We start from the raw sequence: 57,671 nt of genomic DNA, 5'->3' as shown, positions 1-57,671 counted from the left end.
GCGACGGCTTCATCCGGCCGCTCCCTGACGAGGGTCCCCCCGGGCCCCTGTCGGGCGGCGCGCCGGCCCCGATCGAGACCGATCCCGCCATCGTCACCGAGCTGATCGGGCGCAGCGAGGCATCCATCGCCGCCGCGGAACGCGACATCCGGACGAAGTCCGGGGAGGCGCTGCTCGACTTCATCCGGGCGGACGTCCAGGAGCTGAGGCGGATCTTGTTCGATCCGCAGAGCCATCAGGTGTTCATGTCGGCGATGGAGGCCGCATGGTGGCTCAACGAGCGGCTGGAGGCGTGGCTGGGCGAGAAGAACGCGGCGGACACGCTCACCCAGTCCGTGCCCCACAACGTCACGTCGGAGATGGGACTGGCGCTGCTGGGCGTCGCTGACGTGATCCGCCCGCATCCGGACGTGGTGGCGTTTCTGCAGCACGTCGAGGACGAGGGTTTCCTGGACCAGCTGCCCACGCTCGCGGGCGGGCGGGAAGCGCGAGACGCCATCGAGACCTGGCTCGACAAGTACGGCATGCGGTGCGTCGGCGAGATCGACATCACGCGGCCGCGGTGGAGTGAACGCCCCTCCACGCTCGTGCCCATGATCCTCGGCAATATCCGGAACTTCGCGCCGGGAGCCGGCGAGCGGCGCTTCGCACAGGGGCGGCAGGAGGCATGGGAAAAGGAGCAGGAGCTGCTGGAGCGCTTGCGGGCCCTGCCGGACGGCGAGCGCAAGGCCGAAGAGACGAAGCGGATGATCGACCGGGTCCGGACCTTCATCGGGTACCGGGAGTATCCGAAGTACGGCATGGTCAGCCGCTACTTCGTGTACAAGAAGGCCTTGCTGGAAGAAGCCCAGCGCCTCGTGCGGGCCCACGTACTTCGGGAGAAGGAGGACATCTTCTACCTCACGTTCGAGGAGCTCCACGACGTCGTGCGCGCGAACCGGGTGGATGACCAGCTCATCGGCCGGCGCAAGGACGACTTCAGGTCGTATCAGGCGCTCACGCCACCCCGGGTGCTCACCTCGGATGGCGAGGCCGTCGCCGGAGTGTACCGGCGCGACGATCTGCCGGCCGGCGCGCTGATCGGCCTACCGGTCTCCGCCGGGACCGTCGAAGGGCGGGCCCGCGTCATCCTGGACATGGCACGGGCCGATCTCGAACCGGGCGACATCCTCGTCACGACTCACACGGACCCGAGCTGGACGCCCCTCTTCGTCGCCATCGCAGGATTGGTGACGGAGGTCGGAGGATTGATGACGCACGGCGCAGTGATCGCACGCGAGTACGGACTGCCGGCCGTCGTCGGTGTGGTAGACGCCACCCGGCTGATCCCCGATGGGCAGCGGATCCGTGTGCACGGAACCGACGGGTACGTCGAGATCCTGCCGTGACTGACCACTCAGCGAGAAAGCCCCGTCCCCTGGTCGACGGCCAGCCGCGCGATGGCGGCTTCGAGGTCATCGTCGGGGATCAGGATCTGCCGCCGTCACTTGACTCGGAGTTCGTGTCGCTGTGCTGACTCACCTGGGTGGTCCGGCGCGCAGCGCCCGGACCGGCATGTTCTGATCCTCCAATGACCTCCGGTGCCCCTGGTTGGGACGCGATCGACGTCCGGCTCGCCGAGCTGTACCCCAATGTCGAGCCGAAGCACTACGGCACGCTGCACCGATTCGCGCTGGGTGGGCCTGACCCGCTCGATGGCATCAGCTTCTACTCACGTGACGAGCCGATGCCGCACTGGCACATCGTCGGCTATGGCATCGTCTATGTTCCGCTCCAAGCGGTTGATAGTCCAGGATGGAGGGCAGACGGAGGAGCCACAAGGCCGGTTCCACCTTCGTCGGAGACGGGGGCCGATTCAGAGGCACTGGTGGTCCCCGTCTCCCGACCTCCGAGACCTGAGAGGTGTGCCGATGGCGCCGGGAAGCCGGCGACAACCGCCGCGACGACACCGACGCGACTGGCGACGACTCTGGCCGTACTGCCGATGTGGCCACCGCTGGGCCTGTCCGGCCAGCCCTGAACAGATTCCGCCACCGTTCCGGCCCTTCCGCCCGCTGACCGAGGCGGAGCACCAGGCAGGCATGCGCGCGTCGTCGCCGGTACCCGAGGTCGTCCTGCGCCTGAACCCGGCCGTGCCGCCGGCATCACCCGCGACCCGGCCGCGCAACCGGGGCCGGGTCGGGGACCGGCCCTCTCCTGCCGAACGGGCCGGCCGGACGTAGCCGTGATCGGGCCGCAGGAACGCTGGCGCGTGCACGTCCCCGCGCACCCGTCGTACGCCTGCCGGTCGTGCGGCGACCCATGGCCCTGCCACCAGCCCGACTGGCGCTGATGACCGCCTTCCGGCGCAACCGGGTGGGTCTGATGGTCTACCTCGCGTCCCACCTCGCCCGAGCGTTGGAGGAACTTCCCGACACCCACCCGGCGCTGATCGCCGGCCGGATCCTCTACTGGGTGCCGCGCCGCCGCTGACCGACCCGCCTCATCGTCCGAACGCCCGCCCCGAACTGCCGCCACCATCCCCAGGTACGGCAGCTCAGGGCAGGGCCACTACCGACAGCCATCTTGACGTTTATCGATATGAGTCCTACGTTCGCCCGGGGTCCACCGGATCGGCGGAGGGATGGCGGGATGCGAGCGCGTGCCTGGACGGCGACGGTGGTGGCCGTCGTACTCATAAGCGGCAGCGGATGTGCGGCGGAGCCGGAGGCGGCGGTTCCGGCCGGGACCAGCGGCGACGGCGGCGCCATCTACCTGGACCGGTCCTACTCGCCGGAGGAACGGGCCGTCGACCTCGTCTCCCGGATGACACTGGCGGAGAAGGCCGCCCAGCTGGTCAGCAGCCAGTCGGCGGCGCTGCCCCGGCTCGGCATCGAAGCCTACGGCTGGTGGAACGAGGCCGCGCACGGCGTCGCCCGGGAGGGCACCCTGCACAACGCCAACCCGCCGATCCTGACCAACACCACCTCCTATCCGGTCGACCTGTCGCTCGGCGCCACCTGGAACCCCGACCTGGTCCACCGGGAGGCGACGCTGATCTCGGACGAGGCCCGCGAGGTGGTCCGGGACAACCGGCTCGACCTGAACTTCTACTCCCCCACCGTCAACCTGTCCCGGGACCCCCGCTGGGGCCGCAACGACGAGGCGTTCAGCGAGGACCCGCTGCTCACCGCCGCGCTCGCCGCGCAGTTCGTGAACGGCATGGAAGGCAAGGACCGGACCGGCCGGCTGCTGCGCGAGGGCGGCGGATATCTGAAGACCAGCACCACGCTCAAGCACTACGCCGCGAACAACAGCGAGTTCGACCGGCTGCGCGGCACCGCCGACATGGACGACCGGACGCTGCGCGAGTACTACACCGCGCAGTTCCGGGAGGTGGTCGAGCGCAGCTCACCGGCGTCCATCATGACCTCGTACAACCGGGTCAACGGGGTGCCGACCTCGGCCAGTGGCTATCTGATGGACGAGCTGGCCCGGCAGACCTTCGGGTTCGACGGCTTCTTCACCTCGGACTGCGACTCGATCCGGGAGATCCAGCACGGCCACCGCTGGCAGCCGCCGGGCCACCCGGCCCCGCTCGACCACGTCGAACGGCACGCCTGGGCCAACGCGGCCGGCGAGGACCTGAACTGCCAGCAGGGCTACCACGACGAGTGGAGCTACGCCAACACCATCCCGGAGGCGATCGCCCGGGGCATCGACACCCCGTACGGCCGCTACACCGAGGAGCACGTCGACGCCTCGCTGGTCCGGCTGCTGACCACCCGGATCCGGCTCGGCGAGTTCGACCGGCCGGAGGACGTACCGTGGGTGACCGCCGCCCGGTCCCGGGTCGCGCCGGGCACCTGGACCAACTCGGACGCCAACGGCGCGGTCACCCAGACCCCGGCCCGGCTGGCGATGGCCCGCGAGGTCGGCGCGGAGAGCATCGTGCTGCTGAAGAACCAGGCGCCGAAGAGCCGGGTTGGTGCCGGCCGGGCCGCGCTGCTGCCGCTGCGGGTGCCGGCGTCCGGGCCGTACCGGGTGGCGGTGCTCGGGCACTACGCCAACCCGCCGAGCATGTACCTCGGCGGCTACTCCAGCATCCAGGCCAGTGCCGGGCAGGCCAACGAGGTCAACGGCTACCAGGGGCTGAGGGCGGCGATCCAACGGATCAACCCGGGCGCGGTCGTCGACCACCTGCCCGGAGTCAGCGGGGAGAGCCTGGCCGAGGTGGACCCGGCGTCGGTGGCGGCCGCCGCCGGCTACAACGCGGTGATCGTGTACGCCGGTACCGACGAACGGCACTCCCGGGAGGACGTCGACCGGCGCACCCTGGCGCTGCCCGGCGGGCAGGCGTCCCTGATCAGCCAGGTGGCGGCCCGCAACCCGAACACCGTCGTCTACCTGGAGACCGTCGGCCAGGTGGACGTGGAGGGCTTCGAGGGCGCGGTGCCGGCGATCCTGTGGAGTTCGTACAACGGGCAGCGCAAGGGCGAGGCGCTGGCCGACGTACTGCTCGGGGCGCGCAACCCGAGCGGGCACCTGCCGTTCACCTGGTACCGGGACGCCGGACAGCTCCCGGCGATCGACGACTACACGATCCGGGGCGGGGACGGGCGTCCCGGGCGGACCTACATGTACTTCGACGGCGAGGTGTCGTACCCGTTCGGCCACGGCCTCGGCTACAGCGGGTTCGGCTACTCCAGGCTGCGGGTGGACCGCCGGACGGTGGACCCGAACGGCACCGTCCGGGTCGGTGTGGACGTCACCAACACCGGTCGGACGGCGGGTGCCGAGGTGGTACAGCTCTACGTGGGTACGCCGGGCGCACCGGCGGGCCGGGAACGCCCGGCCAAGCGGCTGGCCGGCTTCGAGAAGGTCCCGCTGCGTCCGAAGCAGACCAGGCGGGTGGAGTTCCGGGTACCCGTCGCCGACCTCGCCTTCTTCGACGAGCGCGCCGGCCGGTACGTGGTCGACCCGGGGGTGTACGCCTTCCAGGTCGGCCGGTCCAGCGCGGACACCGACCCCCGGCTGCGGGCGGTGGTGACCGTCCGGGGCACCCTGCGCCCGGCGTTGTCGGTCGTCACCGCGACCGGGCCGACGCTGGTCTCCCCCGGCACCGCCCTGTCCCCGAAGCTGACGGTGGCGATGACCGACGACACCCGGTACGGCTACCGCGCCGAGGGTGCCAGCACGCCGCTGCCGGCCGGCGCGACCGTGCGGTACCGCAGCAACCGCCCAGCGGTGGTCTCGGTCGACCGGTCGGGTGGCATCCGGGCCGTGGCGACCGGGGTCGCCACGATCACCGCCACCGTCAGCCATCGCGGCGTCAGCCGGTCCGCCGAGTTCGTGGTCGGGGTGCGGTAGGCGGGCCGGCGACGAGCGGGCCGCCGCCCGGCGACCGCCGCCGTCGACGACCGACGGCCGAACCGGGCGGAGACCAGCCGGGCCAGGGCGAGCCCGCAGCCGAAGAGCGAGGCGGCGGTGACGCGGGCGGCAGCCACGCCGGTATCGCACAGGGTTTCGCTTATATAAGTTGCTCCTGATACACTCCCACCCGTTCCGCCCGGAAGGCCAGCGTGAGGAGTGATGGTGGACATCGTCGATGAGATCAACGCGATCCACCGGAGGGTCGGCCGGGCCGAGACACCGGCCGGCGAGGCCCGGACCGTCCTGCTGCGCCGGACCTACGACACCTCGGTGGACGACCTCTGGGACGCGGTCACCAACCCCGGCCGGCTGCCCCGGTGGTTCGCGCCGGTCACCGGGGAGTTCAATCTCGGCGGCCGGTACCAGGTCGAGGGAAACGCGGGTGGCGAGATCATCCGCTGCGAGCCGCCCCGGCTGCTCAGGCTCACCTGGGTCTTCGGCGAACCGGTGGAGGACGGGTTCAGCGAGGTCGAGGTACGGCTCTCCCCCGGCGACGGCGCCGAGCAGGTCGTACTCGAACTCGAACACGTCGCGGTGACCGACCCCGAGCGGTGGACCGAGTACGGTCCCGGCGCGGTCGGCGTCGGCTGGGACCTCGCCCTGCTCGGCCTCGGCCTCTACCTGGGCGGTCAGGCCATCACCGACCCCAACGCCTGGGGCGAGTCCCGGGAGGCCCGGGAGTTCATGACGCTGAGCAGCAACGCGTGGGGTGCGGCCTCCGTGGCCGGCGGCGAACACCCGGACGCGGTGGCGGCGATGGTCGCCAACACCACCCAGTTCTACGCCCCGGACCCGCCCGCCGGGCCGAGCGCGCCCTGAGGCCGATAGGCCGAGCTACTCCGGCCGTACCTGCTCGAAGTGGAACTCCCGGATGAAGCAGTCCCGGGGCTGCCCGACCGCGAACAGCACGCACTCCACGACCGACCGCGCGGTGAGCGGCGTGCCCGGTCCGCGCGGACCGTCCTGCTCGAAGTCCGGCGGATAGAGGGAGATCACCCGGATCCCCTCGGCGCGCAGCCGGTGCGACAGGATGCCGGCGAACCCGGCCTGGGCGTGCTTGGCGGCGTAGTACGCCGGGTGCGCGTCGGACCGGTGGTGGCCGATCTCGCCACAGGCGGAGACGAGGTTGACGATGTCGGGCCGGTCCGAGGTACGCAGCATTGGCAACAGGTGCCGGGTCAGCAGCACGGTGCCGGTGGCGGCTCCGGCGATGGTGGCGACGATGTCGTCGTCCGAGGCGTCGGCCAGCCCGGCACCGGGCAGATATGCGGCACCGTTGTTGACCAGGACGTCGATCCGGTCGGTCCGGTCGGCCAGCGCCGCCGCGAAGCCGCGTACCGAATCGGGGTTCGCCAGGTCGCAGCCGAACGCCTCGGCGCTGCCGGCACCGCCCTGCGCGATCAGGTCCGCGGTGCGGCCGGCCGCCGCCGGGTCCCGGGCCGAGACCGCGACGTGCGCGCCGCGCTCGGCGAACGCCAGTGCCAGGGTACGGCCGGTGTCCCGGCCCGCGCCGGTGACGACGACCCGCAGTCCGTTCGAGAGCATGGCCCGAGTCCAGCACCTCGACCAGGGTTGACGTCAACTCCCAGCCGTGGCCGCCGCCGATCCGGTCAGCCGTCCTCGTCCGCGGCGGCGAGCCCGGCGAGCGCGGTACGGACGTGCTCGGCCTCCAGCGAATCCAGCTCGGTGTAGCCGGCCAGCGCGTGTGTGAAGTGCCGCCGGGCGTTCTGGGGTGCACATCAACGACCGGGCGGGTAACCCCTGGAACTGAGCGTCCCCCGACCGGGACGACCGGGAACTGCTCCCCGCTCGGGACGGCGCACGGCGGATCCCCGGCGTGCGCCGTCGTCGGGTCAGGACCGCAGCTCGGTCAGGGCCGCCGCGAGCATTCCGGAGAGCGACCTCTGGACGAGTTCGTCGCGCAGCGCCGGGTAGTGCGGGTAGTGGTTCAACATCCGACCAGGGTTGGCCGGATCGGGGTACCCGGCGAAAGCTCCCCAGCGCCACAACGCGTACTCATGCCGGCTCGCCATGGGTCCGCCGCCGTGTTCGACGCACTGGAAGTAGCCGGGGATGAACAGTTCGGGATAGACCTGCCACACCTCCTCCTCGTTCGGGATGGGCAGGAAGAACGCCCGGCGATGGCGTGATGACACCGGGGAAACGGGCGGACCGGTTGTATTCGGGGTGACCGGCCGAAGTCGAATTCGGCACCGCACTCCGAGTATCACGTGAGGAGCATCGTCGGAATGAACGACAACCACTCCGGGACCGTCGGACGGCGCGCGTTTCTGCGCAACGCCGGGCTGGCCGCCGGCACCGCCGCGGTCCTGCCCGCCCTGGGGACCGCACGGCACGGCACCCCGGCGTACGCCGACACCGGGTCGACGGGATCCGGTCGGATTCCGCCGGAACTGCGGCCCGGCGGCGCGTTCGACACGTTCGTCGCGCAACTGGCCGCCGAGGACAGCTTCGCCGGCACGCTGGTGCTGGTGCACCACGACCAGCCCGTGCTGGAGCGGTCCTACGGGATGGCCGACCGGTCCCGGTCGATCCCGCACGGGCCGGACACCATCTTCTCGCTCGCCTCGGAGACGCGCGGCTGTCCGGACAGCCCGGCGGGGAACACCGTGGCTACTACGAGCACGTCCGCGGGCACATCTTCCGGCCGGCCGGTACGACCCGCTCCGACTTCTTCACGGCACCCCAGTGGCGGGCTGACCGGCGCATCGCCCACCCGTACGTGCCGGACGAGAACGGCGAGCCCGTCGACGTCATCGACGACCGGCAGACCTTCGTCGGCACCCCGGCGGGCGGCTCCTTCGGCACCGTCGGCGACCTGGTCCGGATCGTCCGGGCGCTCCAGCGCGGCAGACTGCTCGACCCGGTCTACGCCCAGCTCGCCAGCAGCCCGAAGGTGCCGAGGGCGCAGTCGGCGGAGGAGGCCGGCACTGGCCGCCCGATGGGATTCGGCAACTACCTCACGGTCGGATCCCTCCGGAACAACCAGTGGGTTCTCGGGCACGGCGGAGGTGCGCCCGGGGTTTCCGCCCACGTGCAGTGGTTTCCCGACTCCGGCTGGGTGACCGCAGTCCTCGGCAACTACCACCGCGCGGCCGAACCGGTCGCCGAGCGGGCCCGGGAACTCATCGTCGGCTGACGGCCGGGAGCCGAGGCCGCTCGTTCAGGGCCGCCTCGGCCGGATGCAGCACGTCCATCGCGGCGCCGGCCGCTCCCAGGTAGTAATCGAAGAGCCGGCCGAGGGCGGCATCGGGTGCGTCGCCGCCGGACTCGTCGGCGGTACCGGCCGCCAGGGCTCCCGGGTACCCGCGCATCAGGTCGTGCGTCCCGTACCGGCCGGGGGTGCTGAGCTGGACGAGGTGCGCCCGGACGAGCTGGTCCAGGGGTGCGCCGGGTCTGCCGGACGTCGGTGCCGGCGAGCGCGGCCAGGGCTCCGGGCCGGGCGGACGGCTGCTCCGGGGCGCGCCTCACACCAGGTAGTAGGTGAGGAAGGCGAACGGGGCGGCGAGGAAGCAGATCAGAAACCCGAGCCGGGCGTACCGGGCGGGCCGGCCGACGATCATCCGGGGCTTGCCCCAGACGCTGAGCGCGAGATAGCCGAGGAAGAAGACCATCGTCGGCAGCCCGGCACAACTCCAGGAGAAGACCGCGAACGTGCTGGCGTCGAGCCCCTTCATGCCCTGCACCTCGGCGACGGTGAGCACGATCCAGATGACGACGGTGAGCAGCCCGGCGCAGCTCAGGTAGACCGTCGTCGCCCGGGCCAGCGGTGACATCGACGGAAACAGCGGCGCCTGCTGCGCCATCGTCTCCACCTGCACGATCATCACGTCCGCGCCGTCGACGGCCTGCCGGGCCAGCTCCAGCTCGCGCATTGGATCGACCGGCTGGGCAGGGGGCGTTCCCGGGCCCGCGCCGGCAGCGGACGGCGCCGCGTCCGAGGGCAACCGAGGGCCGGGCACCGGGCCGGCCGCCGGAGTCGCCGGCAGCGCGCGCCGGGCCGGACCGGCTGGCAGTTCCGGGTACGCCGCACCGGCCGCCGGATCCACTCCGCTCCCCGACTCACCCGGGACGGGGTTTCCGAAGCCGCCCGGCCGGTAGACGTGCCCGGCCGGAGGCGACGGCTCGGACGGGTCGACGTGGTCCGGCCCGGCGTACTGGGCCGGCACGGTGGGGTGGCCGCCGGACCCGGGCGGGGGATATCCGGCCGGCGGCGGAGGGCCGGGCAGTGCCGGGCCGGCCGGCGGTGCGGACGGCACCGACTTGCCGATCATCTGGCCGAGGGCGGTCAACCGCTGCTGCTGCACCGCGAGCCGCTGGTCGAGCCGGTCGGCAGCGGCGCCGGTGCTGCCCTGCGCCTCGGCGAGCTGGGCGGCGGTCCGCTCGCCGCTGCGGCGCAACTCGTGCAGGTGCCGGGCCAGGGCCGCGTACTCGGCGAAGCTCGCCACCTCAGCTCCCCTCGTCGTCGTGCTCGTAACCGGCCCGGACGAACGGCACGATCAGGCGTACCCGCTGGTCGTGCCGGTCGACCAGCAGCGCCCGGTTCGCCCTCGGGGTGTAGGCCAGGTCGTGCAGCCCGAGATACATGCTCAGCTCCGACCCGGGCACGTTCAGCGCGACCAGGCAGGCGACGTCGTCCCGGTTGCTCGACCCGCCGATGTCGTCGGAGAGCCGGCGCAGCCCGCGCCACCAGCCCAGCAGGTGCACCCCGTACGCCGGGCCCTGCCGGAGCACCGCCTGGAGGTCGTCCAGCCCGGACTTGTAGTTCTCGTCCCGGACGCCGAGGACGCCGCTGGCACCGTCCATGCCGTACCCGACCAGGAAGGTCCGGGCCGGCGGCCCGTCGGCCGGCTGTACGGCAAGCTTGCGCAGCTCGTCGCGGAGCCCGGCGGCGTCGAGCCGGTCCACCGGGTGTCCCGCCCCGGTCAGTTCGGCAATCGTCTCCTCGGCGATCTCGTCGGCGACCGCGACCAGCGGGGCGACCAGGAACCGGGCGCTGCCCGGGGTGTGCTGCCGGGCCAGGCTGACCGTGGCGGCGTGCAGCACGCTCGCCCCGACCGGCGAGGTGCCGACCACCGCCAGGTGCCGGCCCGGGGTGGCGTCCAGCGGGAACAGAGCCGAGGTCAGGTCCACGTCGACGGTACGGCCCACCAGCGCCAACGGCCGCCGTCCACCCGGGACCAGGCCCCGGTACGTCGGGTCGTCCTCGACGTGCGCCGACTCGTACCCCTTGAAGACCGCCGGTGGCCGCGAGCCCGGCTTGCGGGCCTGCCACAGCTCGTGCCGAAGCTGGGCCACCTCGGCGGCGCTGGCGTGCGCGTCCGGGAACTGGACCACGGTGTTGGCGGCCGCCAGCCCGGCGGACGGGTTGACGATCGCCGAGCCGATCGGCAGGGCTCCGGCGGCGTCGTTGAGCGTGTCCAGCACTCCCCCGCCGCCAGGCAGGGCCACCCGGAGCGGGAACTGCCCGAAGATCGAGTCGGTCTTTCCGTAGAGCGCCTCGATCCCGGTCATGCTCTGGCTGGCCAGCACCAGGTGGATGCCGTAGGACCGACCCTTGCGGGCCAGTTCCTCCAGCAGCGACACCGCCTCCCTGGCCACCGCGTCGTTGCCGGCGAAGAGCACGTGGAACTCGTCGATCACCGCCACGATCCTCGGCACCGGTCTGCCGTCCCGGGGCAGGTCGGCCAGTTTGGTCACGCCGTGCCGCTTCAGCGCCGAGGCCCGCCGGTTCAGCTCGCGACGCAGCTCGCGGAGGACGGCGACGCCGTACTCCCGGTCGGACTCGATGCCGACCGCCCTGGCGTGCGGGATCCACGACGGGTCACGGCCGGTCGGCACGAACTCGGTGAAGCTGACGCCCTCCTTGAAGTCGAGCAGATAGAGCGAGAGCTCGTCCGGCGAATAGCGGGCGGCGAGTCCGTAGAGGACGTCGAGCAGGAAGACCGTCTTGCCCGCACCGGTCCGGCCGCCGACCAGCCAGTGCGGGGTCTGGTCGTCGAAGGCGCAGATCACCTGCTCCCGGCCTGTGCGGCCGACCACCGCACGCAGCCCGTTGCCGGACGACTCGGGCCAGGGCCGGGCCGGCAGCAGGTCGGTGAAGGTGAAACTCGACTCCCGCCGGTAGACCTCGCCGAGCCGGTCGGCCAGCGCCCCGACCGCGCCGGCCGGCGGTTCGCCGTCCAGGCGTACCGGGGCGGCCAGGCCGGTGCCGTCGGAGCTGAACGGGTGGCCGGGCGGGTCGCCGATCCAGGCGTACCCCTGCGGGTCGAGCCGGACGTGTGTCGTGCCGCCCAGCGGCGGCGGGGCCACGCCGACCGTCCGGGACGGATAGCCGGCGGCGATCACGCAGACCCCGGCGGTCGGGCCGGCGTGGGTGAGCGCGGCGAGCCGGCCGAGTTCCCGACCTGCCGGCATCGAGGCGGCGACCAGGAGCAGCAGTTCCGGCGTGCCGGAGGTGGCCTGCTGGGCGGCCCGGGCGTGCCGTTCGGCGGCGTCGAGCGCGGCGGCGATCTCCGCATCGGTGGTGGCCGGCGGCGACACCGCCCCGGCCTCGACCAGCACCCGCAGCGGCAGGAAGGTGGCGCCGATCGCGGCGCTGTCCAGGGCGGACACCCGGACCGAGCCGGCGGGTGCGGCGGCGAGCAGCCGGACCACCAGGGTACGCAGCAGGGCCGCCACCCGCCCGTCCCGGGCGTCCGCGTCGATTGCCAGGTGGGTGCCGCCGCTCAGCGGTACGACCGCCGGAAAGCTTCCGTCCACCGTGCTCGCCACGCCGAGCCGCACCGGCAGCGGACCGGCGAAGAACCGGGCCGGCTCGGGTTCGCCGCTGACCGCCTCGCCGACCCGGCGCAGCCGGGCCACGACGTCGGCGGTCTCGCCGGAGTCGGCCGGCGGCTGGAGTTGGGCCAACCCGTGCCGGGCCGCGTCCAGGTGCGCCCGGGCCTGCCGGTGGGCGGCCACCGCCCGCCCGAATGTGGCTGCGAGTCCCACCCTGCCCTGCCCCCAACCGTCGGGTACGCGTAGTAACCCGAACACTAACCGAAGCCGGGCCGGGAACGTATCAGGCCGGGGTTGACAGGCGGCGAGCCAGGGCGACGTCGACGGACCCCAGTCGACACCCGTACCGAATCCGAATTGGATCAAGCAACCGTTCGACGTCCGCGCTGACGTCCGGTTGTCAATTGTCGATCTCCAAACTCTGTTGATCTCACAATTGCGGTGATCAGACTGCCGCGACGACGTCCTCGGACCCGGCATATCGGCGGCGATGTCCGACCGCCCTCCGGCCTGGTGTCCTCGTCCACAAGGACGGGCGGACGCTGCCGAACGCCCGTTGACGGGCCAACATCACTGTGGAACCGTAGCTACGTCTATGTCTCCTCCGAGTGTCCTGGAGCACGAATTGGCGACCGGGCAGACAATCGAACAGACCCCTTCCGGGCGTTGGCTCGAAACTCATCCGGTGCTCGAGGCGCTCCGCCAGCGACGCGCGACCGACTCGAGGCCGGGTAACCGGAACGATCCATGGAAAATCGGGCTCGCCGTCGAGGGTGGTGGAATGCGCGGGATAGTCTCCGCCGCGATGCTCACCGCCATCGAGGACCTGGGTTTCCACTATGCCTTTGACGACGTCTACGCAGCGTCGTCGGGAGCTATCAATTCGGCGTACTTTCTGGCCACCAATACGTGGTATCCGCTCTCCATCTACTACGATGATCTTGCCTGTCGCAAGTTCGTCGACTTCCGTCGGGCACTCACCGGTCGACCGATCCTCGACATGGAGTACGCGTTCGAAAACGTGGTCGAGGTCATCAAGCCGCTGGATTTCTCCGCGGTTCTCAAGGCGCCGATCCGCTTTCATGTTTCGGTGACCCTCGTCGACGAGCTGCGTACGCTCGACGTCAGTGGCTTCGAGAGCCGCGCGGATCTCAAGGAGACGCTGCGGGCCAGCGCCTGGCTGCCGGTCGCCGTACCGGGCACCGCGGTCTGGCGCGGGCAGCGCGCCATCGACGGCGGCGTGCTGACGGCGTTTCCGTTCCGGCTGGCCCAGCGGGATGGCTGCACGCACATCCTCTCGCTGAGTACCCGGCCGATGAGCCTGCCCCAGCGGCGGCACTCGGTCACCCAGCGGTTCGCCGCGTCCCGGATCAACAAGCTCCAGCACGGGCTGGGCGAGGGATACCTCCGCGCCGTCCGGGAGGGCTGGCAGGACCGCCGGGACCTCCAGGACCAGATGACCCGGCCGAAGGACGCTCCCGCCATTCTGGACCTCGCACCGCTGCCATGGATGCGGCAGGTCCAGCGGCACGAGCTCGACCTAGCGAAGCTGCTCGCCGGCGCCCGCACCGCCTATGGCGTGATGTACTGCGCCCTGAACAACGTCTCGCCGGACCGGATCCGGGACAACACACTGCGGATCATCCCCCGGCTGACGGCTGTCGAGCACGTGGTGCCGCTGGACGCGTCGAGCGGGCTGTCCCAGTAGTAGTGCCGGCGCGCTCGCCCGCCGCCGCCCGCTCCGAGGCGAGGAACGCCCTGGCCAGGCCGCTACGGATGGCCGGGGCATCGATGCCGCACTTCACCACGTAGAAGATCCCGATGTTGGAGACGCCGAGCATCAGCGCGTACGGCCGGCCGTCGAGGTCGCCCTGGAAGATGAAGTACGCCAATGGCCAGACCATCAGCAGGAAGACGAACATCGACGGCGTCCACCGGCTGAACATCTTGAGTCCGGTGATCTCCCGGGAGCTGGGCGGGACGGTCGACGAGGACCCGTTGTCCCGGGCGTCCTTCACCGTCCGGTTGGCGAACGACGAGACCGTCGCGTTGAGCATCAGTTGCACGCTGAGTCCGATCGCCGTGCAGATCGGCCACCAGAGCGGGTGCCCGAGGTTCGGCGGCAGCACCACCATGATCCACCAGAAGGCGAAGAGCCTGATCCAGAACTCGGCGGCCCAGGCGTGCAGGCGACGCAGCAGCGGGAGCCCACTGCTGCCGTACGCCGCGCTCAGCCCGGCGAAGATGTTCTGGTAGTGCTTCACGTTCACCAGCGCAAACGTGCCGGCGACGATCCGCGCGTCGAGATTTTCCACGCCGGGCGGTCCGAGGGTGTCGAGTACCCACCGCTCCCATCCGACCAGCAGTTCGGCGGCGGCGGTCCAGTTGACGAGTTCGGTACCCCGCCGGACCAGGTCGACGGCCGCCGGCGTGGGGTCCACACCGAAGTCCCGGCAGATCTGGATGGAGAGCACAAGAAAGACCAGCGCCCAGCAGGCTCCGCAGAGCGCCGACCAGAAGAGCAGCATGTCGGCACGGTGATTGTTCCGCCTCGCCCGGTCGGACAGCCGGCCGAGCGCCTGCTCCGAGGGCTGTCCGATCCGGATGAACTCCGGGTCGGACGGATCGGCGCTGATTGGTGGATCCTCCACCCGGGGTGCCGCCGACCCGGTGCCGCCCGGCCGGCTCGCCTCGTACCACTGCCGGAGCAGACGCCGCTGCTGGACCCGTACCCGGCGGAGCCGGCGTTGCCGGGCCGTCGTCCGGGTGGTCGGCGAGGCCAGGTCGAAGAGGCCCCGTAGGCTGGGCCGCTCCTCGCCGAGCAGGCCCTCCCGTTCCGCGACCGTCACCGCCTGGAGTTCCATCGCGAACTCGGTGCCGAGTTCGGCGTACGTCCAACTGGCGTCCCCGTAGAGCAGCAGCCTCCGGGTGGGGTCCCGCTCGACGAGGTCCTCGATGAACCTCGCCAGCAGCGGCGTGCGGAGGTAGAAGACGTCGGGCACCTCCGACCCCTGTGTCGGGTCCGCCCCGCCGATGGCGATCAACAGCCTGCCCAGCGAGTACAGGTCGGCCAGGGCCGGCTTGGCGACCGTGGCCTGCTGCTTCATCTCCGGTGCGACGTAGCCGGCCTCCCGGCCTTCGAGCGCGCCGATCGTCCGGGTGTACAGGTGGTTGCGGCCGAGGTCGATCAGGACGGCCTTCAGCCCGCTGCCGTAGCCGCGGTCGCTGGTGAAGATGACGTTCGACGGGGTGAGGTCCTGATGGGTGAGGCCCAGTTTCTGGATGGCGGCGAGCGCCCGGAACAGCGGCGGCACCAGGTCGCAGAGGGCGTCGAGCCGCAGTAGCGCCGGTCCGCGCAGCCCGGGCCGGCGGTTCGACCTGTCCTCGGTCACCGCCCGACCGAGCCGGGCCGTCATCACCTCCTCGAGGGTACGGCCGTCGATCAGCTCCATCGCCACCCAGGCCCGGGTGCTGGCGTAGATCTCGGGCAGGTGCACGGAGGGTTCCTGCCCGTGCGCCGCCGCCTCGGCACCGGCCGCGGAGAGCCGCGGACCGTAGCGTTCGACGTACGCCTCGGTCGCCGAGGCGATCGCCTCGATCCGGGTGTACGGCGGCAGCACGCACTTGAGCGCGATCCTGGCCCGGCGTCCGTGCCGGTCCTTCCAGGGACCTTTCAGAATGAACGAGGTGGTGCCGAACCGGAGCAGCCGCAACTGTACGAAATCGATCTCGTCCCAGAGTTCGGCCGGGTCTGGTACGCCGGGCCGACTATTCCGGTTGGCAAGACCGTATACGGCCGCCAACGCGCGGAGCACCCGGGCGTCCCCGAACAATTCTCCGACTTCCGCCTCCGCCGCTCCCGCGGCTTCGTCCGTCGCCCCTTCCGGACCGGCACCCCGGCGTCGGTCAAATTCGTGCGCAATGATCAGCCCGCTGAGCAGCAGGCCGATTAGCCCGACGCACTTCTCTTGGCGACCGGACAGTCCCGAGTAGAAATCCCGCAGCACCTCGATCACCACGCGCCGGTCTCGCTGGAACGCGCCCTCGAACGCATCGTGCTCGACGGCTGCCCGGGCCATCAGTTCCCAGATGTTCTCCGGGCTGAGAGGCACGCCGAGAAGCGCCGGAAGGAGCGCCTCCGACGGGAGGTCACGGTTGATCGATAGGAGGTCATCAAGAAGCTCCTTCGGTGGCGCTGTCTGATCTTGACTGCGTCCCTCGTCCACGGCCGTGTCCCCTGCCTTCGCCGCAGGCAATAGATCCGTGCCCCTACGTCGTCGCAGAGAATATGGCAGACCAGCGCGGGCGGAGCAAACGCTGCGACCGCTTTCCGGCCGATCGGCCGTCCCACCCCCCGGGCAGCAGGGTGCCGAATTCCACCGCATAGCCACCGGCCGCATAGCTGACCAGGTTCGATCGACGAACAATTGCCGACAGACGGAGGTGCCGGCCCTCGCCGCCGAGGTGATCAGCCCGGCACGGGTACGGCCGCCAGGCTGCGTACGCGTTCGTAGAGTTCCAGATAGGACCGGGCCATCACCTCCGGGGTGAACCGGCGGGCCGCCTCCGCCGTGCAGCGGCGTGGGTCGATCCGACCAGAGGCGTGGACAAGCCCGGCAAGCTCCTCCTCGTCACGGGTGAGCAGCCCGGTCTCGCCGTCCTCGATCAACTCCGGTAGGCAGCCCTCGGCCAGCCCGACGACCGGGGTGCCGAGGGCCAGGGACTCGACCACGGCCGTACCACCGGGCTCGGCCCAGCGCAGCGGGAAGAGCGAGGCCCGGGCGGTGGCGACCAGTTCGTCGCGCTGCCGGCCGGCCACGGTGCCGACCCAGCGCACCCGTACCCCGTCGACGTGCGGCGCGACCCGCTCCCGCCAGAACCGCACGTCGGGGTTGGCCGCCGCCACCGGATCGTTCGCGGCGGCGGCGAGGTCGGCCGGCTGCCGGTACGGGCCGACCGGCCCGGCGAGGACCAGGTCGAAGCCGGCCCGGTGGGCCAGCCGGGCGGCGAGATCCTGCCCCTTGCCCGGGTTGATCCGGCCGAGCACGACGACGTGCCCGGCCCTGTCGGCGGGGCGGCGCCGGTCCGCACCGGCGGCCAGCGGGGTGGCCAGGTGGACGTACCCGACCGAGTGCGCGCGGAGCGCCTCCGGTGCCCGGGCGAGCTGCGAGGCGGAGACGCCGTTGACGCGTACCCGGTCGGCGCCGTCGAAGTTACCGTACAGCTCGGGGTGCTTGGCCAGGTCCCAGTGCAGGGTGTGCAGCACCGGCGGGGCGTCCCGGCCAAGGGCGGCCAGGGTGGCCAGGCCGGCCGCCTCGACGTGGTCGTGCACCAGGTCGATGTCGTCGCGGTCCCGCAGTGTGCGTACCACCGCGTGCAGGTGGCTCTGCACCACCCCGCACGCCTGGTTGTACGGCCGTTGCAGGCTGCCGAACTGGCCGTCGGCGAAGACCGCCAGCCGCTCGTCGACGGCCAGCCCACTGCTGCCGACGGTGGCCAGTACCACCCGTACGCCGAGCCGGCGCAGCTCGGGTACGAGGGTGGCGATCACGTTCTCGATCCCCCCGTACCCGTTCGGCGGCACCGGCAGCCACGGGCCGGCGTTGACCAGTACGGTGAGGCTCACGCGCCGGTCACCGCCCCCGTCACGGCCGGTGCGGCGACCGCCGGCCGGCGGGCCCGACCGCGGGCGATCCGGGTCCGTCGGGACAGGCTGGCCAGCGGCGGGCGTTCGGCGACCGTCACGTCGGTGACCACGATCTTCCGGTCCAGGTTGGGCAGTGTCTGCTCACCGCCGCGCCGGAACTGGGTGAGCGCGGCGGTTGGGGGCACCGGCTCGGCGACCAGTCCGCGCCGGTGCAGCCGGGACCAGACGGTGTAGAGGATCTGCGCCGACATCCGGCCCAACGCCTCGGTGTCCTGGTGGCGGTGGAACCGCTCGCCGAGGTCGACCTGGGCCAGGGCGTCCAGCCCGACCAGGTCCAGCAGGTCGATCAGCATGGCGATCTCGACGCCGTATCCGGAGACGAACGGGAGCTGTTCGAGGATCTCGCGGCGGCCGGCGTACTCCCCGGCGAGCGGCTGGACGAAGCCGGCCAGTTCGGGCCAGAACATGCTGATCAGGGGCCGGGCCATCAGCTCGGTCACCCGGCCGCCGCCGTCGGGTTCGACGGCGCCGCCGCCGACCAGTGGGCGGTGGTAGAAGCCCTTGACGAACGCGACGGTCGGGTCGGCGAGCAGCGGGCCGACCAGCCCGGTGACGAACCGGGGCGAGAAGCGGCGCAGGTCGGCGTCGACGAAGGCGACGACGTCACCGGTGGCGGCGGCCAGCCCGGACCAGAGGGCGTCGCCCTTGCCGTCGAGCCGGGGCAGCCCCCGGGTCATCTCGTCCTGGCTCACCACCCGGGCCCCGGCGGCGGAGGCGACCGCCGCCGTCGAGTCGGTGGATCGCGAGTCCACCACGATCAGTTCGTCGATGACCGGGGTCTTCTCGACCAGGTGTCGCCGCAGCGTGCCGACGATGGCGCCGACGGTGGCCTCCTCGTTGCGGGCCGGAAGCACCACGCTGACCCGCTGATCGCCCTTGATCTTCAGCAGCCGTCGGGCCGTCCACTTTGCCGAGTTTCCGGTGCGGTACGTGGTCCACGCTTCTACGATGGGTGAAACTGTCGCTTCTGAATGCCGCACGGGCACACCCCCAATGTCCTGATCCGCAGCGCCGGGCCGAACCTTTTCCCCGGACCGCTCCGGCAAACCCAAGGCCGGCTAACAGCTTGATCTCCGGATGACGCCGTCCCCGCAGCGGCCCGGTGAACGGTTCGTTTCGGATGCCGGTCGGAGGTTTCCCGTCGGCCGAGGCCGGAGAAGGCGAAAGTCCGGTCGAGGTCGGGGAACGGGAGGTCGAGGATGCGGGTCTGCCGGGTGGGGCTGATCGGTGCGGGCGGCGTCGCGCAGCGGCACGCGCGGGTGCTGTCGGGGTTCGACGACGTACGGATCGTCGGGGTCACCGACGTGGCGGCGGAGCGGGCCGCCCGGCTGGCCGAGTCGACGCGGGCGCGGGTTTTTCCCGACGCCACGACGCTGCTCTCGGCGGAACTGGACGCGGTGTACGTCTGCGTGCCGCCGTTCGCGCACGGCACGCCCGAGGAGGCGGTGCTCGACGCCGGGCTGGCCCTCTTCGTGGAGAAGCCGCTCGCGCTGGACCGGGAGACCGCGACCCGGATCAACCGGCTCGTCGGGGAGCGGGGCACGGTGACGGCGGTCGGGCACTACTGGCGCTACCTGGCGGCGGTCGACCGGGCCCGGCGGCTGCTGGCCGACCGGCCGGTCCGGCTGGTCACCGGCGCCTGGTTGGACAAGGTGCCGCCGGTCGGCTGGTGGCCGCGCCGGGACCAGTCCGGCGGGCCGGTCGTGGAGCAGGCCGCGCACGTCCTCGACCTGGCCCGCTATCTCGTCGGCGAGGTCGACGAGGTCTGGGCGGTGGGCAACGGCACACCGCCGGACGCGGACGGCGCGGACGTGGACGGCGCGACCGCCGCCGCGCTGCGGTTCGCCACCGGCGCGGTGGGCACGCTCGGCGCGACCTGCGCGCTGGACTGGAAGCACCGGGCCGGCCTGGAGGTGTACGCCGACGGCCTGGCCCTGTCGGTCGGCGAGGAGGGCCTGCTGGTCCGGGACGCCGACGGTGAGCGGCGCGTCTCCGGTGACCTGGAGCAGGGCCGGACGGCGGTGGACCGCGCCTTCGTCGACGCGGTCCGGGGGATCGGCGCGGACGTCCGGGTGCCGTACCCGGAGGCGCTCCGGACTCACCTGCTGGCGCTGGCGGTCGCCGAGTCCGCCGTGACCGGCCAGCCGGTCCGGGTGCCGCCGCTGGAGCCGGCGAATGTCTGAGCGGGACCGGAACCTGGTGGTCAGCGGACCGCACGAGGTCGCGTTCCGGTACGAGGAGCCGGAGCCGCTGACCGACGGCACGTTCCGGGTCGAGACCCTGTTCAGCGGGGTCTCCGCCGGCACCGAGCTGAGCTACGTCAAGGGCACCAACCCGTACCTGTCGGCCGGCTGGGACGGCACTCTCGGGCTGTTCGTCGAGGGCGCGCCGAGCACGCCGTACCCGGTGACCCGGCTCGGCTACATGGAGGTCGGCCGGGTGACCGGCAGCCGTACCCCGGCGGTCGCCGAGGGCGCGGTGGTGGCGATGACGTACGGGCACCGGACGGGGTACCGGGGCGATCCGCGCCTCGACCGGGTGGTGCCTTTGCCGGCCGACCTGGATCCGCTGCTCGGGATCTACGTGGCGCACATGGGGCCGATCTGTGCAAACGGGCTGCTGCACGCCGCCGCCGACCTGTACGGCAGCGGTGTGCGGGACCTCGGCGACGGGGTGCGGGGGCGCCGGGTGGCGGTGACCGGGGCCGGGGCGGTGGCGCTGTTGACCGCGCTCTTCGCCCGGCGGGCCGGTGCCGCCTCGGTGGTGGTACTCGATCCCACGCCGCAGCGGCGGGCGGTGGCCGAGGCGCTCGGCCTGGAGACGCTCGACCCGGCCGAGGACGATCCGGCCGTGGTGTTGAAGACGCGGTGGCGGCACGCGGCCGACGACCGGGGCGCCGACGTCGTCTTCCAGTGCCGGGGCCAGGCGTCGGCACTGCATCTGGCGCTGCGGCTGCTCCGCCCGCAGGGCACCGTCGTCGACCTCGCCTTCTATCAGGGTGGCGCCGACCTGGTGCGGCTCGGCGAGGAGTTCCACCACAACGGGCTGTCGCTGCGCTGCGCGCAGATCGGCCGGCTACCGCGCGGGCTGGCCCCCACCTGGGACCGCGACCGCCTGTCGGCGGAGACGATCGCCCTGCTCCGCGACCACGGCGACCTGGTACGCGCGCACCTGGTCTCGGCGGTGCTGCCGTTCGACGAGGCGCCCGCGCTGCTGACCGAGCTGGCCGCCGGCCGCCGGCACGAGGTGCAGGCGGTGCTGGCCGCCGGCCGCCGGCACGAGGTGCAGGCGGTGCTGGCCGCCTGACCGAGGCGGGCGGTGGACCTTGGCGCCTGGGATCGGGGCTGGACCTGCCCGGGCCGGAGCCTGCAGCGCGGCCTGCCGAGCCGATGGAGCCTGCAGCGCGACCCGCCGAGCCGATGGAGCCTGCAGCGCGACCTGTCGAGCTGGGTGCACGAACGGGGCATCGGCAGCAGCGGCCCCGGGAGGGCGGGACTACGGCTGGTTCGTCGCAGTCGGCTCCACCACCGGCCCTCGCCGCTGCGCAGGGCGGCGGGGCCGGCGATGGTTGGGCGCACAGCCGGGGCAGCTCGACAGTCTCCGGATCAGACACTCCCCGCCGGAGTCGATCCACCGCGGTCCCCGGGCCCAAGGTGGTGCCGGCTGACCGCCGTGCCCGGTACCGCCGACTGACCGGAGCACCGGCGGACGACGATCTCACCGGGCGGATCGCTAGCCTGCGGGGTATGGCGGAACGGACGACCCAACAGAACTGGTACGACTGGCACGACGACTATGCGGACCCGGACTCGGTGCTGAGCCGGCGACTGGCGACCGTCCAGGCGCGGATCGGAGAGTTTCTCAACGCTGCTGCTCCCGGCCCGATTCGGGCGGTCAGCGTCTGCGCCGGGCAGGGTCGGGACCTGCTGGACGTACTGGCCGGGCACCCCCGCCGGGTGGACGTCACCGCGCGACTCGTCGAACTGGACCCCCGCAACGCCCGGATAGCCGGCGACGCGGCCCGCGCGGCTGGACTGGACGGCGTCGAGGTGGTGGTCGGGGATGCCGCGCCGGTCGAGGGGTACGCCGATCTGGTGCCGGCCGACCTCGTCCTGGTCTGCGGCGTCTTCGGCAACATCACCGACGACGACGTACGCCGCACCGTCGGCTACTGCGCCCAGCTCTGCGCGACCGGTGGCACCGTGGTGTGGACCCGGCACCGCGGCGAACCCGATCTTGTGCCTCGGATCTGCGAATGGTTCGCGGCGGAGGGCTTCGAGCTGACCTGGCTTTCCGCCCCGGATGCCGGCTTCGGGGTGGGCACGCACCGGTTCACGGGCACGCCCCGGCCGCTCGACCGGGGCGGCCGGATGTTCACCTTCGTCGGTGCACCACTGCCGGGATGACTCCCGGCTCAGCGGGCCGGGACCGCCAGCGGCTGCGCGGACGGCGCCACCGGAGCCGGGAGCTCGCTGGCCCCGCCCAGGTACCGGTGGATCGCGGCGGCGGCGGCCCGACCCTCGGCGATCGCCCAGACGATCAGCGAGGCGCCCCGGTGCATGTCACCGGCGACGAAGACGCCCGGCGTACCGGCCTGCCACTCGGGGTCGGCGTCGATCGCGCCGCGCCGGTTGCGTACCACGCCGAACTGGTCGAGCAGCGGCTGCTCCTCGGTGCCCTCGAAGCCGATCGCCAGCAGCACCAAATCGGCCGGCAACTCCCGCTCGCTGCCGGGCAGCACGGTCAGGACCCGCTGGCCGTCCCGCTTCTCGACGGTCACCTCGGCGATCCGGACCGCGCGTACCTGGCCGGTGCCGTCGTCGACGAACTCCTGGACCGCGACCGCGAAGACCCGCTCGCCGCCCTCCTCGTGCGCCGGGTACTCGCGCAGGATCCACGGCCAGGTCGGCCACGGGTCGCGGGCCTCGTCGCGCTCTCGCGGCGGTCGCGGATACAGGTCGAGCTGGTGTACCCCGGCCGCGCCCTGCCGGTGCGCCACACCCAGGCAGTCGGCGGCGGTGTCGCCACCACCGATGATCACCACGTGCTTGCCGGCCGCGTCGATCGGCGCCGACTCCTCCCGGCCGTTGACCACCCTGTTCGCGGCGACAAGGTGCTCCATCGCCTGGTGCACGCCGCGCAGCGAGCGCCCCGGGGTCGCCGGAGTGTCCCGGCCGGCGAGCGCACCGCAGGCCAGCAGCACCGCGTCGTGCTCAGCCCGGAGCTGCTCGGCGGTGACGTCGACCCCGACGTTCACCCCGGTGCGGAACTGGACGCCCTCGGCGGCGAGCTGGGCCAGCCGCCGGTCGATGTGCCCCTTCTCCAGCTTGAAGTCGGGGATGCCGTAGCGGAGCAGGCCGCCGACCGCGTCGTCCCGCTCGTACACCGTCACCGCGTGCCCGGCCCGGACGAGCTGCTGCGCGGCGGCGAGTCCGGCCGGGCCGGAGCCGACCACCGCGACCGACCGGCCGGACGGTGCCGGCATCTGCTGCGGGGTCACCAGGTCCAGGTCGAATGCCCGGTTGACGATCTCCACCTCGACCTGCTTGATGGTGACCGGCGCACCGCCGCTGATCCCGAGTACGCAGGCCGCCTCGCAGGGCGCCGGGCAGAGCCGCCCGGTGAACTCCGGGAAGTTGTTGGTGGCGTGCAGCGACTCGATCGCGGTCGCCCAGTTGCCGGTCCGGACCAGGTCGTTCCAGTCCGGGATGCGGTTGCCCAGCGGGCAGCCGTCGTGGCAGAACGGGATGCCGCAGTCCATGCACCGGGTGGCCTGGTCGCGGATCAGGCCCTCGTCGGCGGAGGGGTAGACCTCGCGCCAGTCGGAAATCCGCACCGGCACCGGGCGGCGGGCCGGCAGCTTCCGGTCGTGCTTGAGGAATCCACTCGGGTCAGGCACGAGCCACCTCCTGGGACGGGCGCGAACCGGGGGCGACCGGTCGGGCCGGGGACGCGGGCGGGGCCGGCACGGCCGGCGGTGTGCTGGCGGCGGGCTGGGCCGGTACGCCCGGGGCCGCGAGTCCGCTCATCACCGCCTCGTCCACGTCCCGGCCCTCGGCCCGGGCAACCCGCATGATCTCCATGACCCGCTTGTAGTCCCGGGGCACCACCGCGGTGAACTCCCGCACCGCCTCCGGCCAGCGCTTGAGCAGTCCCTCCGCCACCGACGAGTCGGTCTCGGCGAAGTGCCGCTGCACCAGGTCGTAGAGGGTGACCCGCTCGTCGTCGGTGAGCGGGGCCAGGTCGACCAGTTCGGGGTTGACCCGGCGCCGGTCCAGTTGCCAGACGAACGCCGTACCGCCGGACATGCCGGCGGCGAAGTTCCGCCCGGTGCTGCCGAGCACCACCACGATGCCGCCGGTCATGTACTCGCAGCCGTGGTCACCCACCCCCTCGACCACGGCCACCGCGCCGGAGTTGCGCACCGCGAACCGCTCGCCGACCCGGCCGCGCAGGAACAGCTCGCCGCCGGTGGCGCCGTACAGGATGGTGTTGCCGGCGATGATCTGGTCCTCGGCCCGGCCGTTGGGGCCGGGTGGCGCGTCCAGGCCGCCGGCGAACGGTGCCGCCGGATCGGGCCGGACCACGATCCGCCCGCCGGAGAGTCCCTTGCCGACGTAGTCGTTGGCGTCGCCAGTCAGCCGCAGCGTCACGCCGCTGGGCAGGAAAGCACCGAACGACTGCCCGGCGGTGCCGGTGAGGTCGAACTCGATGGTGTCGGCGGGCAGCCCGGCCCCGCCGAACCGCCGGGTGACCGCACCGCCGAGCATCGCACCGACGCTACGGTGCTCGTTGCGGACCGCGACCGACGCCCGCACCCGGGGTGCCTGCGCGAAGTCCCGCGCCTCGGCGTTGGCCGCCTCCGCCCGGGACCCCGCGTGCACGAAGTCCCGCGCCTCGGCGTTGGCCGCCTCCGCCCGGGACCCCGCGTGCACGAAGTCCCGCGCCTCGGCGTTGGCCGCCTCCGCCCGGAGCTCCGCGTTGGCCAGCGCCGGTTCGGCGAGGGCGAGCAGTTCGTTGTCGAGCGACTTGTCCAGCCCGTGGTCCTGGGCCCGTACGCCGCGCCGGGCCGCGCCGGCCGGCAGCTCCGGTACGTGCAGCACCGGCCGCAGGTCGAGCCCGTGCGCCTTCCAGTGGTCCAGGGCGGGGGCGAAGTCGAGCAGCTCGGTCGCGCCGATCGCCTCCTCCAGCGATCGGAAGCCCAGCTCGGCGAGGTAGCCCCGGACCTCCTCGGCGAGGAAGAGGAAGAAGTTCTCCACGAACTCGGGGCGGCCGGTGTAGCGCTCCCGCAGCACCGGGTTCTGGGTGGCGATGCCGACCGGGCAGGTGTCCAGGTGGCAGACCCGCATCATCACGCAGCCGGCGACGATCAGCGGGGCGGTGGCGAAGCCGTACTCCTCGGCACCGAGCAGCGCGGCGACGACGATGTCCCGGCCGGTCTTGAGCTGGCCGTCGACCTGCACGGTGACCCGGTCGCGGAGCTTGTTGAGCAACAGTGTCTGCTGCGCCTCGGCCAGGCCCAGCTCCCACGGGGTGCCGGCGTGCTTGAGCGAGTTGAGCGGGGAGGCGCCGGTGCCGCCGTCGTGCCCGGAGATCAGGATGACGTCGGCCTTCAGCTTGGCGACCCCGGCCGCGACCGTGCCGACCCCGACCTCGCTGACCAGCTTGACGTGCACCCGGGCGGCCGGGTTCACGCTCTTCAGGTCGTGCACGAGCTGGGCCAGGTCCTCGATCGAGTAGATGTCGTGGTGCGGCGGCGGGGAGATCAGTCCGACGCCCGGCGTGGCGTGCCGGGTGCGGGCGATCCACGGCCAGACCTTGTTGCCGGGGAGCTGCCCGCCCTCGCCGGGCTTGGCGCCCTGGGCCATCTTGATCTGGATGTCGTCGGCGTTGACCAGGTATTCGCTGGTCACCCCGAACCGGCCGCTGGCGACCTGCTTGACGGCCGAGCGCCGGGTCGGGTCGTAGAGCCGGTCGACGTCCTCGCCGCCCTCGCCGGTGTTGGACTTGCCGCCGAGCCGGTTCATCGCGACCGCGAGGGTCTCGTGCGCCTCGGCCGAGATCGACCCGTACGACATGGCGCCGGTGGCGAACCGCTTGACGATCTCGCTGGCCGGCTCCACCTCTTCCAGCGGTACCGGCTCGCGTACCCCGGTGCGGAGCCGGAACAGCCCGCGCAGTGAGCCGGCCTGCTCGGCCAGCCCGTCGACCTTGGCGGTGTACTCGCGGAAGACGTCGTACTGCCGGCTGCGGGTGGCGTGCTGGAGCAGGAAGACCGTCTCGGGGTTGAACAGGTGCAGTTCACCCTCGCGGCGCCACTGGTATTCGCCGCCGACCTCCAGCGGCCGGTGGGTGTGCTGACCGGCGTTCACGGCGTACGCCCGGGCGTGCCGGGCGGCGACCTCGGCGTGGATCTCGGCCAGCCCGACCCCGCCGATCTTGCCCGGCGTGCCGGCGAAATAGCGCTGGAGCAGCCGGTTGTCCAGGCCGACCGCCTCGAAGACCTGGGCACCGCAGTACGACGAGACCGTCGAGATGCCCATCTTCGACATGATCTTGAGTACGCCCTTGCCGAGCGCCTTCACGTAGTTGCGGACCGCCGACGCCGGCTCGACTCCGGTCAGGGCACCCGTGTTGATCAGGTCCTCGACCGACTCGAAGGCCAGGTAGGGGTTGACCGCCGCCGCGCCGTACCCGATCAGCAGCGCGGTGTGGTGCACCTCGCGGCAGTCGCCGGACTCCACGATCAGCGCCGCCTGGGTACGGGTCTGCTCCCGCACCAGGTGCTGGTGCACGGCGGCGGTGAGCAGCAGCGACGGGATCGGCGCCAGGTCGGCGGTGGAGTCCCGGTCGGAGAGGACCAGGATGCGTACCCCGTCCTCGATCGCCTCCGAGACGTGCCGGCAGATCTCGGTCAGCCGCGCCTTCAACCCGGCCGCGCCGTCCCGGACCCGGTACAGCCCGGAGACCCGGACCGCCTTGAAGCCGGGCAGGTCGCCGTCCTCGTCGATGGAGAGGATCTTGGCCAGCTCGTCGTTGTCGATCACCGGGTAGGGGAGCACGACCTGCCGGCAGCTCGCCGGGTTCGGGTCCAGCAGGTTTCCCTCCGGCCCGATGGTCGCCTGGAGGCTGGTCACCAGTTCCTCCCGGATGGCGTCCAGCGGCGGGTTGGTGACCTGGGCGAAGAGCTGGTGGAAGTAGTCGTAGAGCAGCCGGGGCCGGGTCGACAGCGGCGAGATCGGGGTGTCGGTGCCCATCGAGCCGACCGGCTCGGCACCGGCCCGGGCCATCGGCCCGAGCAGGATCTTCAGCTCCTCCTCGGTGTAGCCGAAGGTCTGCTGCCGGCGGCGTACCGAGTGGTGGGCGTAGACGATGTGCTTGCGCGGCGGCAGGTCGGCCAGGTCGATCAGGCCGGCGTGCAGCCAGTCGTCGTACGGGTGCTCGGAGGCCAGCGCCGACTTGATCTCGTCGTCCAGCACGATCCGGCCGGCGGCGGTGTCGACCAGGAACATCCGGCCCGGCTGGAGCCGCCCCTTGGCGACCACGGTCGCCGGGTCGAGGTCGAGCACCCCCGCCTCGCTGCCCAGCACCACCAGGCCGCCGGAGGTGAGCCACCACCGGCCCGGCCGCAGCCCGTTGCGGTCCAGCACCGCGCCGACCAGCGAACCGTCGGTGAAGGCGACCGAGGCCGGGCCGTCCCAGGGCTCCATCAGGCTGGCGTGGAAGCGATAGAAGGCCCGCTTGGCCGCAGGCATGTCCGGGTCGTTCTCCCAGGCCTCCGGGATCATCATCAGCACCGCGTGCGGCAGGCTCCGGCCGGCCAGGTGCAGCAGTTCGAGTACCTCGTCGAAGTTGGCCGAGTCGGAGGCGGCCGGGGTACAGATCGGGAAGAGCCGCCGGATGTTCCCCGGGATGTTCGGGCTGCGCAGCAGCGCCTCCCGGGCCTGCATCCAGTTCTTGTTGCCCCGGATCGTGTTGATCTCGCCGTTGTGCGCGATGAACCGGTAGGGGTGGGCCAGCGGCCAGGACGGGAAGGTGTTGGTGGAGAACCGGGAGTGCACCAGGGCGATCGCGCTGGCCATCCGGGGGTCGGTCAGGTCCGGGAAGAACTCCGGGAGCTGGTCCGGGGTGAGCATGCCCTTGTAGACCATGGTCCGGGCCGACAGCGACGGGAAGTACGCCGGCACGCCCCGCTCGGCGGTCTCCCGCTCGGCCTGCTTGCGGACGCAGAACGCGACCCGGTCCAGGTCGATCCCGGTCAGCGGGGTGCCGGCCCGGCCGGCCGGGGAGTCGGTCAGCCGGTGCGCGGCCAGGAAGACCTGCCGGATCACCGGCCGGGCCGCCAGCGCGCTCTCGCCGAGGTCGCCCGGGCGGACGGGTACGTCCCGCCAGCCGAGGATGTCCGCCCCCTCGACCAGGGCGTACTTCTCCAGCACGGTCCTGGCGAGGGCCTCGTCGGCCGGGTCGGTGGGCAGGAAGACCAGGCCGGTGGCGTACTGCCCGGCCGGCGGGAGCGGGAAGTCGACGACCGCCCGGAGGAACTCGTCCGGCACCTGGAGCATGATCCCGGCACCGTCGCCGGTGTTCTGTTCGGCACCCCGGGCACCCCGATGGTCCAGTCGGCAGAGCGCGGCGAGGCCCTTGGCGACGACGTCGTGCGAGCGGCGGCCGTGCAGGTCGGCGACGAAGGCCACCCCGCAGGCGTCCCGCTCCGTGGCCGGGTCGTAGAGCCCCTGGGGCTCCGGCGTCCGGGCCGTCCGGCCGGCGTGCTCCGGGACCCGGCCGGGGCCGGTCGACGCGGAGTCGGCACCCGCCGACGAGGAGAGGTGCGGTTCCTGGGGGTACGGAAAGGCCACCGGGGCTCCTGTCGTCACTCACGTTCAATCATTAGGTCGGGACGACGTCGGCCCTGCTGGGTCTCTCGAGTCTACGGTAGGGGCCGGCGGGGTCTACCAGTTCGGCCGATCACAGGCAGCGGAATTGATCACATACCCCGGGTCCCGTACGTGTACGCTCCCCCGGTGGCATCTGTACGAGACGAGCCGTTTGACCGGTTGGAACGCTTTTACGATGCGGTGCCGCGTGACGGGGCACACACGGAGAATTTCGGCGGGCTGGTGCTGTTCGTCCGCAACGGGGCGGGATGGCCATTCTACGCCCGACCCAGGTTGGGCGCCACGGAGCCGCCGTCGGCCGCCGACGTGACAGCGGTCCGCCAGCGCCAGCGCGACCTCGGGCTGCCCGAGACCTTCGAGTGGGTACACGAGAACCACCCGGACCTGCTCGCGGTGGCCCGGTCGGCGGGGCTGGCGGTGCTGGAGGCGCCGCTGATGGTGCTCGATCCGGCCGCCCTGCCTCCGCCCGAGAACCTCGCGGCGGCGCGGGTGCGGATCCTGGACCCGGCGGCGCCGACGTTCGCCGCCGACGTGGCGGCCCGGCGCGCGGTCGCGGCGGTCGGCTTCGCCGCACCGGGCACCGAGGTCGGCGTGGCCGGCCCGGCAGCCCGGGACACCGCCCTGGTCGAGTTGCCGGTGGACTCGCTGGACGAGGAGCGCACCCGCACCGCCGCCGGCCGCCGGATCTCCGCCGTGGTCGAACTGCCCGGGCAGGGCCCGGTGGCAAGCGGCATGGCGCTGCGGGTCGACGACGTCGCCGAGATCGCCGGCATCGCCACCCTGCCCACGGCCCGCCGCCGGGGTCTCGGTGCCGCGGTCACCGCCGCGCTCGCCCGCCGACTGCTCGACGACGGCACGAACCTGGTCTTCCTCTCCGCCGGCAGCGAGGAGATCGCCCGGGTCTACCTGCGGGTCGGGTTCCGCCGGATCGGCACGGCCTGCATCGCCGAGCCCGCCCCGGTGGGCTGAGTCGACGGGAGCCTGAACTTCCGGGGGAGGCAGGGGTAGACGCCTGGGGGAGGCGGTGGCCGGGGACGGTTGAGGATTGCTCAAGACATCCTCAAGATCATTGCATCGCCGCACGTCGGGGATCATGATGACCCGCAGTGCTGTCCCCCCGACTCCTCCCCCTCGGAGTTCACATGCGGTTAAGAAAACCGACGGTAGTCGTACTGTCTACATTGCTCGCGGCCACCCTCGGCACCGTCACCGCCCCCTCGGCGGCGCTCGGCCAGCCGGCCTCGGCGGTGCCCGGCACCACGGCCGCGGAGCCCAACCAGGTCACCGGACTCACCGTCACCCAGGCCGACGGCTACGCCACGGTCGCCTGGACGCCGGTCCCCGGTGCCACCGACTACCAGATCGAGCGCACCCCGGTCGACGCTTCCGGGGTGGCCACCGGCCCGGCGGTGGTGGTCGGCGTCTGGCGGCCGAACCGTCAGATCAACAACGAGTCGCCGACCTTCGCCGACGCCGGCTTCGACCCCGGCCTGCGGTTCCAGTGGCGGGTACGGGCCCGGATCGGCACCGCCGAGCAGCCGTACTCGGCACCGGTCACCGGTACCACCCGGCAGCCGTGGGGCGACCCGGCCGTCCCCGGTGAGAACCTGCGTACCCAGTGGGAAACCACCAAGGCCGCGCAGTACACCAGCGACGTCAACGAGTACGCCTACACCGCCGAGATCGACCGCCTCAGCGACCGGGTCCGGGTGGTGGAGCTCGGCCGTACCGTGCTGAACCGGCCGATCAACATGCTGATGATCGGTTACCCGGCCCCGCCGGCCACCCCGGCGGCGGTCGCCGCGACCTCGCCGCTGGCGATCAACTGCAACGTGCACGGCAACGAGCCCGGTGACCGGGAAGCCTGCCTGGTGCTGGCCCGCAAGCTGGCGTTCGGCTCCGATGCCAAGACGATCGACCTGCTCACGCACACCACCGTGCTGATCGTGCCGACCATCAACGGTGACGGCCGGGCCGCCAACACCCGGGGCAACTCGACCGGGCAGGACCTCAACCGCGACTACTCGCTGATCCGCCAGCCGGAGACCGCGGCGTACGTGAGGATGCTCCGCGACTACCGGCCGGTGGCCGGCTACGACGGGCACGAGTACGGCAACTCGCAGGCCGGTGACCTGCCGATGCTGCCGCCACGGCACCAGAACGTGGCCAAGCAGATCTTCGACGAGTCGCTGGACATGATCGAGGGTCACATGTACGTCGAGGGCGCCAAGGACGGCTGGTGGGCCTGCCCGTACGGCTGCCAGGGCGGCAGCGGCGTGGGGCTGAGCGAGGAGACCATCCTGCGCAACACCCTCGGGCTGAAGAACACCGTCAACTCGCTGCTGGAGCTGCGCAGCTCCGGCGGGCAGACCCGGCCGGACGAGGGCAACTCGGCGAACAACCGGCGCCGCAAGACGTACTCGGCGCTCTGGACGTTCAGCCAGTTCCTCGACTACCACCGGGCCAAGCTGCCGGAGATCAAGAAGGCCCGCGGCGAGGCCATCGAGTTCCAGGCCAGCAACACCGGCCGGCTCGTCTTCCGGGGCTCCCGGCCGATCCCGCCGCACCCGGCACCGCACCCGGGCGAGGCCGGCCCTCGGGACGACCTGCCGGTGCCGGAGATGATCCTCGACAACGCGCCGTGCGCGTACAAGCTCACCGAGGAGCAGTACAACGGTGCGCGTACCGACGGTCCCGGCGGGGTCGGCGCCACGGTGGCGCAGCGGATCGCCGCGCACGGCTGGAAGGTCGTCAAGGGCACCGACGGGTACTACGTGCCGCTGGCCCAGCCGGAGCGGGGCCTGATCCCGCTGCTGCTGGACGCGCAGGGGGCCGAGGAGTGGGTCGGCGGCACCCGGGTCTACCCGACCCGTACCGGCCGGCACAACGGGCCGCTGACCATCTCCGGCTTCGCCTGCCTGTCGGACGCCACGGTGAACGGCCCGGTCACCGTCCGGCCCGGCGCCATCCTGATCGCCACCGGTACGACGATCAGCGGCCCGGTCAGCGTGGCCGGCGCCACCGGCGTCTTCCTGGCGGACAGCACCGTCCGCGGCCCGGTGTCGGTCTCCGGCACCACCGGCGCGGTCTCGCTGGTCGACAACACGATCTCCGGCCCGGTCTCGGTGGCGGTGAACAACACCGGCAGCGACCCGGCCCTGATCGCCGGCAACTCGGTGAGCGGTCCGCTGAGCTGTGCGGTCAACAGCCCGGCACCGACCAACATCGAGGTCGCCAACTCGGTGAACGGGCCGAAGTCGGGCCAGTGCGCCTCGCTGTGACCGGCGCGGCACACCGCTGAACCCCGCACCATCCGCCGTACCGGTGGGTCGGGCCGCCGACGCCCGACCCACCGGTACGGCACCCGTCCGTCAGTGAACCTTTTCCACCTCCTTGCGATCCGTGGTGTCCGCAGGTGTAAGTCGGGGCGCACGCGCCACGCTGTCCAGGTTGAAAGAGTTCAGTCGTGGAGGTTGTCGTGACCGAGCCGTTCATCCCGCCGTCCCCGGCCGACGATTCCGCCGGGCGGCGACCGGCCGGCCGTACCCGGATCGGCCGTACCCAATTCCGGGCCGCGCTGGCGCTGGCCACCACCGCGCTGCTGGCCGGCGCGGTCGCCGGCTGCACCGACGACGGTCCCGACGGGCGGGACGCGGCGGCCGGTTCCGGCGGGGCGGCCGGCTCCGGGGTGACCGGACCGCTCTGCGACGCGCTCCCCTCCGGCACGGACCCGGGCAACCCGGCCGGGCTGGCCGGCCAGCCCGGCGACGTGGCGTTGCAGTGGATCCCCGTGCTGACCCGGTTCGAGGCCGCGGTGCGCGCCGCCGACCTCTCGGCCGAGCTGCGCGCCCCGGGCGGGGTGACCATCCTGGCCCCGACCGACGACGCCTTCGCGAAGAAGTTCTCCGAGGACAACCTCGACGACCTGATGATCCACCGCAAGGACGAACTGCGCGACCTGGTCCGGGCCCACCTGGTGGCCGGCGCGCACCCGCTGGCGGACCTGGTCGCCGACGGCTCGCTACGCACCCTCGACGGCAGCACGGTGCCGGTCGGCGCGGCCGGGCCGATGGCCCGGATCGGCGAGCACGTGCAGAGCGTCTGTGCCGACTACCAGGTCGCGGGCGGCCGGATCCACATCGTCAACGGCGTGCTCGGCAAGCTGCCGACCACCTACGACCCCAACGCCGGCTCCGGCCACTGAACCGACTCACCCTGGACGGCCCTCCTTCGACCGGGCACCGCCGGCCAGCACGGCGTCCAGCGGCGCCTCCCGGCCGTACCGGTGCGCCAGGGCGAAACCGCCGCTGCCGGTGACCCTGGGCTGGCGTACCGGAGCCTCCAACTGGGCCCGCAGGGCCCGCTCCGTCGCCTCGGTGTCCGCCCGTTCGCAGGCCGGCACCGGAGCGCCGATCTCCTCCCGGATCCGGTCGGCCGCGCCGAGCAGCCGGGCCCCGCGTACCGGGTCGCCGTCCTGCCGGGCCACCTCGGCGAGCGCCTCCAGCACACTGGCGGTACGCCAGCGGTCGCCGACCTGGCGGTGCGCGGCCAGGCTGAGCCGGAGGTGGCGGGCGGCCCGCCGGGTACGCCCACCGCGCAGCTCGACCAGGCCGCGCAGGTTGTGCGCCCAGCCGACCCCCTCCGGGAAGCCGATCGCGGAGTACCGCTTCAGCGCCACGTCCAGCAGCGACGACGCCCGGTCGATGTCGCCCCGGTACAACGCGACCGCACCGAGGTTCATCAGCGCGCTCGCCGCCGCCAGCGCGTCGCCCAGCCGCTCGTGCCGGCGCAGGCTCGCCCGCAGCCGCGAGTCGGCCCGGTCCAGGTCACCGGCGAGCCAGGCGGTGAAGCCGCGCAGCTCGGTGGTCTGCGCCTCGCCCCACTCGTCGTCGCAGTCGGCGAAGATGGCGCCGGCGGTGGCCAGGTGAACGGCGGACTCGGTGTACCGGGCCTGCTCCCGGGCCACCGAACCGAGGATCTGCTCCACCTGCGCCTCGGCGCGGCGGTTCCCGGTGCTCCGGCAGGCGGCCCGGGCCAGCTCCGCGTGCCGGATCGCCGCCGGGTAGTCGCAGGCCAGCATCGCCAGCATGGCCGCACCGATCCCGGCCCGGGACCGCAGTGCGGCCGGGGCGTCCGGGTGCCGGGCCAGCGCCGTCGACAGCCAGCCGTGGCCCTCCCGGTAGTTCCCCTCCAGCCGGCAGTACATGGCGAGCGCGGCGGCCAGCCGCAGGTCGCCGTGGGCGGGCCCGCCGGCGCCGGCCTCGGCCAGCCAGGTCATCGCGGACCGCAGGTTGGGCTCCTCGGCGCGCAGCCGGGCCAGCCACCGGTCCCGGGCGGCACCGCGCTGCCGGGCGTCGGCCCGCTCGGCCAAGTTCAGGCAGTACGTCGCGAGCGCCTGCCGGGCAGCCACCTCGGCACCGGAGCCGGCCAGCCGGGCCAGCGCGTGCCGGCGGACCGGCTCCAGCATCCGGTAGCGGGTCCGGCCGCCCTCGCCCGGGCCGGGCAACCCGGCGCCGCTGCTCGGATCGGCCGGCTCCGACGGGCCGAACGACTCGGCTCGACCGGTCGGCCCGGGCGGGCCGGCCAGATCCACCGGCTCGGCCGACGCGCCCAGCCCCGCCAGCTCGGGCGACCCAGCCGGAACCACCGGCTCGGCCGGGCCGGTCGACAGGGGTTCCACCAGGGACGCCTCGACCAGGGCGGCCAGGGCGGCCGGTGCGGACGGGCCGCCGATCGACCGGGCCGCCTCGGCGTCGAACCCGGCCGCACAGATCGAGAGCCGGTCGAACAGCCGGCAAGCGTCGGCGTCCAGCAGGGCCAGGCTGGACTCCACCGCGGCGGCGACACTCCGGTGCCGGTCCGGTGGCCTCGGGTCCGGGCTGCGCAGCAGCCGTACATCGGTACGCAGTCGCTCGATGATCTCCTGGACCGTCAGCATCGGGGTACGCGCCGCAGCGAGTTCGATCGCCAGCGGCAACCCGTCCAGATCGGCACAGAGCCGCACGACCGCGTCGGCACTGGCCTCGGGGAGCGGCCGGCCGGCGAACTCCCGGGCCCGTTCGAGGAAGAGCCGGGTGGCCGGATGTGCGGCCAGTGCCGCAAGGCTGAGCCCGGTGCCCGCCTCGGGCACGGCGAGCGCCGGCACCCGGATCCGCGCCTCGGCGGGCAGCCGCAACGGGACCCGGCTGGTCGCCAGCACCCGCAGTCCCGGGCAGCGGGACAGCAGCCGTTCCACCAGCTCCGCGCAGCCGGTGACCAGGTGTTCGCAGTTGTCCAGCACCAGCAGCGCCCGGACCGGACCCAGGTCGGCGGCGAGCGCCTCGACGATGTCCCGCCCCACGTCCGGTACGCCGAGCGCGGCGGCCACCGCCTGCGGTACCCGTACCGGGCTCTCCACGGCGGTCAGGTCGACGAACCAGACCGGCCGGTCGGTACGGCTCCCCGCCGCCGCGACCGCCAGCCGGGTCTTGCCGGCTCCGCCCGTTCCGGTGAGCGTGACCAGGCGGTGCCGGTCCAGCCGTTCGGCGACGACGGCGAGCAGGTCGTCCCGGCCGAGCAGGGCGGTGAGCGGGACCGGCAGCCGGGCGGCCGGACGCGCTCGGGACGCCGGCGGGACGGCGGTGACGTCGGTCGTCGGCGCCGGACGGTGCCCGGTGGCCCAGTCCTCGGGCAGCTCACCGACGCGCACCGCCGCCGCGAGTACGCACACCCGGCCGGCCGGCTCGACGCCCAACTGCTCTCCGAAGACCTCCCGGGCCCGCTGGTGCACGTCGGCGGCGGCCCGGCGCCCCTGGCCCAGGTACGCGGCGACGAGCAGCAGCTCCCACAGCCGTGCCCGCAGCGGATGGGCCGCCACCGCCGAGGTCAGCTCGGCGACCGCCGCCCCGGCCACCCGCGCGGCCGTCGCCCCGGCGGCCACCACCGCCCGGTCGGCGACCGGGCCACCGGCAGCGGCGTGCGCCGCCACGGCGAGCCGCAGCGCGCACGCCCAGCGATCCTCGAAGGCGTCGATCCTGGCCTGCCGCAGCCGCCCCAGCTCGACGGCGGCCCAACCGGACGGGCAGAGCCGGTAGGGATCGCCGGCGTCGGCGCCGGGCTCCATCCGCCGCCCGGCGGACCGGCCCGGCAGCGGCTCGGGCCAGACGGCCAGGGCGGCCCGGAACAGCCGGACGGCGGCCCGCAGCTCTCCGGCAGCCATCCGGCGCCGGGCCCGGTCCAGCAGTCGGCTGAACCGGCTCGCGTCGATCCGGCCGCTCGGCATCCGGAGCAGGTATCCGGTGGGTCGGATCTCCAGCGCGCCCGGTGATCCGCAGCCGGCCAGCGCGGCCGCCAGCAGGGTCGCCGCCCGGTCCAGGGGACGGGCGCCGGCCCGGGACAGCGCGTCCCGACCGGCGAGTGCGGCCAGCAACTCGGCGTCCGGGACGGGCTCGTTCGGCCGCAGCGCCAGCAGTCCGAGGAGCGGGCCGGCGCCGTCCGGCAACGCCACCGGTCCCCGGGGCCCGACCAGGCGGACCCGCCCGAGCAGCCGTACCTCGCCCGGGGTGGCCTGCCGCCGCTCCGTACTCGCCTGTTGATCAGGCACGCTGTGCCGCAACTGGGAGCCCTCACCTTCGCTCCCGGGTAGTGTGCGCGACGCGACGGCGTGCGGGGCATCCTCCCGATCGGTCGGTTGGCCGACGAACCGGAGGGTCCGGCGCGACCCGCTCGGGCAGCGGCCCGGTTCGATTCGGATACCGGCCGATCGACCGGGCCCGGACCCGACGACCGAAGATCTGTCCATGGTCAGCCGGTGGCCGATCCCCGGACGATCACCGAACCAGTTTCAACCCGGACAGCGCGGCGGGTGCGCCCCGACCCCCGCCTGCGGTCAGCACGGACCGCAGGCGGGGCTGACGAGGTTCACTCCGGCGGCCGCCACTGGGCTGCCACGCTCGCCGCGCTGCCGAGCAGCCGGGGCGAGATGGTGCCGAGGGCAGCGTCCCGGGCGCGCAGCGCCAGCCGCCCCCGGGCCTGCAACACCGCCGACATCCGCCGGGTCTGCCGGACCACCGTCACGGTCCGGGGACGGCGCAGCCGGTTGTACGACTCGATTGCCTCGCGCAGCGGCGCACCGGGAATCGCCTCCCGGACCAGCGAGCGCAGCGTCGCGGCGTCCTCCAGGGCCAGGCAGGCGCCCTGACCCAGGTGGTGCGGCATGGCGTGCGCGGAATCGCCGATCAGCACCACCCCACCGGTGCCGGCCGGGAAGCCGTACGCGCGGGGCAGCGGGCGCAGCTCGCGTACCTCCTGCTGGACCAGGTCCTCCGGCTCGGTGGCGGCGAGCAGGTCGCCGATCGGCGCCGGCCAGTTCGCGAACCAGCGCCGGAGCAGGGCGAGCTGGGTGGCCGGTGACTCGGGGCGGGACGCACCGGCCGCCGTCGCCACCCAGTAGATCCCGCCCCGGGTGGAGCCGCCGGAGTCGCCGCGATCGCCCAGCGAGGCCGCGACGAACCGGTAACCTGCGCCGAGCGTCTCGCCGTCCACCGGCCGGTCGGCCGGAAGCTGCGGCGCCCGGTACCACGGGATGACCGCCCGCCACGCCGCGCAGCCGGAGCTGACCACGGTGGCCTCCGGCGCGAGCCGTCGGCGTACCGTGCTGTCGATGCCGTCGGCGGCGACGACGAGGTCGGCCTCGTAGCTGCCACGCCCGTCACCGACCGCCGGCCGGTCGCCGTCGCCGATCCGGACGGTCCGGACCTCGACGCCGGTCCGGATCTCCACCCGGTCGCCGAGGCCGGCGACCAGCGCGTCGTGCAGGTCCTCCCGGTGTACGACGACCGGCGCGCGTTCGCCGAGCCCGGGGCGGGGCTGCACCAGCCAGTGCCCGTCGGGGCGCCGGACGCCGACGTCGGGCAGCGGGGTCGCGATGGCGGCCAGCCCCTCGCCGAGGCCGAGTGCGCGCAGCGCGCGTACCCCGTTGGGCCAGAGCACCAGCGCAGTGCGCTCGGCGCGTACCCGGTCGCCCTGCTCCAGCAGGGTCACCTGCCACCCGGAGCGGGCCAGCGCGCCAGCGGTCGCCAGCCCGCCGATCCCGGCGCCCACCACCACGGCCGTACGCATCGGGCCGGCTCCCTCGCCGCTCAACGGTCCCGGTCGGCGGTCCCCGGCGCGGCCCCGGCGTCGGCGGGCTCGCCGTCCCGGGCGTCGGCCGACTCTGCGGCGGCGGCCGGCTCCCCGGCAGCTTCGGACGACCCGGCCGGAGCCTCCGGCCGGGTCTCGTCGTCATCGGCGTCATCGGCGTCATCGGCGTCATCGGCGTCATCGGCGTCATCGGCGTGCTCGCCGTCGGAGTCGCCGTGCTCGGCCGAGGCCGGTTCGGCCGGCGGGGCTTCGCCGGTCTCCTGGAAGCGCTGGTATTCCTCCTCGGTCACCACCCGGTACGCGGTGGGCGCACCGACCGCGGCCGGCTCCCGGGAGACGTCGACCTGGGACACGTCGCTGGTGGCGGCATCGCCCGCGGCCAGCGGGGCGGGCGTGCCACCGACCGGCACCAGGAACTCCTGCGGACCCCGGACCCGGACGAAGTAGACCAGCGCGCCGAGGAAGACCAGGACCGCGGTCCAGACGTTCAGCCGCGCCCCGAGGATCTCGGTCGCCGGATCGGTGCGCATCATCTCGATCCAGAACCGTCCGGCGGTGTAGCCCATCACGTAGAGCGCGAACGCCCGCCCCCGGCCGAGCTTGAATCGCCGGTCGAGGAAGAAGACCAGGCCGGCGACGCCGACGTTCCAGAGCGCCTCGTAGAGGAAGGTCGGGTGGAAGAGCCCGGGTTCGAGGACCGGGTTGCCGCTGTCGTCGCGGAGCGCGTGCCCGGGGTTGGTCGGGTCCATCCGGTGGATCTCCAGGCCCCACGGCCGGGTGGTCGGCCCGCCGTACAGCTCGTTGTTGAACCAGTTGCCGATCCGGCCGATGGCCTGGGCCAGCGGCAGGCCCGGGGCGAGCGCGTCGGCCACCACGGTCAGCGGCAGGCCGAGCTGCCGCACGGCGAGCCAGGCACCGACGGCGCCGCCCGCGACGGCGCCCCAGACGCCGAGCCCGCCCTCCCAGATGTAGAGGGCCCTGACCGGGTCACCGCCCTCGCCGAAGTAGGACCCGGGTGAGGTGATCACGTGGTAGATCCGGGCGCCGACGATGCCGAACGGCACCGCCCAGACGGCGATGTCCAGCACCGCCCAGGGGGCGACGCCACGGCGGCGCAGTCGCAGCTCGGTCACCACGCAGGCGACCACGATTCCGAGCACGATGCAGAGTGCGTACGCCCGGATCGGCACCGGCCCGAGCTGCCACACGGCGGTGGCGGGACTCGGCAGGGCCGCCTGAGGAGAGAGCGAGGCGAGGGTCACGGGTGCACAGGCTACCGTCGCGACCCCTGCCAGCGGCACCCCGGTCCGGTTCTCGACTGCGGGCGATTCCCGCCTGTTTCGTCCCGTTACCTGCGTTGAGCTGGCCAGTCGTCCCTTTTCGCCAGCGGCACGAGCAGCGTAACGCGCTCGCCGACGCCGTGGCGTGGACCGCGAAGAGCCTGCCTGCGCGCGACCGGCCCGGAGCGCCGGGCCCCGGTCACCGTCGAACGGTGCGGACGCCCTCGGCGAGTTCGGCGCTGAGCGTGCCGAGCGCGGCCAGCCCGGCCGCCTCGTCGGAGGCGTCCAGCACGCAACGGACCAGGGCGCTGCCCACGATGACGCCGTCGGCGTACCGGCCGACCTCGGCCGCCTGTGCGCCGGTGCCGACGCCGAGGCCCACCCCGACCGGCAGCCCGCTGATCGCCCGGACCCGGCCGACCAGGGTCGGTGCGGCCTCCGAGGTCTTCTCCCGGGCGCCGGTCACCCCCATCAGGGCGGTGGCGTAGACGAAGCCCCGGCAGTGCTCGACGGTCATCCCCAGCCGCCGGTCGGTGGAGGAGGGCGCGACCAGGAACGTCCGGTCCAGCCCGTACGCGTCGGAGGCGGCCAGCCACTCGCCGGCCTCCTCCGGGATCAAATCCGGAGTGATCAGGCCGGTGCCGCCGGCGGCGGCGAGGTCCCGGGCGAAGGCGTCGACGCCGTAGCGCTCGATCGGGTTCCAGTAGGTCATCGTGACCACCGGAGCTCCGGTCGCGGCCACCGCCTCGATGATCCGCAGCGCGTCCCGGGTGCGTACGCCGCCGGCCAGGGCGATGTCGCTGGCTCGCTGGATGACCGGCCCGTCCATCACCGGGTCGGAGTACGGGATCTCCACCTCGATCACGTCGACCCCGGCGTCGACCATGGCGCGCATCGCCGCGATGCTGCCGTCCACGGTCGGAAAGCCGGCCGGCATGCAGCCGACCAGCAGCGCCCGCCCCTCGGCCCGGGCCTTCTCGAACGCGACCCCGATGCTCCGCTCGGACGTGGTGGCCATTCCGCTCACCTCCGGTCCCCGTCGAGGATGCCGAAGTACTCCCCGGCGGTGTGCACGTCCTTGTCCCCCCGGCCGGAGAGGTTGACCACGATGGTGGGCTCGCGACCGAGTTCGGCGGTGAGTTCAGGGATGATCTTCAGCGTGCCGGCGAGCGCGTGCGCGCTCTCGATCGCCGGGATGATCCCCTCGGTCCGGCAGAGCAACTGGAACGCGTCCATCGCCTCCGCGTCGGTGACCGGCGCGTACCGGGCCCGCCCGGCGTCGTTGAGCCAGGCGTGCTCGGGCCCGACCCCGGGATAGTCCAGCCCGGCCGAGATCGAGTGCGACTCGACCGTCTGCCCGTCGTCGTCCTGGAGCACATAGGTGCGGGTGCCGTGCAGCACTCCGGAGGAGCCGCCGGTGATGCTCGCCGCGTGCCGCCCGGTCTCCACGCCGTCGCCACCGGCCTCGAAGCCGTACAGCCGGACGTCGGCGTCCGGCACGAAGGCATGGAAGATGCCGAGCGCGTTGGAACCGCCGCCGACGCAGGCGGTCACCGCGTCCGGCAGCGTGCCGGTCAGCTCCAGGCACTGCTGCCGGGCCTCCACCCCGATGCCCCGGACGAACTCCCGGACCATCGCCGGGAACGGGTGCGGGCCGGCGGCGGTGCCGATCAGGTAGTGCGTCCGGTCGACATTTGCCACCCAGTCCCGCATGGCCTCGTTCATCGCGTCCTTGAGGGTGCGCGAACCGGTGGTCACCGGGACGACGGTGGCGCCGAGCATCCGCATCCGGGCGACGTTGAGTGCCTGCCGCCGGGTGTCCACCTCACCCATGTAGACCACGCACTCCAGATCGAGGTACGCGGCCGCGGTCGCGCTGGCCACCCCGTGCTGGCCGGCACCCGTCTCGGCGATCACCCGGGGCTTGCCCATCCGCTTGGTCAGCAGCGCCTGGCCGAGCACGTTGCGCACCTTGTGCGCGCCGGTGTGGTTGAGGTCCTCCCGCTTGAGCAGCACCCGCGCCCCGACCCGGGCGGAGAGCCGCTCGGCCCGGTAGAGCAGGGACGGGATGTTGGCGTACTCACGCAGCAGCCGGGTGAACTCGGCGGTGAACGACTCGTCGGCCAGCGCCTCCCGGTAGGCCGTGTCGAGTTCGTCGAGCGCGGCGACCAGCGCCTCGGGGACGAACCGGCCGCCGTACGGGCCGAAGTGCCCGCCGAGGTCGGGCAGGGCCGCCCCGCCGGTCGGCAAGGTCGGGGCGCTCATGTCGGCACTCCGCTACGCTCCGTGCCGCCATGAGGCACACCCACACCGCACCGCCCCATTCGCTCGCTCCGCTCACTCATGCCGGCACTCCGCTACGCTCCGTGCCGCCATGAGGCACACCCACACCGCACCACCCATTCGCTCGCTCCGCTCACTCATCGGACCGGCCGGGGCGTCGCGGGGTGGTTGCCGGCGTTGACCAGCTCGGCCACCGCCTCGCGGGGACTCTTCTGGGTGACCAGCCCCTCGCCGACCAGTACGGCGTCGGCGCCGGCCGAGGCGTACCGGATCAGGTCGTGCGGGCCGCGTACCCCGGACTCGGCGATCTTGACGACCTTGTTCGGCAGGCCGGGGGCGATCCGTTCGAAGACCGACCGGTCGACCTCCAGGGTGCGCAGGTTGCGGGCGTTCACCCCGATCACCCGGGCACCGGCCTCCATGGCGCGGTCCGCCTCCTCCTCGTCGTGCACCTCGACCAGCGCGGTCATGCCCAGCGACTCGATCCGCTCCAGGAGGCCGACCAGGACGTTCTGCTCCAGCGCGGCGACGATCAGCAGCACCAGGTCGGCGCCGTGCGCCCGGGCCTCGTGCACCTGGTAGCTGGAGACGACGAAGTCCTTGCGGAGCACGGGAATGTCCACCGCGCTCCGGACCGCCGCCAGGTCCTCCAGCGACCCGCCGAACCACCGCCCCTCGGTGAGTACGCTGATGCAGCGCGCCCCACCGGCGGCGTAGTCACCGGCCAGGTCGGCCGGGTCGGCGATCTCGGCGAGCTGCCCCTTGGACGGCGAGGAGCGCTTCACCTCGGCGATCACCCCGACGCCCGGACGGCGCAGTGCCGCGTACGCGTCCCGGGGTGGCGTGGCCGCCCCCGCCAGTTGCTTGATCTGCTCCAGCGGCACCTCCTCCTGCCGCCGTGCGACGTCCTCACGGACTCCGGCGAGGATCTCGTCGAGCACGTTGGCGGACGTGGCCGATCCGGCTTCGTCTCCCGCCGTGTGCGGATGCTCAGCAGTCACCAACGGACTCCCCTCTCCGGGTGTCATGGGCCGATGCTAGGCGCCGCCACCGGGCGGACGCCCTCGGGGGTATGGCGTGCTTCACGAGATGGGCTGGGGCATAATGGCCGACCCTGTGAGCGGAGTATCACGCTGCGCCATCAAGCGCGCCGACGCAGTTCGCCCGCGCCCGGCGGTGGCCGGGGACGACGGCTGTGACGGACGTCAAGGAAGCCGGACGCGGCGGCGGGGGTTGTCCCGGATGGTGGACCGGGCCCGGGACGAACCGTTGATCCGGGGGTGACCGGCCGGAAACACCGGATGGGCACCATCAACGTCGGGCACACTGGTCGCGGGGCCGCCGCCGACCAGTCGGATCGATTTCCGTGCGGGGAAGACCATGAGCGCTGCGAAGCCTGACTCGACCATCGACCTGACCAGCATTCCCCGGGCCGTACTCTCCGTCGCCGTCGGCATGGTGCACAGCGTGGAGCGGGCGGTGATCGGCGACGCGCGGATGCGGACCGCCCGGGGCAACGCCTGGGAGGCGATCTGCGCGGACCGGGACCGGGCGCTGCGCCGCGACGAGATCCGGGCCCTGGTGGCGGCGCTCGCCGCCGCACCACCGACCGGACCCGCGAACACCGCACGCGGCAACTCCGCACGCCCGGCCGGCGGCCGGGTCACCCGCACCGCGGCGGTACCCGGCCCGACCACCCGCCGCGGCGCCGCGCGACGCGGTGCGACGGCCGCCCGGCAGCCGGTCAGCTGACCGTCGGGTCCTCGCCCCGGTCCAGCGCGTCCCAGGCGGCCGTCGTCCGTCGGCCGTGCACCCGGCCGTCGGAGGCGAGTACCGGACTCTCCCGGCCCGCCCCGGCCGGCCGGGTCCGCTCGTAGCGGGCACCCATCACCGGCCATCCACCGCTGCGCACCGCCGTGAAGCCGCCGGCCGCGCCGGCCAGCAGGCCGCCCAGTACGCAGAGCAGTGGCCAACCGGCACTCACCTCGCCGCCGGTGCCGAACCCGGCGTAGCCGGCACCGGCCGCCACGCCGACACCGAGCAGCGCCAGCAGCCCGCCGACCAGCCGGCGCCCGATTCCCCGGGTGCCGAGCACGGCTCCGGCGGCGGCCAGCCCGACCAGGGCCAGCGCCGGCAGCCAGGGCAGCAGGTCGCCGCCGGTCCGGGTCACCCGGCCGGGCGGCAGCGGCGCCGGGCGGGCGGTCAGCTCGACGGACCAGGTCCGGGTCGCCGCGAAGACCGCCAGGCCGGCACCGAGCAGGCAGAGCAGCACGGTGTACGTCAACTCTCGCCGCCCTGCCGCCCGGGCCCGGTCGGTCTTCACCGGGCCGGCCGCAGTGTCTCGGCCGCCGCGATCGCGGCCAGTACCGCCGCCGCCTTGCTCCGGGTCTCCCGGTCCTCGGCGGCGGGGTCGGAGTCGGCGACGATCCCGGCACCGGCCTGCACGTACGCCCGACCGTGCCGGATCAGCGCGGTCCGGATCGCGATCGCCATGTCCAGGTCGCCACCGAAGCCGAAGTAGCCGACCGTGCCGCCGTACAGGCCGCGACGGGTCGGCTCCAACTCCTCGATGATCTCCATCGCCCGCACCTTGGGTGCGCCGGAGAGGGTACCGGCCGGGAAGGTGGCGGCCAGTGCGTCGAACGCGGTCTGATCCTCCCGCAGCGTCCCCACCACGGTGGAGACGATGTGCATCACGTGGCTGTACCGCTCGATGGTGGCGAACTCCGGCACCTCGACCGTGCCCGGCCGGCAGACCCGGCCGAGGTCGTTGCGGCCCAGGTCGACCAGCATCACGTGCTCGGCCCGCTCCTTCGGGTCGGCGATCAGCTCGGCGGCCAGCCGGCCGTCGTCGGCCGGGCTGCTTCCCCGGGGACGGGTGCCGGCGATCGGGTGCAACATCGCCCGGCGCTGGCCGTCGGCGCTGGTGCTGACCTTCAGGTGCGCCTCCGGGGACGACCCGACGATGTCGAAGTCGTCGAACCGGAGCAGATACATGTACGGGCTCGGGTTGGTGGTCCGCAGCACCCGGTAGACGTCCAGCGGGTCGGCCGCGGTCTCCCGCTCGAAGCGCTGGGCCAGCACGATCTGGAAGCACTCGCCGGCCCGGATCGCCTCCTTGGCCACCTCGACCGCCTTCGGGTACTCCCCCCGGGGGGTCCGGCTGAACACCTCGCCCGGGGAGGGCCGGTCGACCGTGGCGATCATCGGCGGGATCGGCCGGGACAGCGCGGTGGTCATCGCGTCCAGCCGGCCGACCGCCTGGTGGTATGCCGCCGTCACCTGGGCCGCCCGCTCCGGGTCGTCGGCGACGGCCTCCGCTCGGCCACCGTCGGCGACGGCACGGCCCGCCGAACCGTCGGCGGCACGGCCCGTCGAACCGTCGGCGGCACGCTTCGTCGAACCGTCGGCGGCACGGTTCGCCGAACCGTCGGCGGTGCCGTTCGGCGGTGCGGGCAGCAGAGCGTTCGCCACCAGGATCGCGGAGCCGTCGAAGTGGTCCAGCACGACCAGGTCGGTGGCGAGCATCATGCCCAGTTCGGGCAGGCGCAGGTCGTCCTCGGTCAGCGACGGCAGCCGCTCGAACCGGCGTACGACGTCGTAGCCGAGGTAGCCGACCATGCCGCCGAGCAGCGGTGGCCGGGAGTCCCGCTCGGATCCGACCGGACCGAGGACGGCCGGGCCGGTCAGCGCCGCCACGGTGGCCCGCAGCGCCGCCATCGGGTCGCCGCCGGTCGGCAGGCCGGCAGGGGGCGTACCTAGCCAGTGCGCCCGGCCGTCCCGCTCGACCAGGGTGGCGGCGCTGCGTACCCCGACGAAGGAGTAGCGCGACCAGGCGATCCCGGCCGCGCCGGCCCCCTGCTCCGCCGACTCCAGCAGGAACGTCCCCGGCCCGCCGGCCAGCTTGCGGTAGACCCCCACCGGAGTCTCCCCGTCGGCGAGCAGCCGCCGGACCACCGGCACCACCCGCCGGGTCCGGGCCAGCTCCCGGAAGGTCGCCTCGTCCGGGCTCACCGCTCCGGTGGTCATCGGGTCACCGCCCCAGCGTCGGTCATGTCGTCGGCCCGGCGGAGGTCGCGCCGCTGACCGGCAGTTCGTCGGAGAAGCAGGTCCAGTCTCCGGTGTGGCAGGCCGCGCCGATCTGGTCGACGCTGACCAGCAGGGCGTCGCCGTCGCAGTCCAGCGCGACCGAGCGGACGTACTGGTGGTGGCCGGAGGTCTCGCCCTTGACCCAGTATTCCCGCCGGCTGCGCGACCAGTAGGTGGCCCGGCCGGTGGTGAGGGTGCGGTGCAGCGCCTCGTCGTCCATCCAGGCGACCATCAGCACGTCGCCGGTGTCGTGCGCCCGGACCACGGCGGTGACGAGTCCGTCGGGGGTGCGGCGCAGGCGCGCGGCGATCGCCGGATCGAGGGCGGAGGGCCGCGCGGGGCCGCTCGGCGCCGGCCCGGGCGCGGTCACCGGGGAGAGATCGGGTACGGGCATAGTTCCCGATTGTTTCGCACGCGGCACCGGAGCCGTCCACCCGTCCCCGCTCCCGCCCCCCGAAGTGGCCCGCGCCACGCCCCCCGGCGGGCTGCCCGCCCCGGTCGGGTCCGGGCCGGCGAGTTGGGCGACGTAGCGGTCGAGCCGGCCGTCGCGCAGGGCGGCGGCGAGATCCGCGCCGACCACCTCGACCAACTGCTCGGCGTACGGGCGGGCCAGCGCCACCGTGCCGGCGACCAGGCGGTACGCGGCGGCGTGCAGCCGGGGCAGGGTGTCGGGGCGCAGCCCGAGGCAGCTGAGCATGTCGTCGCGGTAGCCGTCCGGCGCGACCGGCAGGTTCAGCGCGGCGGTCAGCGCGTCCCGTCGGCTGGCCACCGTGACCGCCGGGTTGGCGAGCCGGAGCACCGACGGGCAGCGCCGGGCCAGTTCGGCGGCGGCGAGCCGGGCGTCGTACTCGGCACCGCTTGCGCGGGCCCCGCCGACCTTGCCCAGCGCGGCGACCAGTTCCTCCAGATCGGGGTCGGCGGGACGCTGGCGGATCTCGGTCACGTCGACGGACGAGCGCCAGTCGCCGTGTGCCCAGAGTAACCGTACGGGCGCGACGACCGGCAGTCCGAAGGACCATTCGGCGGGCCGGTCGAGCCGTTCGAGCCAGGATTCGACGTCCCGGACGGCGACCGAGAGGTGGGTCAACCGGTCACCCGCCTCCACCAGAAAGGCCGGGTACGCGGCGTACGGTCCCCCGCTGACCAGGACATCGATGTCCACATCGCTGTACGGGGTGGCGGCACCCCGGGCATAGCTGCCGCGCAGCAGCACCCCGACGACGGGCGGGCCGGGCATCCGGCGCAACCGGTCCGTCCAGTCGTCGAGGAACCCGAGTTGCCGTAACGGACCGTGATCCACGGCGCCATCGTGCCGCAGGTCCGATCATGACGCAACGCCCGATCACGCGTCGCCTGGGCGTTTCGTCCGTTACATACCGATAAATCGCATTGACTGTTCCGGGTAGCGCTCGCCGGCCGGCGCGCCGACCGGTACCGCGGCGGAGAGCCGAGCCACCTGGTCGCCGGTGAGCCGCAGGCCCACGGCGGCGGCGTTCTCCTCCAGGTAACGCACCCGCTTGGTGCCCGGGATCGGCAGGATGTCGTCGCCCTGGGCGAGCAACCAGGCCAGCGCCGCCTGGGCCGGGGTGGCGTCGATCTCGGCGGCCACCGCCCGGACCCGGTCGACCAACTCCAGGTTGGCACCGAGGTTCTCCTCGGCGAACCGGGGCACCCGGTTGCGGAAGTCCTCGGCGTCGAGCTGTTCCCGACTGCTGATCGTCCCGGCGAGCAGTCCCCGACCCATCGGCGAGTACGCCACCAGCGCCACGCCCAGGTCCCGGCAGGTCGCCAGCATCTCCCGCTCGACGTCCCGGCTGAACAGCGAGTACTCCATCTGCACCGCCGCGACCGGATGCACGGCGTGCGCGGCCCGCAGCGTCGCCGGGCTCACCTCGGAGAGCCCGATGAACCGGACCTTCCCGTCCACCACCAGGTCCGCCATCGCCCCGACGGTCTCCTCGATCGGCGTGGCCGGATTGCGCCGGTGCAGGTAGTAGAGGTCGATGGTCTCGACCCCGAGCCGGGTCAGTGAGGCGTCGCACGCCTCGCGGGCCCACTCTCCGGAGCTGTCGACGTACGCCCCCGGCGCAGCGGTGGTGGTGGCCTCCCCGGTGAGCCGGTTGCCGAACTTGGTGGCCAGGAACACCTCGTCGCGGCGCTTGCGCACCACCGGCCCGAGCAGTTCCTCGTTGTGCCCCCGCCCGTACATGTCGGCGGTGTCCAGGTGGTTGACGCCCAGGTCGAGGGCTCGGTGCAGGGTCCGGGTCGACTCCTCGTCGTCCGCGGCCCCGTACGCCATGCTCATCCCCATACAGCCGAGCCCCATCGCCGAGACCTCCGGCCCGATGGCACCGATCCTGCGCTTCCGCATCGTTTCCGCTCCATCCGCCGTACGTTCCGTCCGCCCGGTCCAGGCTTCCAGCTCAGCACCGACCTGGCCATCCGGGACCGATACCCGGCCGCCGGCCGCCGGCCGCCGGGAAACCGGCTGACTCCGGGCACCCGGTCGCGGCGGGCCGGTCGTCCGGCGTGGCCGATGCGGCAGGACCGGTCAGGACGGACGGAGCGATCAGGACGGACAGACCGATCAGGACGGACGGAGCGATCCTGCCACCGACCGGCGATTGTCCACGACCAAGATTTCAACTAGCGTTGATTTCAACACTTGATGAGTTTCTGAGGGAGGCTCCATGGAGACCGCGATCGAGGTCCGCGACCTCGTCGTGACCCGCGGGAAGCGGCAGGTCCTGCACGGGATCAACTGCACCGTCCCGCGCGGCAGCGTCACCGGCCTGCTCGGCCCGAGCGGCAGCGGCAAGACCACGCTGCTGCGGGCCATCGTCGGCGTCCAGATCGTGTCCGGCGGCACCGTCACCGTGCTCGGCGAGCCGGCCGGCACCCGCGGCCTGCGGCGGCGCCTCGGCTACCTGACCCAGGCGCCGAGCGTCTATCCGGACCTGACCGTCCGGGAGAACACCCGCTACTTCGGCCGGCTCTACGGCCTCGGCCGGGCCGACTCCGACCGGGCGATCTCCGACGTCGGCCTGGCCGACGCAGCCGACCAGCTCGTCGGGACCCTCTCCGGCGGTCAGCGCAGCCGGGCCTCGCTGGCCTGCGCCCTGGTCGGCCGCCCGGAGGTGGTGATCCTGGACGAGCCGACGGTCGGCCAGGACCCGGTGCTCCGGGCCGAACTGTGGCAGAGGTTCCACGCGATGGCCGCCGAGGGCACCACGCTGCTGGTCTCCAGCCACGTGATGGACGAGGCGGCCCGGTGCGACCGGCTGATGCTGATCCGGGAGGGCCGGCTGATCGCCGACGACACCGTGCCGGCGGTACGCACGGCGGCCGGCACCGACGACCTGGAGGAGGCGTTCCTGCGGCTGATCCGGGCGAACGAGCTGGCCGGCCAGGACCGGTTGGCCCGCACCGGCGACGGGAGGTCGACCCGATGAACCCGCGGATCCTCGCCGCCACCACCGGCCGCATCCTGCGCCAACTGCGGCACGACCGGCGTACGGTGGCGATGCTGCTGGTGGTGCCGGTGGTGCTGCTCACGCTCCTCTACCACATGTTCGGCGACCAGCCCGCGCCACCGGGACAGCCGGCCGTCTTCGACCGGATCGCCCTGGTCATGCTCGGCGTCTTCCCGTTCGTGATCATGTTCTTGGTGACCAGCATCGCGATGCTCCGCGAGCGCACCTCCGGCACGCTGGAACGGCTGCTCACCACCCCACTGGGCAAACTGGACCTGCTCTTCGGCTACGGCCTCGCGTTCGGGCTCGCCGCCGCGGTCCAGGCCGGTGTCGCGGCCGCCGCGGCGTACTGGCTGTTCGACCTCTCCACCGCCGGCAACGCCGGGCTGGTGGTGCTGATCGCGGTGGTCAACGCCGTACTCGGGGTGGCACTGGGGCTCTTCTGCAGTGCCTTCGCCCAGACCGAGTTCCAGGCCGTACAGTTCATGCCGGTCGTGGTGATCCCGCAGATCCTGCTCTGCGGTCTGTTCGTCGCCCGCGACCAGATGGCCGGCTGGCTACAGGCGATCAGCGACGCGCTGCCCCTGTCGTACGCCGTCCGGGCACTGCAGGAGGTCGGCGCGCACGCCGAGCCGACCGGCACCATGTGGCGCGACGTGGCGGTGGTGGCCGCGGCGGTGGTCGTCGCGCTGGTACTCGCCGCGGGCACGCTGCGGCGGCGCACCGGCTGACGGTCCGGCTCGCCGGGCGGCGCCGACCGGCACCGGAGGAATCGAGTACGAGGACGGCGATGGCACGACGGAGCGGACGGCGACCGGGCAACCCCGACACCCGGGAGGGGATCCTGAGAGCCGCCCGGGAAGCGTTCGCCGAACGCGGCTTCGACCACACCTCGATCCGGGCCATCGCGACCGCCGCCGGGGTCGACCCGGCGCTGGTGCACCACTACTTCGGCACCAAGGACCAGCTCTTTCTGGCCACCATCGACATCCCGTTCGACCCGCAGGAGCTGCTGCCGCAGATCGCCGCCGGTGGGCTCGACGGGATCGGCGAGCGGCTGGTCCGGACGTTCCTGCGGGTCTGGGACTCCCCCGCCGGTACGGCCGGGGTGGCGCTGTTCCGGTCGGCGGTGAACAACGAGTGGACCGCCCGGCTGCTCCGGGAGTTCCTGGAGACCCAGGTGCTCCGCCGGGCGACCGGGCTGCTCGAGATCGACCCGGCCGAGGCGCCGCTGCGCTCGTCGCTGGTCGCCACCCAGATGGCCGGCATGGTCATCGTGCGCTACATCCTGCGGCTGGAGCCGCTCGCCTCGGCACCGCCGGACGTCGTGGTCGCGGCGGTCGGACCGACGGTGCAGCGCTACCTGACCGGGGACCTCGCCCGGCTCACCGGCCGGCCGGCCGGTCCCGGCACACCGGGCGGCCCGTAGCGGCGCGGCCGGCTCCCGGAGCTCAGCGGTCGGACCACGCCTGGTCGGCGGAGCCGGTTACCGCGCACTCCTGGTCCGGGCGCTGCGACTGGTGCCGCCGCCGGCAGAGCACCGGATGCAGCAGCTCGACCAGCTCCGCCTGGCCGGCGAGCGGGCGGGGGAAGGCGAGCCGGGCCCGGCAGCGGGTACCGCGTCCGCCGAGGGCCACGACCATGCCGTACCGGTCCAGCCGGACCACCCGGGGCGGTGCCTCGTCCGCACCGCCCGGCGGTACGAGGTCGCCGAGCTGGCGCCGGAGGAAGGCCGCGATCTCCGGCCCGTGGTGGTCCGCGAGGTCGGCCAGCAGGTCCCGTTCCATCGCGTGCAGCGGATCCGGTTCGGCGGCGGCGTACTCGGCCGGTTCGACGTGCCGCACCGTGCCGGCACGTTCCAGCCGGATCTCCGCCGGCTCGAACCGGTACAGCGTGAACCCCCGGCCGACGTCCAGCAGGTCTCCGGTCGGGATCACCTCGGCGAAGTCGACGGCCGCCTGCCGCGCCTCGACACCGGCGAGCGGCTCCGGCCAGCCGGAGATCCAGACCCGGCCGAGCGGCGGCGCTCCGGCGGCCGGTGGCAGGTCGCGGACGTCGAGCACCAGCGCGGTGCCCCGGCTGCCCCTGGTCGGCCGGAGTGCCGCGGCCAGGTCACTGACGATCGAGACGAGCAGCAGTACCCGGCCGGACGAATCGGTGGCGTGCCGGACCTGGTGCGGCCCGGGCCGGTACGCGGCCTGGGCGGTGCCGGGGAGCCGACCGGCGGCCAGGGTACGGGCCACCTCCGCGGAGCTGGGCTGCATGACGTCGACCTCCGACGAGTTAGCCTGACCTTAGTAAGGGGAGGCTAACCTATCGCACAGTCGGCGTCCATCTCGTCGCCGGCGCTCCTCGCCGCTCCTCACCGGGTCTGCTCCAACCAGGACGCGTAGAGCAGGCCGTAGACCGAGCCCGGGTCGCTGACCAGTTCCTCGTGCGGCCCCCGCTGCACGATCCGGCCCCGGTCCACCACGATCACCTCGTCGGCGGCCTGTGCGGTGGAGAGCCGGTGCGCGATCGCCACCGTGGTCCGGCCCCGGGTCACCGCGTCCAGAGTGCGTTGCAGGCGTACCTCGGTGGCCGGGTCGACCGCACTGGTCGCCTCGTCCAGCACCAGCAGGTCCGGGTCGGCCACGTACGCCCGGGCCAGCGCGACCAACTGCCGCTCGCCCACGCTGAGCGCCTCGCCGCGCTCCCCCACCGGCGTCGCCAGCCCGAGCGGCAGCCCCTCCACCCAGTCGCCGAGGCCCAGCTCGGTGAAGGCCAGCGCCAGTTCGTCGTCGGTCAGCTCCGGCCGGCCGAACCGGACGTTCTCCGCCACCGTGGAGTCGAAGAGGAAGCCGTCCTGCGGCACCATCACCACCCTGGAGCGCAGCGAACCGAACCGCACCCGGTCCAGCCGCACCCCGGAGAGCAGCACCGCCCCGCCGGACGGGTCCATCAGCCGGGTCAGCAGCTTCGCGAAGGTGGTCTTGCCGCTGCCGGTCTCGCCCACCACCGCGACCCGGGTCTTGGCCGGGATGTCCACGGTGACGTCGACCAGCACGGGCGGGCCGCCCGGATAGCGGTAGTCGACGCCGGCGAAGCGGATGTCGATCGGCCCGGCCGGCAGGTCGACGCCCTGCTCGCCCGGGTCCGCCACGTCCGGCGCCACGTCGAGTACGTCCAGCACCCGCCGCCAGCCCGCCACCGCATTCTGCGCCTCGTTGAGTACCTCGGTGGCGATCTGCACCGGCTGGATGAAGAGAGTGACCAGGAAGAGGAAGGCGGTGAGTTCGCCGATCCCCAGCGAGCCGTCGACACCCAGCTTGACGCCGAGCACCACCACCCCGGCCAGGGCCAGCCCGGCGGCGATCTCGCCGGTCGAGAAACTGACCACGCTGGTCCGGATGGCCCGCTGCTGGGCCCGGCGCTGCGCGTCGATGGTCCGGTCCAGCCGCTCGGCGGTCCGGCCGGAGACCCCGTACGCCCGGATCACCGGCGCGCCCACCACGCTCTCCGAGACCGCGGCCAGCATCGCGCCGAGCCGCTGCCGGACCACCCCGTACGCGGCGGCGAGCCGCTTCTGGAACACCCGGATCACCACCAGGGCCGGGATGAACGCGCCGAACACCACCAGGGTCAACTGCCAGGAGTAGACCGCCATCACCACGGTGGTCACCATCACCTGACCGAGGTTGACCAAGAGGATCACCCCGCCCCACTGGAGGAACTGGGTGATCTGGTCCACGTCGCTGGTGACCCGGGAGACCAGCGAGCCGCGCCGCTCCGCCTGCTGGTGCAGGGTCGACAGGTCGTGCACGTGCCGGAAGGCCCGCACCCGTACCCCGGCCAGCGCCGTCTCGCTGACCGTGAAGAGCCGGCGCATCATCAGGTAACCGCAGATCGTGGTCACCACCAGCACCGCCGCAGTGGCCGCGACCACGATGCCGACCACCCCGATGTCCGGCCCGCCGGGAGCACGCAGCCCACGGTCGATGCCCTGCTGGATCGCCACCGGTACGGCGGCCCGGCCGACCATCGAGACCAGGGCCAGCCCGAGGGTGCCGGCCAGGCCGGTACGCAGCTCCGGGGAGAGCGCCACCCCTCGCCGGAACGTCCCCCAGGCGCTCTCCGCCCGCTCCGGCACCGCCCCGGCCGTGGTCGTACTCACGCGTCCACCTCTTCGCCTCGCGGGGTCGCCGGATCCTCGTACGACCGCTCCCGTTCCCGCTCCGCCTCGGCCCGCTCGTACGCGGTGACCAGCGCCGCGTACCCGGGTGTGGTACGCAGCAGCGTGGCGTGGGTGCCCCGACCCACCACCCGGCCGTGCTCGACGTAGACCACCTCGTCGGCCAGCGCGATCGTCGCCCGCCGGTACGCCACCACCAGGATCGAGGCCCCCGGTCCCGGCGCGCCGTCGGAGTCGGTCGGCTCCGACCGCCCGCCCCGCAGCGAGGCCAGGATCGCCGCCTCCACCCTCGGGTCGACCGCGCTGGTGGCGTCGTCCAACACCAGCAGCCGGGGCCGGCCGGCCAGCGCCCGGGCCAGGGTGAGCCGCTGCCGCTGGCCGCCGGAGAGCGCCGCTCCGCGCTCCCCGACCAGGGTGTCCAGCGCCTCCGGCAGGGCCGCCACGAAGCCGTCCGCCTCGGCCAGCCGCAGCGCCGCCCAGACGTCGTCGTCGGTGATGCCGTCCCGGCCGAGGGTGATGTTCTCCCGGATGGTGTCGTCGAAGACGAACGGCACCTGGGCGACCAGCGCGGTGTTGCCGGCGAGCGAGGCGGCGGTGAGGGAGCGCACGTCGACCCCGTCCAGGGTCACCGTGCCGGCGTCCGGGTCGACCAGCCGTACCGCGAGGGAGACGATCGTCGACTTGCCGGAGCCGGTCGGCCCGACCAGCGCCACCGTGCGGCCGGCCGGCACGGTGAACGAGACGTCGTGCAACACCGGCACCGGCCCGGGTGCCGGCGGCTCGGCCGGAGCCGGTTCGACGGGAACCGGATCAGCGGAGGCCGGATCGGTCGGCGGTGCCACCCCGGTCGGCCGCGCCGCCGCCTCCGGCTGCTCGGTGGCCAGGCCCGGCTCGGCGGGGGCGGCCGCCGACGGCGGTTCGGCCGGGGCGTACCCGAAGGTGACCCGGTCGAAGACGAGGGTGGCCGGGCGGCCGTCCCGGCGGTCCAGGGTGGTGTCGCCGTACGGCATCTCACCGGTCGCGGTGAGCACGGACTGCAACCGGTCCCAGCCGGCGACGCTGCGCGGCAGTTCGGCGAGGACCCAGCCGATCGCCCGGACCGGAAACGCCAGCACGGTGAAGAGGAACGCCACGCTGATCAGTTCGGTGATGGTGACCGCGCCCTGCTGCAACCGGACCGCGCCGACCAGCAATACGGCCAGGGTGCCGAGGCTGGGCAGGGTCTCCAGCATCGGGTCGAAGACGCCCCGCAGCCGGCCGACCGAGATCAGCGCGTCCCGCAACTCGCCGGCCTGGGCCGCGAACCGGGCCGTCTCCCGGGCCTCCTGGCCCATGGTCTTGACCACCAGCGCCCCGTCGAAGCTCTCGTGCGCGATCGCGCTGACCTGGGCGCGCATCTGCTGAGCCCGGGCCTGCCGGGGTGCCATCCGTCGGGAGTAGACGACGTTCAGGGCGAACAGCGCGGGGAAGATCGCCACGCCGACCAGCGCGAGCACCCAGTCGGTGACGAAGAGCGAACCCATCGCCGCGACCAGCATCACCAGGGTGCCGACCGCGAACGGCAGCGGCGCGATCGGGAACCAGGCCGCCTCGACGTCGGAGTTGGCGTTGGACAGCAGCGTGCCGGTGGCATGCCGGTGGTGCCAGGACAGCGGCAGTTCCAGGTAGCGGCGGGTGATCCGGCGCCGGTAGCTGGCCTGCAACCGGTACTGCATGAATCCGGCGCCGAGCCGGCGGCCGAACATGCCGAGTACCCGGCCGAGGCTGACCGCGAGCAGCGCGGCGGCGCCGAGCAGCACCGCGGCCCGGTCGGCCCGGCCGGTCTCCAGCGACGGCACCACCACGTCGCCGACGACGGCGCCGACCACGTACGCACTGGCGATGATCAACAGGCTGTAGAGGACGCTGCCGCCGACCGCGACCGCGAAGATCCTTGGCTCGTCCCGGACCGCGTAGCCGAGGACCCTGAGCCCCCGGATGAGTATGTCCCGGCTTGTCTTGCCCGCCACGCTGTCCCCCGCCGTAAGCCTCCTGCGTCCAACTCATCCTTACTGATCAGGCGCGGGGATGACGAACCGATTGGCGTGGGTGATACCGACTCGGCCCTGATTGTGTCTGCTGTCACAACCTGGTCCCCGGTGCCGGACCGTGCGCGGGGCGGAGACGGCCGGGCCATGGCGCGCCGGTCGACCGGATCAGCATTTACGATCAAGGCATGCCCCGCTACGCGGACACGGAGCGACAGTCGTTGGCCGATCTCCTCCTGGCGATCGGGCCGGACGCGCCCACGATCATCCCGGAGTGGGCCGCCCGGGACCTCGCCGCACACCTGGTGGTCCGGGAGCGCCGCCCGGACGCGGCGGCCGGCCTGCTGCTCCCGCCGTTGCGGCGGCACGGGGCACGGGTCCAGGCGGCGGTGGCCGGCAAGCCGTACCCGGACCTGGTCGAGCTGGTCCGCCATCCGCCCCGGTGGAGCCCGATGACGCTGCCGCCGGTCGACGAGCTGGCGAACCTGATCGAGTTCTTCGTGCACCACGAGGACGTCCGGCGGGCCCGGCCCGACTGGCAGCCCCGGCAGCTTCCGGCCGGGCAGCAGGCCGCGCTCTGGAAGCGCATCCCGACGATGGCCCGGATGTCGCTGCGCCGGTTTCCGGCCACGTTGCTGGTCCAGGCGCCGGAGCACGGCGAGACGACCACCGGAGCCGGCGGCGAGCAGCTCCGGATGGTCGGGGCGCCCGGCGAGTTGCTGATCTTCCTGTTCGGCCGGCAGCGCGTCGCCCGGGTGCAACTGGTCGGTCCCCCCGCGCTCACCGAGCGGTTGCGGACCGCGAAACTCGGACTCTGACCCACGAGGCGGCCGGACGTGCCGATGCGCGCCTTCGCCCTGGCGTGGCTGACCCGGCCGCCCTTCCCGGAACGGGTCAGCGCGCACGTCGGGCAGATTCGGCCGCAGTCGACCCGGTGGGCCACCGAACTCGGCCTGGTCGGCAGCTCCGCCGCGGCCCGCCGGCTGGACCGGGCGAACGCGGCCGACCTGGCCGGCCGGGCCTGCCCGGACGCCCGACCCGAGCAGCTCCGGCTGCTGGCCGACCTGTTCAGCTGGCTGTTCACCTTCGACGACCGCTGCGACGACGACGGGCTGGGCGACGACCCGGGCCGGCTCGCCCCGGTCGTCGGGCAACTGCTCGACGTACTCGACCTGCGCGGCGGGCCGGCACCGCCCGACTCGGCCACCGTCGCCGGCCCGACCGCCGCCGGCCTGCACGACCTCTGCCGACGGGTACGTGCACACGGCCCGCCCCGGCTGCTGCTCCGGTTCGCCGCCCAGATGCGGGACTACCTGCTGGCACTGCTCTGGGAGGCGGCGAACCGGGAACGGGACCGGGTGCCGGCGGTGGCCGAGTATCTCCAGATGCGCCGGCACACCGCCGGGGTACGTCCCAGCTTCACCCTCACCGACCTGGCGTACGGCGGGCTGGCCGAAGCCATCTGCCAGGCCGACCTGGACGCGTCCCAACTCGACGACCTCGCCGCCGACCTGGTCTGCTGGTGCAACGACGTCTTCTCGTACGCCAAGGAACGCCGGCAGGGCCGGGACGGGCACAACCTGATCGTCGTACTGGCCCGGGAGGCGGGGCGGGAGGAACACGCCGCACTCCTCGACGCGGCCCACCGGTTCAACGCCGGGCTGCGGGCGTACCTGAGGCTGGAGTCCGAACTGCTGGCCGGCGGAGACCCGGACACCCTACGGTTCGTCACCGCCCGCCGAGCCTGGATCCGGGGCAGCTACGACTGGTCACTCGGGGCGGGCCGCTACCGCTGAGCCGGCCCGCCGTGCGGCCGGTGTGCTCAATCGTCGTCGCCGTGCGACTTCCAGGTCGGCACCGGCCTGCCGGCCACGCACTCGACCTCGACCTCGATCCGCCCACCCGAGCCCTGGAAGGTGACCTCGGCGTCGTCGTCCGGGCCACGCTCGACCTCGCCGACCCGGTAGCCCTGGGCCGGGGTCCAGGCGGTCAGCCACACCCGCCGGCCGTCGCACTCGGCCACCACCGTACCCCCGGGGGTGGAGACCAGCCGGCGCGCGTCGTCCGCGCCGGCCGGCGAGCCCGGTGCGGCGGAGGGAGTCGGGGCCACGCTGGCGGTGCCGCCGGACGGCGTCGGACCGCCCGGCGGAACAGCGCCCGGGCCGGACGGCGGCGGGGTGGCGGCCAGTGCCCGGGCCACCTCGTCCGGGCTGCGCACCTCACCCGCCGGCCCGGTCAGCCCGGCACCGATCACCTGTACGGCCGCCAGCCCGGTGCCGGTCGCGACCAGCGCGGCGAGCAGCCAGCCGGCCACGGCGAGCAGGGTACGTCGACGCATGCTCCGATGATGCCCGGCGCCGCGTTAAGGCCGGCGCCGGCGGACCCTAAGGGACCGTTAACGGACCCGTTCCGC

40 protein-coding genes and 4 pseudogenes (1 of these 44 running past the window's edge) are annotated in these 57,671 nt (G+C 73.3%); 18 read left to right on the top strand and 26 right to left on the bottom strand.

What is annotated here, in order from left to right:
* From rph to R6Y94_RS04810, 4 genes are all read left to right on the top strand, one after another.
* Positions 1–1,388, top strand: the 3' portion of a protein-coding gene (gene rph, locus R6Y94_RS04825; RefSeq protein ID WP_318394509.1) for a rifamycin-inactivating phosphotransferase. 1,210 nt of this gene lie to the left of the window's left edge; the window shows 1,388 of its 2,598 coding nt (coding positions 1,211–2,598); its start codon lies off the left edge, out of view; it ends in the stop codon at positions 1,386–1,388.
* A gap of 901 nt (positions 1,389–2,289) precedes the next feature.
* Positions 2,290–2,472, top strand: coding sequence for a flavin reductase (locus R6Y94_RS04820; protein WP_318394508.1), 183 nt, complete (start codon positions 2,290–2,292; stop codon positions 2,470–2,472).
* Positions 2,473–2,631: 159 nt separating this feature from the next.
* On the top strand, positions 2,632–5,349 hold the full coding sequence (locus tag R6Y94_RS04815; protein ID WP_318394507.1) for a glycoside hydrolase family 3 C-terminal domain-containing protein: 2,718 nt from the start codon (positions 2,632–2,634) through the stop codon (positions 5,347–5,349).
* 225 nt (positions 5,350–5,574) lie between these two features.
* Positions 5,575–6,231, top strand: a complete 657-nt coding sequence (locus R6Y94_RS04810) for an SRPBCC family protein (protein ID WP_318394506.1) — start codon at positions 5,575–5,577, stop codon at positions 6,229–6,231.
* 15 nt (positions 6,232–6,246) lie between these two features.
* On the opposite strand, the gene R6Y94_RS04805 is transcribed toward R6Y94_RS04810, so the two are convergent.
* A complete protein-coding gene (locus R6Y94_RS04805; RefSeq protein WP_318394505.1) occupies positions 6,247–6,957 on the bottom strand; it encodes an SDR family oxidoreductase in 711 nt (236 codons plus the stop codon).
* Positions 6,958–7,265: 308 nt separating this feature from the next.
* A complete protein-coding gene (locus R6Y94_RS04800) occupies positions 7,266–7,568 on the bottom strand; it encodes a hypothetical protein (protein WP_318394504.1) in 303 nt (100 codons plus the stop codon).
* A 236-nt stretch (positions 7,569–7,804) separates the two neighbouring features.
* Here R6Y94_RS04800 and R6Y94_RS04795 point away from each other — a divergent pair, with 236 nt between their 5' ends.
* Positions 7,805–8,572 carry a serine hydrolase domain-containing protein gene (locus tag R6Y94_RS04795; protein ID WP_318394621.1) on the top strand — a complete coding sequence of 256 codons (768 nt, stop codon included), beginning with the start codon at positions 7,805–7,807 and terminating at the stop codon, positions 8,570–8,572.
* Here the strand turns inward: R6Y94_RS04795 and R6Y94_RS04790 are convergent.
* The 3 genes from R6Y94_RS04790 to R6Y94_RS04780 all read right to left on the bottom strand — a co-directional run bounded on the left by R6Y94_RS04790 (position 8,559) and on the right by R6Y94_RS04780 (position 12,426).
* A complete protein-coding gene (locus R6Y94_RS04790; protein WP_318394503.1) occupies positions 8,559–8,747 on the bottom strand; it encodes a hypothetical protein in 189 nt (62 codons plus the stop codon). The two genes, R6Y94_RS04795 and R6Y94_RS04790, sit on opposite strands and share 14 nt — an antisense overlap.
* A 153-nt stretch (positions 8,748–8,900) precedes the next feature.
* The gene (locus R6Y94_RS04785; RefSeq protein WP_318394502.1) at positions 8,901–9,881 is read right to left on the bottom strand and encodes a hypothetical protein; all 981 of its coding nucleotides are present in this window, start codon (positions 9,879–9,881) and stop codon (positions 8,901–8,903) included.
* Position 9,882: 1 nt separating this feature from the next.
* On the bottom strand, positions 9,883–12,426 hold the full coding sequence (locus R6Y94_RS04780) for an FtsK/SpoIIIE domain-containing protein (RefSeq protein ID WP_318394501.1): 2,544 nt from the start codon (positions 12,424–12,426) through the stop codon (positions 9,883–9,885).
* A gap of 277 nt (positions 12,427–12,703) precedes the next feature.
* Here R6Y94_RS04780 and R6Y94_RS04775 point away from each other — a divergent pair, with 277 nt between their 5' ends.
* Complete coding sequence (locus R6Y94_RS04775; RefSeq protein ID WP_318394500.1) at positions 12,704–13,921, top strand: patatin-like phospholipase family protein; 1,218 nt, start codon at positions 12,704–12,706, stop codon at positions 13,919–13,921.
* Here the strand turns inward: R6Y94_RS04775 and R6Y94_RS04770 are convergent.
* The 3 genes from R6Y94_RS04770 to R6Y94_RS04760 form a co-directional block, all read right to left on the bottom strand.
* On the bottom strand, positions 13,854–16,325 hold the full coding sequence (locus tag R6Y94_RS04770) for a hypothetical protein (protein ID WP_318394499.1): 2,472 nt from the start codon (positions 16,323–16,325) through the stop codon (positions 13,854–13,856). The two genes, R6Y94_RS04775 and R6Y94_RS04770, sit on opposite strands and share 68 nt — an antisense overlap.
* Before the next feature lie 356 nt (positions 16,326–16,681).
* Positions 16,682–17,839: a glycosyltransferase gene (locus tag R6Y94_RS04765; protein WP_318394498.1), complete on the bottom strand. Its 1,158-nt coding sequence runs from the start codon at positions 17,837–17,839 to the stop codon at positions 16,682–16,684.
* On the bottom strand, positions 17,836–18,900 hold the full coding sequence (locus R6Y94_RS04760) for a glucosyl-3-phosphoglycerate synthase (protein ID WP_412102685.1): 1,065 nt from the start codon (positions 18,898–18,900) through the stop codon (positions 17,836–17,838). Before R6Y94_RS04760 ends, R6Y94_RS04765 begins: the two co-directional genes overlap by 4 nt.
* Positions 18,901–19,119: 219 nt before the next feature.
* On the opposite strand from R6Y94_RS04760, the gene R6Y94_RS04755 reads away from it, so the two are divergent.
* The 3 genes from R6Y94_RS04755 to R6Y94_RS04745 all read left to right on the top strand — a co-directional run bounded on the left by R6Y94_RS04755 (position 19,120) and on the right by R6Y94_RS04745 (position 22,326).
* Positions 19,120–20,103 carry a Gfo/Idh/MocA family oxidoreductase gene (locus tag R6Y94_RS04755; RefSeq protein ID WP_318394497.1) on the top strand — a complete coding sequence of 328 codons (984 nt, stop codon included), beginning with the start codon at positions 19,120–19,122 and terminating at the stop codon, positions 20,101–20,103.
* On the top strand, positions 20,096–21,226 hold the full coding sequence (locus R6Y94_RS04750; protein ID WP_318394496.1) for a zinc-binding alcohol dehydrogenase: 1,131 nt from the start codon (positions 20,096–20,098) through the stop codon (positions 21,224–21,226). The genes R6Y94_RS04755 and R6Y94_RS04750 overlap by 8 nt, the downstream gene beginning before the upstream one ends.
* 440 nt (positions 21,227–21,666) lie before the next feature.
* The gene (locus tag R6Y94_RS04745) at positions 21,667–22,326 is read left to right on the top strand and encodes a class I SAM-dependent methyltransferase family protein (RefSeq protein ID WP_318394495.1); all 660 of its coding nucleotides are present in this window, start codon (positions 21,667–21,669) and stop codon (positions 22,324–22,326) included.
* An 8-nt stretch (positions 22,327–22,334) separates the two neighbouring features.
* On the opposite strand, the gene R6Y94_RS04740 is transcribed toward R6Y94_RS04745, so the two are convergent.
* Both R6Y94_RS04740 and gltB read right to left on the bottom strand, forming a co-directional pair.
* The gene (locus R6Y94_RS04740) at positions 22,335–23,819 is read right to left on the bottom strand and encodes a glutamate synthase subunit beta (protein WP_318394494.1); all 1,485 of its coding nucleotides are present in this window, start codon (positions 23,817–23,819) and stop codon (positions 22,335–22,337) included.
* Complete coding sequence (gene gltB / locus R6Y94_RS04735; protein ID WP_318394493.1) at positions 23,812–28,776, bottom strand: glutamate synthase large subunit; 4,965 nt, start codon at positions 28,774–28,776, stop codon at positions 23,812–23,814. The genes R6Y94_RS04740 and gltB overlap by 8 nt, the downstream gene beginning before the upstream one ends.
* A 165-nt stretch (positions 28,777–28,941) precedes the next feature.
* On the opposite strand from gltB, the gene R6Y94_RS04730 reads away from it, so the two are divergent.
* The 3 genes from R6Y94_RS04730 to R6Y94_RS04720 all read left to right on the top strand — a co-directional run bounded on the left by R6Y94_RS04730 (position 28,942) and on the right by R6Y94_RS04720 (position 33,019).
* Positions 28,942–29,784 carry a GNAT family N-acetyltransferase gene (locus R6Y94_RS04730; RefSeq protein WP_318394492.1) on the top strand — a complete coding sequence of 281 codons (843 nt, stop codon included), beginning with the start codon at positions 28,942–28,944 and terminating at the stop codon, positions 29,782–29,784.
* 173 nt (positions 29,785–29,957) lie between these two features.
* A complete protein-coding gene (locus R6Y94_RS04725) occupies positions 29,958–32,096 on the top strand; it encodes a M14 family zinc carboxypeptidase (RefSeq protein WP_318394491.1) in 2,139 nt (712 codons plus the stop codon).
* A gap of 185 nt (positions 32,097–32,281) precedes the next feature.
* Positions 32,282–33,019 (top strand): fasciclin domain-containing protein, encoded by a 738-nt coding sequence (locus R6Y94_RS04720; protein ID WP_318394490.1) that lies wholly within the window; start codon positions 32,282–32,284, stop codon positions 33,017–33,019.
* Between the two features lie 6 nt (positions 33,020–33,025).
* Here the strand turns inward: R6Y94_RS04720 and R6Y94_RS04715 are convergent, their stop codons facing one another.
* The 6 genes from R6Y94_RS04715 to trpC all read right to left on the bottom strand — a co-directional run bounded on the left by R6Y94_RS04715 (position 33,026) and on the right by trpC (position 42,439).
* Positions 33,026–36,397 carry an AfsR/SARP family transcriptional regulator gene (locus tag R6Y94_RS04715; protein ID WP_318394489.1) on the bottom strand — a complete coding sequence of 1,124 codons (3,372 nt, stop codon included), beginning with the start codon at positions 36,395–36,397 and terminating at the stop codon, positions 33,026–33,028.
* Between the two features lie 317 nt (positions 36,398–36,714).
* Positions 36,715–37,914, bottom strand: a complete 1,200-nt coding sequence (locus R6Y94_RS04710) for an NAD(P)/FAD-dependent oxidoreductase (protein WP_318394488.1) — start codon at positions 37,912–37,914, stop codon at positions 36,715–36,717.
* Positions 37,915–37,934: 20 nt separating this feature from the next.
* The gene (gene lgt / locus R6Y94_RS04705; RefSeq protein ID WP_318394487.1) at positions 37,935–39,197 is read right to left on the bottom strand and encodes a prolipoprotein diacylglyceryl transferase; all 1,263 of its coding nucleotides are present in this window, start codon (positions 39,195–39,197) and stop codon (positions 37,935–37,937) included.
* A 217-nt stretch (positions 39,198–39,414) separates the two neighbouring features.
* A complete protein-coding gene (gene trpA / locus R6Y94_RS04700; protein WP_318394486.1) occupies positions 39,415–40,233 on the bottom strand; it encodes a tryptophan synthase subunit alpha in 819 nt (272 codons plus the stop codon).
* A gap of 5 nt (positions 40,234–40,238) precedes the next feature.
* Positions 40,239–41,480, bottom strand: coding sequence for a tryptophan synthase subunit beta (gene trpB, locus R6Y94_RS04695; protein ID WP_318394485.1), 1,242 nt, complete (start codon positions 41,478–41,480; stop codon positions 40,239–40,241).
* 155 nt (positions 41,481–41,635) lie between these two features.
* Positions 41,636–42,439, bottom strand: a complete 804-nt coding sequence (trpC, locus tag R6Y94_RS04690; protein ID WP_318394619.1) for an indole-3-glycerol phosphate synthase TrpC — start codon at positions 42,437–42,439, stop codon at positions 41,636–41,638.
* Positions 42,440–42,878: 439 nt separating this feature from the next.
* Between trpC and R6Y94_RS04685 the strand changes: the two are divergent.
* Positions 42,879–43,121, top strand: a pseudogene (locus tag R6Y94_RS04685) (hypothetical protein); the annotation flags it as partial.
* 121 nt (positions 43,122–43,242) lie between these two features.
* Here R6Y94_RS04685 and R6Y94_RS04680 read toward each other — a convergent pair.
* The 5 genes and pseudogenes from R6Y94_RS04680 to R6Y94_RS04660 all read right to left on the bottom strand — a co-directional run bounded on the left by R6Y94_RS04680 (position 43,243) and on the right by R6Y94_RS04660 (position 47,958).
* Positions 43,243–43,821 (bottom strand): Trp biosynthesis-associated membrane protein, encoded by a 579-nt coding sequence (locus R6Y94_RS04680; protein WP_318394484.1) that lies wholly within the window; start codon positions 43,819–43,821, stop codon positions 43,243–43,245.
* Entirely contained in the window at positions 43,818–45,527 is a 1,710-nt protein-coding gene (locus R6Y94_RS04675) for an anthranilate synthase component I (RefSeq protein ID WP_318394483.1), read from the bottom strand. The genes R6Y94_RS04680 and R6Y94_RS04675 overlap by 4 nt, the downstream gene beginning before the upstream one ends.
* A 22-nt stretch (positions 45,528–45,549) precedes the next feature.
* Entirely contained in the window at positions 45,550–45,981 is a 432-nt protein-coding gene (hisI, locus tag R6Y94_RS04670) for a phosphoribosyl-AMP cyclohydrolase (protein WP_318394618.1), read from the bottom strand.
* A 219-nt stretch (positions 45,982–46,200) separates the two neighbouring features.
* Positions 46,201–46,824: pseudogene (locus tag R6Y94_RS04665) on the bottom strand (nucleotidyltransferase domain-containing protein); the annotation flags it as partial.
* A gap of 132 nt (positions 46,825–46,956) precedes the next feature.
* Positions 46,957–47,958: an aldo/keto reductase gene (locus R6Y94_RS04660; protein ID WP_318394482.1), complete on the bottom strand. Its 1,002-nt coding sequence runs from the start codon at positions 47,956–47,958 to the stop codon at positions 46,957–46,959.
* Between the two features lie 319 nt (positions 47,959–48,277).
* Between R6Y94_RS04660 and R6Y94_RS04655 the strand changes: the two genes are divergently transcribed.
* The 3 genes from R6Y94_RS04655 to R6Y94_RS04645 are packed head-to-tail and all read left to right on the top strand — an operon-like array spanning position 48,278 to position 50,489.
* Complete coding sequence (locus R6Y94_RS04655; protein WP_318394481.1) at positions 48,278–49,039, top strand: ABC transporter ATP-binding protein; 762 nt, start codon at positions 48,278–48,280, stop codon at positions 49,037–49,039.
* Entirely contained in the window at positions 49,036–49,791 is a 756-nt protein-coding gene (locus R6Y94_RS04650; RefSeq protein WP_318394480.1) for an ABC transporter permease, read from the top strand. The genes R6Y94_RS04655 and R6Y94_RS04650 overlap by 4 nt, the downstream gene beginning before the upstream one ends.
* A 59-nt stretch (positions 49,792–49,850) precedes the next feature.
* Entirely contained in the window at positions 49,851–50,489 is a 639-nt protein-coding gene (locus tag R6Y94_RS04645; protein ID WP_318394479.1) for a TetR family transcriptional regulator, read from the top strand.
* A 22-nt stretch (positions 50,490–50,511) separates the two neighbouring features.
* Here R6Y94_RS04645 and R6Y94_RS04640 read toward each other — a convergent pair whose 3' ends face one another.
* From R6Y94_RS04640 to R6Y94_RS45005, 4 genes and pseudogenes are all read right to left on the bottom strand, one after another.
* Positions 50,512–51,324 (bottom strand): DUF2470 domain-containing protein, encoded by an 813-nt coding sequence (locus R6Y94_RS04640; RefSeq protein ID WP_318394478.1) that lies wholly within the window; start codon positions 51,322–51,324, stop codon positions 50,512–50,514.
* A 98-nt stretch (positions 51,325–51,422) separates the two neighbouring features.
* The gene (locus R6Y94_RS04635; RefSeq protein WP_318394477.1) at positions 51,423–53,213 is read right to left on the bottom strand and encodes an ABC transporter ATP-binding protein; all 1,791 of its coding nucleotides are present in this window, start codon (positions 53,211–53,213) and stop codon (positions 51,423–51,425) included.
* A pseudogene (locus tag R6Y94_RS45010) lies at positions 53,210–54,022 on the bottom strand (ABC transporter ATP-binding protein); the annotation flags it as partial. The pseudogene R6Y94_RS45010 and the gene R6Y94_RS04635, both read right to left, overlap by 4 nt.
* Before the next feature lie 138 nt (positions 54,023–54,160).
* Positions 54,161–55,240, bottom strand: a pseudogene (locus tag R6Y94_RS45005) (ABC transporter transmembrane domain-containing protein); the annotation flags it as partial.
* A 206-nt stretch (positions 55,241–55,446) separates the two neighbouring features.
* Here R6Y94_RS45005 and R6Y94_RS04625 point away from each other — a divergent pair.
* Together R6Y94_RS04625 and R6Y94_RS04620 are read left to right on the top strand one after the other, a co-directional pair.
* Complete coding sequence (locus R6Y94_RS04625; RefSeq protein ID WP_318394475.1) at positions 55,447–56,076, top strand: TIGR03085 family metal-binding protein; 630 nt, start codon at positions 55,447–55,449, stop codon at positions 56,074–56,076.
* A 24-nt stretch (positions 56,077–56,100) separates the two neighbouring features.
* Positions 56,101–57,054: a terpene synthase family protein gene (locus tag R6Y94_RS04620; protein ID WP_318394617.1), complete on the top strand. Its 954-nt coding sequence runs from the start codon at positions 56,101–56,103 to the stop codon at positions 57,052–57,054.
* Between the two features lie 26 nt (positions 57,055–57,080).
* On the opposite strand, the gene R6Y94_RS04615 is transcribed toward R6Y94_RS04620, so the two are convergent.
* Positions 57,081–57,596, bottom strand: a complete 516-nt coding sequence (locus R6Y94_RS04615) for a septum formation initiator (RefSeq protein ID WP_318394474.1) — start codon at positions 57,594–57,596, stop codon at positions 57,081–57,083.
* Between the last annotated feature and the right edge of the window lie 75 nt (positions 57,597–57,671).

The organism is Plantactinospora sp. KLBMP9567 (assembly GCF_033446045.1).
Classification (GTDB): domain Bacteria; phylum Actinomycetota; class Actinomycetes; order Mycobacteriales; family Micromonosporaceae; genus Plantactinospora.
The sequence above is the reverse complement of the archived record's forward strand: the minus strand, read 5'-3'. Positions and strand labels throughout refer to the sequence as shown.

What these genes read in the sequence shown, in the direction of transcription:
- R6Y94_RS04815 (WP_318394507.1), top strand. Translation starts at nt 2,632, where the DNA reads ATGCGAGCGCGTGCCTGGACGGCGACGGTGGTGGCCGTCGTACTCATA.
- R6Y94_RS04805 (WP_318394505.1), bottom strand. Translation starts at nt 6,957, where the DNA reads ATGCTCTCGAACGGACTGCGGGTCGTCGTCACCGGCGCGGGCCGGGAC.
- R6Y94_RS04790 (WP_318394503.1), bottom strand. Translation starts at nt 8,747, where the DNA reads ATGCGCGGGTACCCGGGAGCCCTGGCGGCCGGTACCGCCGACGAGTCC.
- R6Y94_RS04775 (WP_318394500.1), top strand. Translation starts at nt 12,704, where the DNA reads ATGTCCGACCGCCCTCCGGCCTGGTGTCCTCGTCCACAAGGACGGGCG.
- R6Y94_RS04755 (WP_318394497.1), top strand. Translation starts at nt 19,120, where the DNA reads ATGCGGGTCTGCCGGGTGGGGCTGATCGGTGCGGGCGGCGTCGCGCAG.
- R6Y94_RS04750 (WP_318394496.1), top strand. Translation starts at nt 20,096, where the DNA reads ATGTCTGAGCGGGACCGGAACCTGGTGGTCAGCGGACCGCACGAGGTC.
- R6Y94_RS04745 (WP_318394495.1), top strand. Translation starts at nt 21,667, where the DNA reads ATGGCGGAACGGACGACCCAACAGAACTGGTACGACTGGCACGACGAC.
- R6Y94_RS04725 (WP_318394491.1), top strand. Translation starts at nt 29,958, where the DNA reads ATGCGGTTAAGAAAACCGACGGTAGTCGTACTGTCTACATTGCTCGCG.
- R6Y94_RS04710 (WP_318394488.1), bottom strand. Translation starts at nt 37,914, where the DNA reads ATGCGTACGGCCGTGGTGGTGGGCGCCGGGATCGGCGGGCTGGCGACC.
- trpA (WP_318394486.1), bottom strand. Translation starts at nt 40,233, where the DNA reads ATGGCCACCACGTCCGAGCGGAGCATCGGGGTCGCGTTCGAGAAGGCC.
- trpB (WP_318394485.1), bottom strand. Translation starts at nt 41,480, where the DNA reads ATGAGCGCCCCGACCTTGCCGACCGGCGGGGCGGCCCTGCCCGACCTC.
- R6Y94_RS04675 (WP_318394483.1), bottom strand. Translation starts at nt 45,527, where the DNA reads ATGACCACCGGAGCGGTGAGCCCGGACGAGGCGACCTTCCGGGAGCTG.
- hisI (WP_318394618.1), bottom strand. Translation starts at nt 45,981, where the DNA reads ATGCCCGTACCCGATCTCTCCCCGGTGACCGCGCCCGGGCCGGCGCCG.
- R6Y94_RS04660 (WP_318394482.1), bottom strand. Translation starts at nt 47,958, where the DNA reads ATGCGGAAGCGCAGGATCGGTGCCATCGGGCCGGAGGTCTCGGCGATG.
- R6Y94_RS04655 (WP_318394481.1), top strand. Translation starts at nt 48,278, where the DNA reads ATGGAGACCGCGATCGAGGTCCGCGACCTCGTCGTGACCCGCGGGAAG.
- R6Y94_RS04650 (WP_318394480.1), top strand. Translation starts at nt 49,036, where the DNA reads ATGAACCCGCGGATCCTCGCCGCCACCACCGGCCGCATCCTGCGCCAA.
- R6Y94_RS04645 (WP_318394479.1), top strand. Translation starts at nt 49,851, where the DNA reads ATGGCACGACGGAGCGGACGGCGACCGGGCAACCCCGACACCCGGGAG.
- R6Y94_RS04640 (WP_318394478.1), bottom strand. Translation starts at nt 51,324, where the DNA reads ATGCAGCCCAGCTCCGCGGAGGTGGCCCGTACCCTGGCCGCCGGTCGG.
- R6Y94_RS04625 (WP_318394475.1), top strand. Translation starts at nt 55,447, where the DNA reads ATGCCCCGCTACGCGGACACGGAGCGACAGTCGTTGGCCGATCTCCTC.
- R6Y94_RS04620 (WP_318394617.1), top strand. Translation starts at nt 56,101, where the DNA reads ATGCGCGCCTTCGCCCTGGCGTGGCTGACCCGGCCGCCCTTCCCGGAA.
- R6Y94_RS04615 (WP_318394474.1), bottom strand. Translation starts at nt 57,596, where the DNA reads ATGCGTCGACGTACCCTGCTCGCCGTGGCCGGCTGGCTGCTCGCCGCG.